The 48068-nt window shown below is 58.3% G+C and carries 47 protein-coding genes, 2 tRNA genes and 1 pseudogene (1 of these 50 only partly in view); 27 read left to right on the top strand and 23 right to left on the bottom strand.

Annotation, left to right across the window (positions count from 1 at the left end):
* The 4 genes from KEHDKFFH_RS20125 to KEHDKFFH_RS12000 form a co-directional block, all read left to right on the top strand.
* Window positions 1-513: hypothetical protein (locus KEHDKFFH_RS20125; protein ID WP_158253196.1), on the top strand; the 513-nt coding region annotated here is incomplete at its 5' end.
* A 125-nt stretch (window positions 514-638) separates the two neighbouring features.
* Window positions 639-1901, top strand: a complete 1263-nt coding sequence (locus tag KEHDKFFH_RS12010; protein WP_104322131.1) for a hypothetical protein — start codon at window positions 639-641, stop codon at window positions 1899-1901.
* Entirely contained in the window at window positions 1898-2890 is a 993-nt protein-coding gene (locus KEHDKFFH_RS12005) for a phage integrase (RefSeq protein WP_198412761.1), read from the top strand. The genes KEHDKFFH_RS12010 and KEHDKFFH_RS12005 overlap by 4 nt, the downstream gene beginning before the upstream one ends.
* A 297-nt stretch (window positions 2891-3187) precedes the next feature.
* Window positions 3188-3628 carry a hypothetical protein gene (locus tag KEHDKFFH_RS12000; protein ID WP_104322130.1) on the top strand — a complete coding sequence of 147 codons (441 nt, stop codon included), beginning with the start codon at window positions 3188-3190 and terminating at the stop codon, window positions 3626-3628.
* A 40-nt stretch (window positions 3629-3668) separates the two neighbouring features.
* Here the strand turns inward: KEHDKFFH_RS12000 and KEHDKFFH_RS11995 are convergent.
* From KEHDKFFH_RS11995 to KEHDKFFH_RS11955, 9 genes are all read right to left on the bottom strand, one after another.
* Window positions 3669-3745, bottom strand: a tRNA-Met gene (locus tag KEHDKFFH_RS11995).
* A gap of 92 nt (window positions 3746-3837) precedes the next feature.
* Window positions 3838-4929: a redox-regulated ATPase YchF gene (gene ychF / locus KEHDKFFH_RS11990; protein ID WP_064228294.1), complete on the bottom strand. Its 1092-nt coding sequence runs from the start codon at window positions 4927-4929 to the stop codon at window positions 3838-3840.
* A gap of 37 nt (window positions 4930-4966) precedes the next feature.
* A complete protein-coding gene (gene pth, locus KEHDKFFH_RS11985; protein WP_104322129.1) occupies window positions 4967-5554 on the bottom strand; it encodes an aminoacyl-tRNA hydrolase in 588 nt (195 codons plus the stop codon).
* A 30-nt stretch (window positions 5555-5584) separates the two neighbouring features.
* Complete coding sequence (locus tag KEHDKFFH_RS11980; RefSeq protein WP_104322142.1) at window positions 5585-6229, bottom strand: 50S ribosomal protein L25/general stress protein Ctc; 645 nt, start codon at window positions 6227-6229, stop codon at window positions 5585-5587.
* Window positions 6230-6395: 166 nt separating this feature from the next.
* Entirely contained in the window at window positions 6396-7346 is a 951-nt protein-coding gene (locus KEHDKFFH_RS11975) for a ribose-phosphate diphosphokinase (RefSeq protein ID WP_008176348.1), read from the bottom strand.
* Between the two features lie 52 nt (window positions 7347-7398).
* Window positions 7399-7473 (bottom strand) — tRNA-Gln (locus KEHDKFFH_RS11970).
* Window positions 7474-7492: 19 nt separating this feature from the next.
* Window positions 7493-8356 (bottom strand): 4-(cytidine 5'-diphospho)-2-C-methyl-D-erythritol kinase, encoded by an 864-nt coding sequence (ispE, locus tag KEHDKFFH_RS11965; protein ID WP_104322128.1) that lies wholly within the window; start codon window positions 8354-8356, stop codon window positions 7493-7495.
* Window positions 8353-8985, bottom strand: coding sequence for a lipoprotein insertase outer membrane protein LolB (lolB, locus tag KEHDKFFH_RS11960; protein WP_104322127.1), 633 nt, complete (start codon window positions 8983-8985; stop codon window positions 8353-8355). The genes ispE and lolB overlap by 4 nt, the downstream gene beginning before the upstream one ends.
* On the bottom strand, window positions 8982-10730 hold the full coding sequence (locus KEHDKFFH_RS11955) for a tetratricopeptide repeat protein (RefSeq protein WP_104322126.1): 1749 nt from the start codon (window positions 10728-10730) through the stop codon (window positions 8982-8984). Before KEHDKFFH_RS11955 ends, lolB begins: the two co-directional genes overlap by 4 nt.
* A gap of 247 nt (window positions 10731-10977) precedes the next feature.
* On the opposite strand from KEHDKFFH_RS11955, the gene hemA reads away from it, so the two are divergent.
* Genes hemA through KEHDKFFH_RS11935 form a run of 4 tightly spaced genes read left to right on the top strand, consistent with a single transcriptional unit; the run spans window position 10978 to window position 14974 of the window.
* Window positions 10978-12267 carry a glutamyl-tRNA reductase gene (hemA, locus tag KEHDKFFH_RS11950; protein ID WP_104322125.1) on the top strand — a complete coding sequence of 430 codons (1290 nt, stop codon included), beginning with the start codon at window positions 10978-10980 and terminating at the stop codon, window positions 12265-12267.
* Complete coding sequence (prfA, locus tag KEHDKFFH_RS11945) at window positions 12264-13352, top strand: peptide chain release factor 1 (protein WP_104322124.1); 1089 nt, start codon at window positions 12264-12266, stop codon at window positions 13350-13352. Before hemA ends, prfA begins: the two co-directional genes overlap by 4 nt.
* Window positions 13342-14238, top strand: a complete 897-nt coding sequence (prmC, locus tag KEHDKFFH_RS11940; RefSeq protein WP_104322123.1) for a peptide chain release factor N(5)-glutamine methyltransferase — start codon at window positions 13342-13344, stop codon at window positions 14236-14238. The genes prfA and prmC overlap by 11 nt, the downstream gene beginning before the upstream one ends.
* Window positions 14228-14974: a molybdopterin-synthase adenylyltransferase MoeB gene (locus KEHDKFFH_RS11935; protein ID WP_104322122.1), complete on the top strand. Its 747-nt coding sequence runs from the start codon at window positions 14228-14230 to the stop codon at window positions 14972-14974. Before prmC ends, KEHDKFFH_RS11935 begins: the two co-directional genes overlap by 11 nt.
* 184 nt (window positions 14975-15158) lie before the next feature.
* On the opposite strand, the gene phrB is transcribed toward KEHDKFFH_RS11935, so the two are convergent.
* On the bottom strand, window positions 15159-16562 hold the full coding sequence (gene phrB, locus KEHDKFFH_RS11930; protein WP_104322121.1) for a deoxyribodipyrimidine photo-lyase: 1404 nt from the start codon (window positions 16560-16562) through the stop codon (window positions 15159-15161).
* Window positions 16563-16727: 165 nt separating this feature from the next.
* On the opposite strand from phrB, the gene KEHDKFFH_RS11925 reads away from it, so the two are divergent.
* From KEHDKFFH_RS11925 to KEHDKFFH_RS11880, 10 genes are all read left to right on the top strand, one after another.
* Window positions 16728-17537: a hypothetical protein gene (locus KEHDKFFH_RS11925; RefSeq protein ID WP_104322120.1), complete on the top strand. Its 810-nt coding sequence runs from the start codon at window positions 16728-16730 to the stop codon at window positions 17535-17537.
* Between the two features lie 51 nt (window positions 17538-17588).
* Window positions 17589-18449, top strand: coding sequence for a mechanosensitive ion channel family protein (locus tag KEHDKFFH_RS11920; protein ID WP_104322141.1), 861 nt, complete (start codon window positions 17589-17591; stop codon window positions 18447-18449).
* On the top strand, window positions 18430-18927 hold the full coding sequence (locus KEHDKFFH_RS11915; protein WP_064228305.1) for an ATP-dependent zinc protease family protein: 498 nt from the start codon (window positions 18430-18432) through the stop codon (window positions 18925-18927). The genes KEHDKFFH_RS11920 and KEHDKFFH_RS11915 overlap by 20 nt, the downstream gene beginning before the upstream one ends.
* The gene (gene rimK / locus KEHDKFFH_RS11910) at window positions 18924-19829 is read left to right on the top strand and encodes a 30S ribosomal protein S6--L-glutamate ligase (RefSeq protein WP_104322119.1); all 906 of its coding nucleotides are present in this window, start codon (window positions 18924-18926) and stop codon (window positions 19827-19829) included. The genes KEHDKFFH_RS11915 and rimK overlap by 4 nt, the downstream gene beginning before the upstream one ends.
* Window positions 19830-19832: 3 nt before the next feature.
* Window positions 19833-20897 (top strand): succinylglutamate desuccinylase/aspartoacylase family protein, encoded by a 1065-nt coding sequence (locus KEHDKFFH_RS11905; RefSeq protein ID WP_064228307.1) that lies wholly within the window; start codon window positions 19833-19835, stop codon window positions 20895-20897.
* Between the two features lie 14 nt (window positions 20898-20911).
* The gene (locus tag KEHDKFFH_RS11900; protein WP_104322118.1) at window positions 20912-21337 is read left to right on the top strand and encodes a secondary thiamine-phosphate synthase enzyme YjbQ; all 426 of its coding nucleotides are present in this window, start codon (window positions 20912-20914) and stop codon (window positions 21335-21337) included.
* Window positions 21338-21571: 234 nt separating this feature from the next.
* Complete coding sequence (locus tag KEHDKFFH_RS11895; protein ID WP_104322117.1) at window positions 21572-22549, top strand: TAXI family TRAP transporter solute-binding subunit; 978 nt, start codon at window positions 21572-21574, stop codon at window positions 22547-22549.
* A gap of 90 nt (window positions 22550-22639) precedes the next feature.
* Window positions 22640-24829 (top strand): TRAP transporter permease, encoded by a 2190-nt coding sequence (locus KEHDKFFH_RS11890; protein ID WP_104322116.1) that lies wholly within the window; start codon window positions 22640-22642, stop codon window positions 24827-24829.
* 125 nt (window positions 24830-24954) lie between these two features.
* The gene (locus tag KEHDKFFH_RS11885; RefSeq protein WP_104322115.1) at window positions 24955-26766 is read left to right on the top strand and encodes a sensor histidine kinase; all 1812 of its coding nucleotides are present in this window, start codon (window positions 24955-24957) and stop codon (window positions 26764-26766) included.
* Window positions 26763-28115 (top strand): sigma-54-dependent transcriptional regulator, encoded by a 1353-nt coding sequence (locus KEHDKFFH_RS11880; protein WP_104322114.1) that lies wholly within the window; start codon window positions 26763-26765, stop codon window positions 28113-28115. The genes KEHDKFFH_RS11885 and KEHDKFFH_RS11880 overlap by 4 nt, the downstream gene beginning before the upstream one ends.
* Window positions 28116-28153: 38 nt before the next feature.
* Here KEHDKFFH_RS11880 and KEHDKFFH_RS11875 read toward each other — a convergent pair whose 3' ends face one another.
* The 3 genes from KEHDKFFH_RS11875 to KEHDKFFH_RS11865 form a co-directional block, all read right to left on the bottom strand.
* A complete protein-coding gene (locus tag KEHDKFFH_RS11875; protein ID WP_064227079.1) occupies window positions 28154-29539 on the bottom strand; it encodes a PhoH family protein in 1386 nt (461 codons plus the stop codon).
* A 24-nt stretch (window positions 29540-29563) separates the two neighbouring features.
* The gene (locus KEHDKFFH_RS11870) at window positions 29564-30055 is read right to left on the bottom strand and encodes a CBS domain-containing protein (RefSeq protein ID WP_104322113.1); all 492 of its coding nucleotides are present in this window, start codon (window positions 30053-30055) and stop codon (window positions 29564-29566) included.
* 80 nt (window positions 30056-30135) lie between these two features.
* The gene (locus KEHDKFFH_RS11865; RefSeq protein ID WP_104322112.1) at window positions 30136-30870 is read right to left on the bottom strand and encodes an START domain-containing protein; all 735 of its coding nucleotides are present in this window, start codon (window positions 30868-30870) and stop codon (window positions 30136-30138) included.
* Between the two features lie 137 nt (window positions 30871-31007).
* On the opposite strand from KEHDKFFH_RS11865, the gene KEHDKFFH_RS11860 reads away from it, so the two are divergent.
* Window positions 31008-32015, top strand: a complete 1008-nt coding sequence (locus KEHDKFFH_RS11860) for a DUF2804 domain-containing protein (protein WP_104322111.1) — start codon at window positions 31008-31010, stop codon at window positions 32013-32015.
* Between the two features lie 41 nt (window positions 32016-32056).
* Here the strand turns inward: KEHDKFFH_RS11860 and minE are convergent, their stop codons facing one another.
* The 5 genes from minE to KEHDKFFH_RS11835 form a co-directional block, all read right to left on the bottom strand.
* Entirely contained in the window at window positions 32057-32308 is a 252-nt protein-coding gene (gene minE, locus KEHDKFFH_RS11855; protein ID WP_064227083.1) for a cell division topological specificity factor MinE, read from the bottom strand.
* A 3-nt stretch (window positions 32309-32311) separates the two neighbouring features.
* The gene (gene minD, locus KEHDKFFH_RS11850) at window positions 32312-33124 is read right to left on the bottom strand and encodes a septum site-determining protein MinD (RefSeq protein WP_104322110.1); all 813 of its coding nucleotides are present in this window, start codon (window positions 33122-33124) and stop codon (window positions 32312-32314) included.
* Between the two features lie 77 nt (window positions 33125-33201).
* The gene (minC, locus tag KEHDKFFH_RS11845) at window positions 33202-33963 is read right to left on the bottom strand and encodes a septum site-determining protein MinC (RefSeq protein WP_104322109.1); all 762 of its coding nucleotides are present in this window, start codon (window positions 33961-33963) and stop codon (window positions 33202-33204) included.
* Window positions 33960-34349 (bottom strand): HopJ type III effector protein, encoded by a 390-nt coding sequence (locus tag KEHDKFFH_RS11840; protein ID WP_008176295.1) that lies wholly within the window; start codon window positions 34347-34349, stop codon window positions 33960-33962. The genes minC and KEHDKFFH_RS11840 overlap by 4 nt, the downstream gene beginning before the upstream one ends.
* Window positions 34349-34627: a DUF1244 domain-containing protein gene (locus KEHDKFFH_RS11835; protein WP_104322108.1), complete on the bottom strand. Its 279-nt coding sequence runs from the start codon at window positions 34625-34627 to the stop codon at window positions 34349-34351. Before KEHDKFFH_RS11835 ends, KEHDKFFH_RS11840 begins: the two co-directional genes overlap by 1 nt.
* A 115-nt stretch (window positions 34628-34742) precedes the next feature.
* Between KEHDKFFH_RS11835 and dinB the strand changes: the two genes are divergently transcribed.
* Window positions 34743-35807, top strand: coding sequence for a DNA polymerase IV (dinB, locus tag KEHDKFFH_RS11830; protein WP_104322107.1), 1065 nt, complete (start codon window positions 34743-34745; stop codon window positions 35805-35807).
* A 3-nt stretch (window positions 35808-35810) separates the two neighbouring features.
* On the opposite strand, the gene KEHDKFFH_RS11825 is transcribed toward dinB, so the two are convergent.
* Together KEHDKFFH_RS11825 and KEHDKFFH_RS11820 are read right to left on the bottom strand one after the other, a co-directional pair.
* Entirely contained in the window at window positions 35811-36389 is a 579-nt protein-coding gene (locus KEHDKFFH_RS11825; RefSeq protein ID WP_104322106.1) for a phosphatase PAP2 family protein, read from the bottom strand.
* Window positions 36355-37563, bottom strand: coding sequence for a glycosyltransferase family 4 protein (locus KEHDKFFH_RS11820; protein WP_104322140.1), 1209 nt, complete (start codon window positions 37561-37563; stop codon window positions 36355-36357). The genes KEHDKFFH_RS11825 and KEHDKFFH_RS11820 overlap by 35 nt, the downstream gene beginning before the upstream one ends.
* 126 nt (window positions 37564-37689) lie before the next feature.
* Between KEHDKFFH_RS11820 and KEHDKFFH_RS11815 the strand changes: the two are divergent.
* From KEHDKFFH_RS11815 to KEHDKFFH_RS11800, 4 genes and pseudogenes are all read left to right on the top strand, one after another.
* Window positions 37690-38726, top strand: a pseudogene (locus KEHDKFFH_RS11815) (NADP(H)-dependent aldo-keto reductase).
* A gap of 224 nt (window positions 38727-38950) precedes the next feature.
* Window positions 38951-39274, top strand: a complete 324-nt coding sequence (locus KEHDKFFH_RS11810; RefSeq protein WP_104322105.1) for a hypothetical protein — start codon at window positions 38951-38953, stop codon at window positions 39272-39274.
* Between the two features lie 156 nt (window positions 39275-39430).
* Window positions 39431-41641 (top strand): acetyl-CoA hydrolase/transferase C-terminal domain-containing protein, encoded by a 2211-nt coding sequence (locus KEHDKFFH_RS11805; protein WP_104322104.1) that lies wholly within the window; start codon window positions 39431-39433, stop codon window positions 41639-41641.
* The gene (locus KEHDKFFH_RS11800) at window positions 41641-42111 is read left to right on the top strand and encodes an FKBP-type peptidyl-prolyl cis-trans isomerase (RefSeq protein ID WP_008176279.1); all 471 of its coding nucleotides are present in this window, start codon (window positions 41641-41643) and stop codon (window positions 42109-42111) included. Before KEHDKFFH_RS11805 ends, KEHDKFFH_RS11800 begins: the two co-directional genes overlap by 1 nt.
* Here KEHDKFFH_RS11800 and KEHDKFFH_RS11795 read toward each other — a convergent pair.
* Together KEHDKFFH_RS11795 and KEHDKFFH_RS11790 are read right to left on the bottom strand one after the other, a co-directional pair.
* Complete coding sequence (locus KEHDKFFH_RS11795) at window positions 42029-42889, bottom strand: lysophospholipid acyltransferase family protein (protein ID WP_104322103.1); 861 nt, start codon at window positions 42887-42889, stop codon at window positions 42029-42031. The genes KEHDKFFH_RS11800 and KEHDKFFH_RS11795 overlap by 83 nt on opposite strands.
* Window positions 42890-42906: 17 nt before the next feature.
* Window positions 42907-43668, bottom strand: a complete 762-nt coding sequence (locus tag KEHDKFFH_RS11790) for a GNAT family N-acetyltransferase (RefSeq protein ID WP_104322102.1) — start codon at window positions 43666-43668, stop codon at window positions 42907-42909.
* A 247-nt stretch (window positions 43669-43915) separates the two neighbouring features.
* On the opposite strand from KEHDKFFH_RS11790, the gene KEHDKFFH_RS11785 reads away from it, so the two are divergent.
* The 3 genes from KEHDKFFH_RS11785 (at window position 43916) to glpK (ending at window position 48033) form a co-directional block, all read left to right on the top strand.
* A complete protein-coding gene (locus KEHDKFFH_RS11785) occupies window positions 43916-44653 on the top strand; it encodes a response regulator (protein WP_088829104.1) in 738 nt (245 codons plus the stop codon).
* A 22-nt stretch (window positions 44654-44675) separates the two neighbouring features.
* Window positions 44676-46295: an ATP-binding protein gene (locus KEHDKFFH_RS11780; protein ID WP_338418383.1), complete on the top strand. Its 1620-nt coding sequence runs from the start codon at window positions 44676-44678 to the stop codon at window positions 46293-46295.
* Between the two features lie 256 nt (window positions 46296-46551).
* Window positions 46552-48033 (top strand): glycerol kinase GlpK, encoded by a 1482-nt coding sequence (glpK, locus tag KEHDKFFH_RS11775; protein ID WP_104322101.1) that lies wholly within the window; start codon window positions 46552-46554, stop codon window positions 48031-48033.
* Between the two features lie 2 nt (window positions 48034-48035).
* Here the strand turns inward: glpK and KEHDKFFH_RS11770 are convergent, their stop codons facing one another.
* Window positions 48036-48068: the end of an ABC transporter ATP-binding protein gene (locus KEHDKFFH_RS11770; RefSeq protein ID WP_104322100.1), read on the bottom strand. 1041 nt of this gene lie beyond the right edge of the window; the window shows 33 of its 1074 coding nt (coding positions 1042-1074); the start codon falls outside the window, past its right edge; the stop codon is at window positions 48036-48038.

The raw sequence follows: 48068 nt of genomic DNA, 5'->3' as shown, positions 1-48068 counted from the left end.
TATCTTTCGCTGTCAGTCATTTCTCTACTGGTGTTTGCCTACCTTGCGGTCGGCATCTTCGAAAGGGAAAGAACTTTCGATGCGGTTGATCCGACGGATATTCAAAGTATCGATGCGGCTGGCCCTGATGCTCTGTCTGATGGTCGTGATGTCCGCGATCCTCAAGCTGGTACTGAGAACAGCAGTCGCCTAGCCAATAACAACCAACCCAAACACCCCTTCCAGGATGCCGCACTGAGAATCGCCGGCAGCATCAATCGCGCCTACCTCTTCCACGGCCTTGACCAGAAAGGCGACTTCTCCGTGACCCAGCAGGACCTGTTCAGCTTCGGCTACCGCATCCTCTACCTGCGCCCCTGCCATGCCGAGCTGTGGTGGGACGGCCAAAAGGTCCAGGACATCTACTGCCAGCGAAACCGCATCCAGGCACCGGAACCCCGGCCCAATATCGAGCCAGACACCTACCCCCTGGAGGCCATCAACCCGCTCCAGAAAGTCAAAGAAGAGGCGTAGCCCGCGGACGGCCGCGACGATGGCGAGGAGCGGCAGGGAGCGGGCGAAGCCCGGAGACGTCCCTGTAACACGTCTCATAGATACCGAAACTTCGGTTCAATAACAGACAGAAAGGAACACTACATATGATTAACGACTTTGAGCGCTTCAACGTCCAGACCGGTGAGGTCGGAAAAGGGGATCTTTTCATCGGTCCCGATGGTCACCAGGTGGATCTTTCCCAGGTAAACGTCCTTTGGACCGGAGTCGATACGGTCCGGCAACTGTTCGAGGGAAGGCTGAGGCCTGAAGTCCTCGCGGAGATCGCAACCGCCTATGAAGAAAGCTTCGAAGCTTCCGTCGAAGTCCGTGGCGTTCAATTCCGTGTCCAGTCTGGCCGCCGTGGTGGCTTTAAATACCTGCTTCAGAACCGTGAGTATGGTCTGACGATCCTCGTCCAGAACTTCTACGCCGAAGCCGATAACCAGGGAACGCACGTCAAGATCGAGACCTCACCGCGCTGGCTCTATGAGAGATCCAGCGACCAGATCCACGACGAACTCGCAGAATGGGGCATTCACTTCCTGAAAGGCATCAAACCGGTTGGTATCGCTCTACACCTGGCAGTTGATTTCCAGGGCTGGGAGCCTCCCGCGGATTTCGCCCAACACTTCGTTACCAGGGCAAAGACGGTCACCGTTCACAACGGCCTCAGCGACTTTCACTTCCAGGGACTACACGGAACCACCATCAATGGTCGTGGCGAAACCTACACCTTCGGCAAGGCCAACAGCCTTCAGGTCTGCCTCTATGACAAGTCCAAGGAAATCGATGTCAGCGACAAACGCGCCTTCATGGAAGGCATCTGGGAATGTGCGGTGAATGAAGAATCCTTCCCAGACACCTGCTATGACCCTGACAAACCCGTCTGGCGTCTGGAAATCCGCTTCCATCACCGGATCGTCAATGAGATCTCCCAGGGCACACCTGGCATGAAACCCATCTATACCTACATGGACGCAGTCCCGCACCTGACCGGCCTCTGGCAATACGCCCTCCAGGGCAACCGCTACGAAGTAAAACGGGACTGGGTACACCCCATCTGGACCAAGCTCCGACAAGACATCGGCTTTGGCTATTCAGCCCCGGATCTGCTGTACAAACGCGCAAAAAAGGAACCCGGTTGCGGCAACGAAAAGAACGTCTCCCTGGCCTTTGGCAATCTCCTGAGCATTTATGCCCGCAACCGGTTTAACACTCGTCAGGCTTGGGATTGCCTCAAGAAAAGCGGCCTCTGGGAGGATCTGTGCAACTACTACCGACGACGGGAGATCTACGAAAACGAGCTATACCGGCTCGTTGACGATGGCTTGATAAAGCGACGACTACTGACCAAGGTGGCCGCGTGATCGAGAAAACCGACAACGGCTGGCGAGTCGATTTCTACCCATTTGGTAAGAAGACTGGTCCCCGTGTTCGAAAGCAGGGCTTCAAAACCCGCCTCGATGCACTTCAGTTCATGCGGGATTATGGCCGCAAGGATCGTGCACCATCGGAACGGTTAAAAGACCTGGTTAAGAAGTGGTACGACTATCACGGCCACACCCTGAAGGATGCCAAGTATCGCTTATCCAGGACAAACGCTATCTGTGATCGGCTGGGGAATCCCAGGGTAAAGGATTTCACCGCCACTGACTGGATGGAGTACCGGGCAGAACGAATCAAGGAAGTCACACCAAGTACCTGCAACCATGAACAGCGTTACCTGTCTGCTGTCTTTTCTGAAATGGTCCGGATCGGCCACCTGAAGACAAACCCGATTGGGCCTGTTCGCCAGGTCAGGGTCGCAGAGCGGGAAATGTCTTTCCTCACCATCGAGCAGTGCAACCAGCTCCTGGAGGAATGCCGGCAGAGTTCAAACGAGTTTGTCTGGTCGGTTGCCATGATCTGCCTGGCAACAGGTGCCCGATGGATAGAAGCGGAAACCCTCACCCATTCCGGTTTTGTATCGGGTAAGGTCATCTTCCGCGATACAAAAAACGGAAAGAGCAGGGCAGTGCCGATTGACCCGAAGATCCAGGAACAGATCCTGGAACATGCGTTACCTGGTCCGGGGCGTTTATTCGGCCCTTGCCGATCAGCATTCCGGGCTGCCTATAAACGGTGTGGGTTCTCCACGCCTCAACAGCTGACGCACATCCTTCGGCACACTTTCGCCAGTCACTACATGATGAACGGGGGAGACATCCTTACGCTTCAACGCATCCTCGGTCACGGAAACATCACCATGACCATGAAGTATGCGCATCTCTCACCAGATCACCTTGAGTCGGCAATTCGACTATCACCGGTGAATGATCTCTCATATGGGGAATTCGGCTCTGCTTCCAATGGGTAGTGGTTGGTGTTTCTCTGGCGATATTAAGAACCGAAATTGATGTCAGGTCTTATGAAATTCGATATTGGAATAGCTTTGGTGGAACCAGGTATTTGAAACCGTATAAACATCGACTAGATTTCTTGTTAAGAACGATTCTTTTTGCGAGTTGAATGGAATTTAGGACATCGGAAGTGACGCGGCTGTTTTTCAAGATAGTGTTTCTTGCCACGCTCCTTGAAGCGGGGATTTCACCATTTAGCTAGAGGCGAACTCGACGCTCTCTTACCTCTGGCCCGAAGCGAATACAGAGATGCCGTGGCGGTCTTCGCTGGTGAGTTGTTGAAGGCTGACTACGTTTTTGTGTCCCTGCGGCCTCTTCCTCCGATTGAGCGTGCAGAAGGCCTTCGCTACGCGATTCCGAGAGGCTTTATCGGCGCTGAGTTCATACCGAAGGGCAATTCAGTGGTTACCGAAGTCGGATCCTGGTCCCAGTTGGCCTCGATGTTGAAATATGACCGGATAGACGTAGCCGTTATTCCCAAGCTAATGGTGTATGACGTTTTCGGTGCCGAGGGTGTCAACGTTTATCAGCAGCTGGCAGGCTCTCTCCCGGTGTCCCTCTACTTGTCGGAATTCAGTCAGAGCAATGGTCTGGCATCTGAGGTGTTTGATGCGGTTGAGGCCTGCAGGATCGATAACCCTGTCAGCCTGATTACGTCCGGAGAGACAAGCGGGGGACAAAAAGGGGACAACTAACAAAAAAGGGCTACGACGTGAATCGTAACCCTTTGAATCTTGGTAGCAAGGGGCGGAGTCGAACCGCCGACCCCAGCATTATGAGTGCTGTGCTCTAACCAACTGAGCTACCTTGCCATTTCGTTTTGGGCATCGCCCCAAACGAGGCGCGTATTTTCAGTATTTGGGCCCTTTCTGTCAAGGCTTGGGGGCCAGTTTTTCCTGAAAAATTACACGTTGAAGCGGAAGTGGATAACGTCGCCGTCTTTGACGATGTATTCCTTGCCTTCCAGGCGCCATTTACCGGCATCCTTGGCCCCGGCTTCGCCGTTGTACTGCACGAAATCGTCGTAGCTCACCACTTCTGCCCGGATAAATCCACGCTCGAAGTCGGTATGGATCACGCCGGCCGCCTGAGGCGCTGTGGCGCCGATCTTCACGGTCCAGGCGCGGACTTCCTTCACCCCGGCGGTAAAGTAGGTCTGCAGGCCCAGCAGGCCGTAGCCGCCGCGGATTACCCGGTCCAGGCCTGGCTCTTCCATGCCCATTTCCTCCAGGAACATGGATTTTTCATCGTCTTCCAGTTCGGAGATTTCGGCTTCTATCTTGTTGCAGATGGGCACGACCACGGCATTTTCCGACTCGGCGATCTTGCGCACCGTGTCCAGATGCGGGTTGTTCTCGAACCCGTCTTCGCTGACGTTGGCAATGTACATGGTCGGCTTCACGGTCAGCAGGCAGAGCTCGCGGATCAGGGCCATCTGGTCTTTGTCCAGATTCATGCTGCGCACCGGTTTGCCCTCGTTCAGCACGGGCAGCAGTTTCTCGAACATCTCCAGCTGGGCCTTGGCTTCCTTGTCACCGCTCTTGGCCACGCGTTGAACGCGCTTGATGGCTTTCTCAACGGTGTCCAGGTCGGCCAGAGCCAGCTCAGTATTGATTACTTCGATGTCTGAGGCGGGATCTATCTTGTTGGCCACGTGAATGACGTTGCCGTCTTCAAAGCAGCGCACCACATGGGCAATGGCGTCGGTCTGGCGGATATTGGCCAGGAACTGGTTGCCCAGGCCCTCGCCCTTGGACGCGCCTGCCACCAGGCCGGCGATGTCGACGAATTCCATGGTGGTCGGGACGACCCGTTCCGGCTTTACGATCTCCGCCAGTTTGTTGAGGCGCGGGTCAGGCATGGCGACAACACCGGCGTTAGGCTCAATGGTGCAGAACGGGAAGTTTTCCGCGCCAATGCCGGATTTGGTCAATGCGTTGAACAGGGTGGATTTGCCGACGTTGGGAAGGCCGACGATGCCGCAGTTAAATCCCATGGAATGCCTCTGCTGGTACTGGAAAAATTTGAGCGGATTATACCGGTTTGAAACTGTGCAGGCGATTCATGGCGGCGGGGAGTTTGCCGCAGGCTGCATCCGGTAATACCCGCATGATTTCGTCGATCACTGCGTTCAGTTCCTCGGTTTCCTGTTTGCCCAGGCGGCCGAGCACGTAGCCGGTTACCCTGCGGCTGTCGCCGGGGTGGCCAATGCCGATGCGCAGTCTCTGAAAGTCGTTGGTGCCCAGGTGAGCAATGGTGTCACGCAGGCCGTTGTGTCCGCCGTGGCCGCCACCTTTCTTGAGCTTGGCGGTACCCGGGGGCAGATCGAGTTCGTCGTGGGCAACCAGAATCTGTTGGGGCTGAATCTTGAAGAAATCTGCCAGCGCCTTGATGGCCAGGCCGCTGCGATTCATAAAGGTAGTGGGATTCAGGAGGTGCAGGTCCAGGCCCTGCCATTGAATGCGGGCGTAGAGCCCGTGGTATTTCTTTTCGGGGCGGAGCGTCTGGCCCGCGGCGCGGGCCAGAGCTTCCACGAAGAGGGCGCCGGCGTTGTGGCGGGTATTCTCGTAGTCAGAGCCGGGATTCCCCAGACCAACCACCATGACAATATCCTGCGCCATTCGCCGTTGCCCTCCTCAGTGCAGGAGTGATTACTCCTTGTCTTCGCCTTCTTCGCCTTCTTCACCTTCTTCGGCGTCGTCGGCCTTGGCACCGCGCGGCTTATGGATAGCCACTACAGGCAGGTCGTGATCTTCACCCTGGAGCAGGGCGGCAATCTTGACGTCTTTCGGCAGTTTCAGGTCGCTCAGGTGAACTACCTGGTCCATCTCGACAGTGGTCATGTCCACTTCGATGAACTCGGGCAGGTTCTGCGGCAGACAGATCACTTCAACTTCGTTGATCTGGTGGTTCGCTACGCCGCCGTGGAGCTTGATAGCCGGTGCGCTGTCTTCGTTGATGAAGTGCAGCGGTACGTTGACGTGGATCTCGTGATCCTTGTCGACGCGCAGGAAGTCAGCGTGGGTCAGGATCGGCTTGTACGGGTGACGCTGCAGATCCTTCAGGATGACGCTTTCTTTCTTGCCGTTCAGCTCAACGGTCAGAACGTGCGAGAAGAACGCTTCGTTTTCCAGAGCTTTTTTCAGCTCGTTGTGCCAGATGGCAACCGGAGTAGCGTCTTTTCCGCCACCATAGATGATGGCCGGAATTTTACGCTCCTCACGACGCAGGCGGCGGCTCGCACCTCTCCCCTGATCGTCGCGAGGAAATGCTTCGATAACAAATTCCTGAGACATGGTAATAACCTCAATCGTCACCTGAACTGCCCGCGACCAGGCGTTGGATCAGGTGATGTTTCTGAAAAGCCGGATTTTTCCGGCTGACTAAAAGAGTCGGGAGCCTGTGTAGGCTCCCGACCCGGTAACTACTTGTAATGCCTTGATATTACGACCGGAAGGTCACTCAGGCATTCTCGAACATGGCGCTGATGGACTCTTCGTTGCTTACGCGGCGAATAGACTCCGCAAGCAGTCCGGCCATTCCGAGGACGCGGATTCTATCACAATTATGCGCTTTGTCACCCAGCGGGATGGTATCGCAGACCACGAGCTCGTCCAGCTGCGAGGCATTGATGTTATCAATGGCCGGGCCGGAGAGAACCGGGTGGGTGATGTAGGCAACCACGCGGGCAGCGCCGTGCTCTTTCAGGGCGTTGGCCGCTTTGCACAGGGTGCCCGCGGTATCGATGATGTCGTCCACCAGGATGCAGGTCTTGTCTTTGACATCACCGATGATGTGCATGACCTGAGACACGTTCGCCTTCGGGCGGCGCTTGTCGATGATGGCGAGATCGGCGTCGTCCAGGCGCTTGGCCACGGCACGGGCACGAACCACGCCGCCAACGTCCGGAGATACCACTACAAAGTTCTCGAAGCGCTGCTTGAAGATGTCTTCGAGCATGACCGGGGTGGCGTAGATGTTGTCTACCGGAATATCGAAGAAGCCCTGGATCTGATCAGCGTGCAGGTCGACGGTCAGAACCCGGTCCACGCCGATGCTGGAAATCATGTCGGCTACCACCTTGGCACTGATGGCAACACGGGTAGAGCGTACCCGGCGATCCTGACGCGCGTATCCGTAGTAGGGGATAACGGCGGTGACCCGTGTAGCGGAAGCACGGCGAAGTGCGTCGGCCATCACGATCAGTTCCATCAGGTTGTCGTTGGTGGGGTAGCAGGTCGGCTGGATGATGAAGACATCATGGCCGCGGACATTCTCATTGATCTCGACGGTGGTTTCTCCGTCGCTGAAGCGGCCTACAGTGGCCTGACCCATGGGAATGTGGAGTTTGCGGGCAATCGCCTGAGCCAGTTCAGGGTTGGCGTTGCCAGCGAAGATCATCAGTTTGGACACGACGGCATCCTTCTCAGTATCGGCGTTTGATTCAGAAGAAGCGGGAGAAAGGTGGCTGGGGTGGCAGGATTCGAACCTGCGCATGACGGGATCAAAACCCGTTGCCTTACCACTTGGCGACACCCCAGTATCGTGCTTTTTTGGCATCATTTCAGCTCTGTTAGCTTTTTGTGTAGAGGTGAACTGTTCACCCCTTTAGCTACGAACCCCGTGACGCCGGAGGGTTTGCTTTCCCAGATGATCCGGGCTGCGGATTCTGTCGGGAAACGTCCAAATATGCAAGCCCCGGTTCCGGTTAATCTTGCAGGTCCGAATTGTGAAAGCCATTCCAGGCTCTGGTTAACCTCAGGATACAGTTTTCTAACTACATCCTCACAGTCGTTTCGGTACCTCGAGGCGTCTCCCTCAAAAGCGGGCGCTATTTTGATTCTCGGGGTGTTCCTTGTCAACCCTTGCTCGGAAAAAATCTTGCCAGTGTTTATGTTGCAGCCAGGCTTGAGAACAAGGAACCAATCTTCCGGCGGATTGGCGTTGGTCAGTGTTTCACCAACCCCCTCGCCGAAGGCAGCACGGCCACGGACGAACACCGGTACATCGGCGCCCAGGCTCAGGCCGACTTCTGCAAGCTCGTCGGTACTCATCTCGAGCTGCCAGAGGTAGTTCAGTCCCAGCAGGGTGGTTGCGGCGTTGGAGCTGCCGCCGCCAAGGCCGCCGCCCATGGGCAACCGTTTGGTGATGCCGATGGTCACTCCGGGCAGATCGCCCTGAGCCCGTTCCAGAAGAGCTCTGGCGGCGCGAACGATGAGGTTATCGTCATCTTCAACACCCGGAACGGGCTCCGCGAGCCTTACGCCGGGCTCGCCGGGTGTGAGGGTGAAGCTCAGGTCGTCGCCGTAGTCGAGAAACTGAAACAGGGTCTGAAGTTCGTGATAGCCGTCGTCCCGGCGCCCGACGATGTGCAGGAACAGATTCAGTTTCGCCGGTGACGGCAATATCAGGTCGGGTGTCATTCAGGCTGCTCCTGCCAGTCGCTGACCACCAGCCGGACACGCTTTTCCTCTTTGAGTGCAGTGATGCGGGCGGGGAGTGCAGGGTAGCTGGAGAGGAAGGTCTGCCAGCGGTCGTAGCGGATTTCCCAGCCGTTCTGGCGGATTATGGCAAGGGTGCCCTGATTATCGAACAGCAGGCGGTAATCGCTGGCCGGGGATGGCAGGCCCCGAATCCACCAGGTCAGATTTTGCAGGGGCAACTGCCAGCCCGTGGCGGCCTCGACCAGCGCTTCCGGCTCCCCCGAGCGATAGGTTTCTCCGTTCGGCAGGGTCAGCTCAATAAAGCCGGGCACGCCTTTAAGGGTTGTGCTGCCCATGCCGAGAAAGGACGAGGAAAGGGCCAGGTCGTAGGCTTCGCCGTCCTGAACCCAGTGGTTGATGATGGCGGTTCCGCTGTCTGACGGCTGGCGGACGGCCAGCTTGCCGGTCAGCTTCCAGTGATCGAGTTCGCCGAGACTGGCCGCACGGGTGGTCCAGTTCGCCGGGGGTTGGTCTGTCATGCCCTCCGGCAATGGGTCGATCTGGATCGTGGTACAGGCACTGAGGGTGGCAAACATCATCAGTGCTGCCAGGGTTCGGGCAAGCTTCATTCCGGCTCACCACCGTTGGTCAGCCGGTTTATGGTTTCCCTCAGCACTTCGTGGTCGCTGTCCTGCTCCAGGCCTTCCTGCCAGATGATCCGGGCCTGCTCTTCGGCGCCGTTCATCCAGAGCGCTTCACCATAGTGGGCGGCAACTTCAGGGTCCGGGAAGGCGGCCCAGGCCCGGGAAAGGTAGTCGAGCGCGGGCTCGATCTGGCCTTCGAGGAACAGGACCCAGCCCATGCTGTCGAGAATGGCCGGGTTATCCGGGTCCAGTCGCAGGGCTTTCTCGATATAGCCGCGGGCCTCTCTCAGTCTGTCCGTCCGGGTGGTCAGGACGTAGCCCAGGGCGTTCAGGGCCACGGCGTTTTCCGGTTCCTGGTCGATAATCTGCTTCAGATCCGCTTCCGCATTGGCAGGCTGCCCGATACCGTCGTACAGCATGGCCCGGGCGTAGCGGATCTCGATGTTGTCTGGATGCTCTTCCAGAGCTTCGGTGGCGGTGCTCAGAGCCTCCTGTCGCTGTTCCTGGTCCAGCAACAGGTTTACCTCCAGCAGCCAGAAGTTCTCTGCCTGCCGGGGGTTGGCCTCGCGCAGCCTGCGGATGCGGTCAATGGCGTCCTCGAGCTGGCCGTTCTCAGCCAGAAGGGAGCTGGCGCGGGCCAGGGCCGGAAAGTAGTAATTGCCCTGTTCCACGCTCTGATAATAGCCAATGGCCTGCTCGGTGTTACCCGCCTGATCCTCAATGCGGCCCAGATAGTAGTTGGCTTCGCTGGTATGGTGGCCCTGATCGGCCAGTTGGGTCAGCTCTTCCCGGGCCAGATCGCTCTGGCCATTCTCAAGGGCGACCAGCGCGTGGGATAGCCTCAGGCCCGGAGTGTCGGGGTAGCGCTTAACAAGGCGGTTGAATTCGTCCTGGGCAGCCTGTAATTCGCCTTCATTTATGAGCATGCGGCCATAAAGTGTGCCCATCTGCCGGTTGCCGGGAAAGCGCCGGGTGTTTGTCAGCAGGTAATCGAGGGCGCTGCTTTTCTGGCCGGTCTGGTAGAGCAGGTCGCCCTTGAGGATGATCGCCGGCTGGAAGTTCGGGTTCTCCTGCAGCAGGGGTTCAAGCCTCTCCAGGGCTTGCTGCGGCTGACCGGTAACCTTTAATAGCAGCGCGATGCTGTACTCCAGTTCCGGGGTGTCCGGATGGCGGTCCGACATTTCATTGTAGAGGGCCAGCAGCTCCTGTTGCTGTTCTGGTGGCAGATTTGCGGCCATGGCGGCCAGGCTGTCGAAGTCAGCATCGCCACCCTGATCCATGATCCGCTCCATGTGGTGGATGGCAGTCTGGAGGTCGTTGCCCTTTACCGCCTGGATAGCAGAGATCCGGTGGGCCTGAAGGCTATCCGGGTCGATCTCCAGCCACAGCTCGGCCAGCTGCTTCTGGGCGTTATCTCCGTTCAGGGACTGGGCAATTCTCATGGCCCGCTCAATAACCACCTGGTCGCGGGATTGTTTGGCAGCCTTCAGGTAGTTCACCAGGGTAATATCGTAGCGGCCGCGCTGGGCCGCGATTTCGGCAGACAGGAGCAGATAGAGGGTTTCGGGCTCGAAATCGGCGTATTCAACCGGTGGCTGTGGCTCAGTCTTTTTCTCAAAGGCGGCTTTTTCGCCAGTAGCAGGCGCTTCCTCAGTGCCGGTAAGGCTGGCACACCCTGCCAGTGTGAGGCCAAGCAGGCAGGTAACCAGAAACGGTACGGACTTGTGCATGCAACTTCCCATGGTCTGTCGAAAACGCATCAAAAATAACCACGCTCCAGCCCCTTTCTTGAGGTAGATCGGGTCCCGGCCTCAGCCGAATCCCTATAATGGCATAAGCGCCTGATCTTGCCCAACCTGTCCGCACTTGCCGAAGCTATGGCGGTTTTGGGTGGCAGCTCAGGCCGCTGACCGTTAAAATGTCCCGTAATTGCGCGTATCTGCACCGCTCATCGGCAAAAGGTTGTACAACCACGAAATGGCACTGGTAACGCTGGGAATCAATCATCGCACGGCCCCCGTTGAATTGCGGGAGCGAGTTGCGTTTACGCCCGAGCGTATGGCGGAGGCGTTTGCCGAGCTGAGGGCTACCTCAGGCGCCACCGAGGCCGCGATTCTGTCTACCTGCAACCGAACCGAATTGTACCTGGCCGGCGATGACGACTGCGCACCCATGGTGCTTCGCTGGATGGCCGGGTTTCATGGCCTGGATGCCGCGGAGCTTGAGGAAGCGCTGTACGTGCACCGCGACGGTGATGCTGTGCGGCATATGATGCGGGTGGCTGCCGGCCTGGATTCCATGGTGCTGGGCGAGCCGCAGATTCTCGGGCAGTTGAAGGATGCCTACACCCTGGCCCGGGAGCATGGCGCCAGCGGTTCGTTTCTGTCCCGGCTGTTTGAGCACACTTTCTCGGTCGCCAAGCGCGTGCGCACCCAGACCGCCATCGGTGAAAACCCCGTCTCCGTTGCCTATGCGGCGGTGAGCATGGCGCACCATATCTTTGCCGACATGTCCCGCAACAAGGCCTTGCTGATCGGTGCCGGTAAAACCATCGAGCTGGTGGCCCGGCACCTTGCGGATGCCGGCGTGAAGGATTTCCTGGTGGCCAATCGTACCCTTGAGCGGGCACAGGCACTGGCAGAATCCCGTGGTGGCAGGGGCATTGTGCTGTCCGAGATCCCCGAGCACCTGGCCGATGTTGATATCATTATTTCGTCCACGGCGAGCCCATTGCCGATCCTGGGCAAAGGTGCCGTCGAACGGGCACTGAAGAAACGCAAGCACCGTCCCTATTTCATGGTGGATATTGCCGTGCCCCGGGATATCGAGCCGGAAGTGGCCTCGCTGGACGACGTCTATCTCTACACGGTTGACGACCTGCGCCAGGTAATCGAAGAGAATATACGCTCTCGTGAGGGCGCGGCCCGGGAAGCGGAGAATCTGGTTGCGTCCGGGGTTCAGGATTTCCTGAACCAGCTGCGGGCGCTGGACGCGGTGTCCACTCTCAAACAGTTCCGTCAGCGCGCCGAAGTGCTGCGCGATGCGGAGACCGACAAAGCCCTGCGCGCCCTGCGTAACGGCACAGATCCTGAAACCGTGCTGCGCAGTATGGCTCGCGGCCTCACCAACAAACTCCTGCACGAACCCTCTGTGCAGGTTCGAAAGGCCACCACAGAAGGTCGCACCGAGGTGACAGAGTGGCTGCGTGAGTTGCACCAGCTGGATGCACTGGACGCGGACACAACGACTACCCCGGAAAAACTATGAAGCCATCGATTCAATCCCGCCTCGAGCAACTTACCGACCGCTTCGAGGAAGTCAGCGCATTGCTCAGTGATTCTTCCATTATCTCCCAGCAGGACAAGTTCCGGGACCTTTCCCGGGAGTTCGCCGAGATCGAGCCCATTGTTCAGTGCTTCCAGGCCTGGCAGCACTCGCTGGATGACATCGAGGCGGCCCGGGAACTGGCGAAGGATGGCGACGCCGATATGCGGGAAATGGCCGAGGAAGAGTTGCAACTGGCCCAGCACAAAAGCGAGGAGCTGGATGAGGAACTGCAGCGCCTGATGCTGCCGAAAGACCCGAACGACGGCAAGAACGTGTTCCTGGAGATTCGTGCCGGCACCGGCGGTGATGAAGCCGCCATCTTTGCCGGCGATCTGTTCAGGATGTATCTGCGCTATGCCGAGCGCCGGCGCTGGCAGGTCGAGGTTCTGAGCGAAAACGAGGGTGAGCACGGCGGCTACAAAGAGCTGATTGCCCGTGTCGCTGGCGATGGGGTTTATGGTGCCCTGAAGTTTGAATCCGGTGCCCACCGGGTGCAGCGCGTGCCGGAAACCGAATCCCAGGGGCGGATCCATACCTCGGCCTGTACTGTTGCCGTGATGCCAGAGGCCGATGAGGCCGAAGCCATTGAGCTCAACAAGGCGGATCTGCGGGTGGACACCTTCCGCGCTTCCGGTGCCGGCGGTCAGCACGTCAACAAGACCGACTCTGCAATCCGGATCACGCACCTGCCAACGGGCATTGTGGTGGAGTGCCAGGAAGAGCGTTCCCAGCACAAGAACCGGGCGAAAGCTTTGAGTCTGCTGGCCTCGCGGCTGCAAAACGCCGAGACCGAGCGGCAACAGAAGTCCATGGCCGAGACACGCAAGAGTCTGGTTGGCAGCGGCGACCGTTCCGAGCGCATCCGCACCTACAATTTCCCCCAGGGGCGGGTTACGGATCACCGTATTAACCTCACTCTCTACAAGCTCGACGAAGTTATTGCCGGCGACCTGGACGCCGTGGTCGTGCCTTTGCAGCAGGAGCACCAGGCCGAGCTGCTCGCCTCCCTTGCCGATGACCAGTAAAACCTCACTGACCTGTGAAGCCCTTTTGAAGAAGGCATCCACCCGGATTGATAGCGATTCGCCGAGACTGGATGCCGAGCTGCTGCTGAGCCATATTACGGGGCTGAGCCGGATCAGTTTCCGGGCCTGGCCGGAACGAGAGATTACCGGTGCTCACGCCGAGGCATTTGAGAGGCTGGTGCAGGATCGGGTGGCCGGCAGGCCTGTGGCACATTTGTTGGGGCAGCAGGAATTCTGGTCACTGCCGCTGAAGGTCACTGCCTCAACCCTGATCCCGAGACCGGATACCGAATGCCTGGTGGAAGTCGCTCTGGATTTGCCGTTGGCCCAGCAGGCGCAAGTGCTGGACCTGGGCACGGGGACCGGCGCCATCGCCCTGGCGCTTGCCAGTGAGCACCCGGAGTGGCAGATCACCGGCTGTGATGCCGTGGCCGAGGCAGTCGCGCTTGCCCGTGACAATGCTGATGCGCTGGGTCTGACAGTTTCTGTGGTTCAGAGCTCCTGGTTTTCAGAGCTCAAGCTCGGCAGGTTTGATCTGATTGTCTCCAACCCGCCCTATATTCCGGATAATGATCATCACCTGATGGAAGGTGATGTTCGGTTCGAACCCGCCTCGGCCCTGGTATCCGGTCGTGATGGTCTGGACGACCTCCGGTTGATTGTCGATCAGGCGCCGGACTGGCTGGCTGAAAGCGGATGGCTTCTGGTTGAGCATGGTTTTGATCAGGCGGAGGCCGTGGCAGGGTTGTTCCGCGCGCGTGGGTTTAAAGACGTTGAGACTCGCAAGGATTATGGCAACCGGGACCGGATGACGCTTGGGCGATGGTTTTCTGGCGCTGCGGTCATTGCTCCGGCGCCTAACAGGGGAGATGCAGATGCTCAGTGACGACGAATTATTGCGCTACAGTCGGCAGATCCTGATGCCGCGGTTCGATATTTCCGGCCAGGAAAAGTTGCAGTCTGCCCGGGTTCTGGTGCTTGGGGCGGGTGGCCTGGGGTGCCCTGTCGCTCTCTATCTCGGCGCCGCAGGGGTCGGGACCCTGACACTGGTGGATGACGACAATATTGAGCTGGCTAACCTCCAGCGCCAGATTGGTTTTGAAACTGCGCAGCTGGGTGAATCGAAGGCGGAAAGCCTGGCCGACCGGATTCGGCGGATCAACCCGCTGGTGTCCGTCACCGCCCTGAATCAGCGCCTTGAGGGTGAGGCTCTGGCGCGGACGGTTGCAGAGGCGACCCTGGTGGTTGATTGCACCGATAACTTCAATACGCGGTTTGCCCTGAACCGTGCCTGTGTGGCGGCGAAAGTGCCCCTGGTGTCCGGTGCTGCGATTCGTGGCGAGGGTCAGGTTTCGGTTTACGACAGCCGGCGGGAAGAGAGCCCCTGTTACCACTGTCTGTATCCGGAGCAGGGCAATGAGGATTTGACCTGTTCAGAGGCGGGGGTTATTGCGCCGTTGGTGGGGATGATCGGGGCGACTCAGGCGATGGAGGCCATCAAGGTGATTTCCGGGGTGGGGACGCCTTTGATCGGGCGGTTGTTGATTCTGGATGCCTGGGAGATGCAGTGGCGGGAGATGAAGCTGGCGAGGGATCCTGATTGCCCGGTTTGTTCTGGCTGACTTTGGTGCAGGTGGGCTTGCGAGCTTTCGGGCTGCAGCGCCGGGGATAACCTTCCCAAAACACGCTCCTGGCGGCACGTCCATGTGACGCTTGGGCTCCGCCATCCATGGCTCCGCACAGTTTTGGGAAGGCCATCCCCGGCACTGCGTCAGAGTCATGGAGTAGCCCGCCTCGTTGTGTGCCTCAGTTTTTCAATTCCTGAAACTTTGCGATCGCCTCTTTCCTGCTTTCTTTGAGATCAACGATCTGCCTCGGATACCCCTTCGGAATAACACCACCCTTTGCACTCGGATCATGAATCCGTTTGCTGTCCAGTTTGGCCAGCTCAGGTAGCCATTCCCGGATAAAGTCGCCTTTTGGGTCGAAACGTTCGCTCTGGGTCACCGGGTTAAACACCCGGAAGTAGGGAGCGGCGTCGGTGCCGGTGGAGGCGCTCCATTGCCAGCCGCCGTTGTTGGAGGCCAGGAAGCCGTCGATCAGTTTTGACATGAAGTAGGCTTCGCCCAGGCGCCAGTCGATGAAGAGGTTTTTGGTGAGGTACATGGCGGTGATCATGCGCAGGCGGTTGTGCATCCAGCCGGTCTGGTTGAGTTGGCGCATGGCGGCGTCGACGATGGGGACGCCGGTGTTGCCGCTTTTCCAGGCTTCGAACTTGTCGCCCGGGGTGTTCCACTCCAGAGCCTCGGTTTCCGGTTTGAAGGCGCGGTGCATGCTGACCCGGGGGTAGTGGTACAGGATGTTGATGTAGAAATCCCGCCAGGCGATTTCGGTGATCCAGGTGCCCAGGCCTTCCTGGTTTCCTCCTGCGCCCTGTGCCTGTCTTGCTGCGATCAGGCATTGTCGGCCGGAGAGTACCCCGTTTGCCAGGTAGGGGGAGATCAGGCTGGTTCCGTCGATGGCGGGGAAGTCCCTGTTTTCCTTGTAGGCACCGCCGCGTTTTTCCAGGAAGCGTTCAAGCTGGTCGTGGGCGGCCTGTTCTCCGGTGGGTACCAGAGGCTCCGGGGCGTCCCGAAAGGCTTCCGGGATTGTGTCGATCTGTTCCGGGGCAACCGCGTTGGCCCTCGCTTCGGGAATCGAAAACAGTCCGGGATGGGTTTCTTCTATCCAGCTGCGCCAGCGTCTCGAAAACGGCGTGAACACGGAGTAGGGCTCGTTCTGCTGTGTCAGGATCTCGCCTACCGGGGCGACGGTCTGGTCGCGGTATTTGCGAACGGTGATTCCGAGCTCGTCGAAGCGGTGCTTGACGGCTTTGTCGCGTTTGCGTTCGTTGACGCCGTACTCCTCGTTGAAGTGCAGTGCTGTAACTTTGTGTTCTTCACAATGGCTCTGCAGTTTACCGATGCTGTCGTCGAATCGGTTGGCATATATAAAGGACAGGGGAATGCCGAGCCGGGCCAGTTCTTCAGCAAGAGCATTGGCATGGGCAATAACGAATTGCACCCGGGCCGGAGACCAGTCGTGTTCCTGCCATTGGTCCGGGGTGAGAATAAAACAGGCTCGCACGTCGTCGCTGCTCTCGCAGGCGGCGGTGAGGGCGGGGTTGTCAGCAACCCGGAGATCGTTGCGGAACCAGACCAGTTGCGTCATCCGTAATCCATAGTTGTCTGAGGGATTGATATAAGTGTAATTACAGCCCGGTGTTTCAATAAAATCACCAACTTGGATATTCGCCCGGGGTGGCTGATTGGATTATAGTTAAAACACTTTTTCAGCAATTCAGCCGGCCGATCTTGAGGGAGTTCTGTGGCAGGAGTGGAGAACAATACCGAAGGTCGTCGTGATGGCGTATGGGCCCAGCCGTATTCTCTGGCTTCGGGGCAAACCCAGTTTCATCAGCTTGGCCATATTCGTTTATGGGTCACCCTGCTGGATCAGGAGTGGCAGATTCGTTCCGAAACGCTTGAGCTGGACACTGATCCGGCCAGCTGGACAGAAACCATTGGTCACACTCTGCCGTCTGCTTCCGTGCCGCTGCAACGATTCATCCGGGCAAGCCAGTCGTCCACGGTCACGTTCCTGCCGGCTCTCGCCAACCTGCCTACCGTGATTCGGCCTTTTCAGCCGCTGACCATTCCCGCCGGTGGGCGTTGCACCATTTATGTGGGAACTCTGGTCTGGATGAAAGTCTGCGTGGGGGACAAGCAAGCCGTTCTGACGGAAATCCCCCTGGCCTCGCCTTCGATGACCTGGGTGGGCAGGAACACCATGGAGGGCGAGCTATGTTATGCCTCTCCCAGTTTTGCCAGATTGGTGCTTGAGGCAGTGCCAAAACGTCCGTGGCGAGCGGTGACGCCGGTGACCATTATTAACCGACGGGAGCAGTCTCTGCTGCTGGAGCGTTTCAGCCTGCCGACGCCGTTGCTGTCCCTGCATCAGAACGAGCGTGGCCAGTTGTGGACGCCGGGAGTGACGGTCGAGGTAGAGACCGACATGAATTCGGCCAGTTTGCATGTAGAGCAGTCTTTGCTGACGGCGGCGGGTACCTGCCGGCGCGTGGCGGATGCCCGGGAGAAGATGGCCCGTGGTAGGTTGGTGCGCGCTTTTGACCGGATGTTTGGCTGAAATGGACCAGAGGGAGTCGACGCTTTGCTGGAAACAATAGAAACAGGCGTGATGAAGGTGTTCACGGATATCGCCTGGGGGCAGTGGATCAGTTCCGCTTTTCTTGTAGTGCTTGGGCTGTTTCTTGGTTCCCTGGCGGCCCGCAGTGTCAGCCGTTTCATGGCGCAGCGGACCTCCCGCCACCATACTGTCATGGTTCGGCGGCTGGTGTTTTATGTCATTGTCGTTCTGTTCTTTGTGGCGGCCCTGCGGGAGGCCGGTTTCTCCCTCGATGTGGTACTCGGAGCCGCCGGTATCCTGACCGTGGCCATCGGTTTTGCCTCTCAGACCTCGGCATCGAACATGATCAGTGGCCTGTTCCTTCTGGTGGAAAAGCCTTTTGAAATCGGGGATTTCATCGAGGTGGACGCAACCCTTGGCGAAGTGGTCGGCATTGATATGCTCAGCGTTAAATTGCGTACTCCAGACAACCTGTACGTGCGGATTCCCAACGAGACCCTGATAAAGACGCGGGTGGTTAACCGTTCCCGGTTTCCGATACGGCGGCTCGACCTGACCGTTGGGATTGCCTACGCTGAAGATGTGGAGCGGGTAGAGAGTCTGCTGCTGGACCTTGCGGAGAAGAACCCGGTCTGTCTCGAAGAGCCCAAGCCGTTCACGCTGGTAACAGCGTTTGGCCCGTCCTCTGTGGATCTGCAGTTCTCGTACTGGGTGCCCAAGGAGAAGGTGCTTGAGGGGCGGAGCGGCATGATGGTCGCGATCAAGAAAACCCTGGATCGGGAAGGCATTGAAATTCCGTTCCCCCACACCAGCGTTTATGCGGGTAGCCACTCAGAGCCGTTCCGTGTTCAGCTGTTGGGGCCGGAACAAATTACTGAAAAGGATCTCCCGGATGTCGACAAAGACAGCTGAAGTTATCAAAACCATCGCCCCGACACCGGCCGAGAACAAAATGAGTCTTGGCTGGCGTGAGTGGGTGGCGCTTCCAGACCTTGATATCAGCCGTATCAAGGCAAAAATCGACACCGGAGCCCGAACCTCCTGTCTCCATACGTTCCGTACCGAGCCCTACACAGAAAACGGGGAACGACGGGTACGCTTCTGGGTCCACCCGGTGCAGAACGATCTGCACCAGGTCGTGGAGTGCGACGCGAAGGTGCTGGACGAGCGGAACGTCTCCGACTCCGGCGGCCACAAGGAAATGCGCCTGGTCATCGAAACCACGCTGCTGATTGGCGGCCAGAAATGGCCCATTGAAATGACATTGACCAACCGGGATTCCATGCGGTTCCGGATGTTACTGGGCCGTACCGCCATGTCCGGGCGCTCACTGATCTATCCCGAAGCTTCCTATCTTGCCGGCGAACCGGCCTTAAGGACTGAAAAATGAAAATTGCGGTACTGTCGCGAAACCGTCACCTCTACTCGACCCGTCGCCTGGTGGAGGAAGGCATCAATCGTGGCCATGAAGTGAAGGTGATTGACTGCCTGCACTGCTCCATGAACATTACCTCGGCCAACCCACAGATCCATTATCACGAGGAAGTCCTGGAAGATTTCGACGTGGTGATACCGCGAATCGGTGCGTCAGTGACCTTTTACGGAACCGCGGTATTGCGTCAGTTCGAGATGATGGGCGTATTCCCCGTTAACGAATCTGTTGCCATCACCCGTTCCCGTGACAAGCTGCGGTCCCTGCAGCTGCTGGCCCGAAAGGGCGTCGGCATGCCGATTACCGGTTTCGCTAACAAGCCGGATAACGTGCCCGAGCTGCTGCAGATGGTGGGCGGCGCCCCGGTAGTGATTAAACTGTTGCAGGGCACCCAGGGCATTGGTGTGGTGCTGGCGGAAACCCGAAAGGCCGCGGAGAGCGTGATTGAAGCCTTCATGGGGCTGAAAGCCGATATTCTGGTGCAGGAGTTCATCAAGGAAGCTGGTGGCGCCGATATCCGTTGCTTTGTGATTGGCGACAAGGTGATTGCCGCCATGAAGCGGCAGGGTGCTGAAGGCGAGTTCCGGTCCAATCTCCATCGGGGTGGCAGCGCCTCTCTGGTGCGGATAACGCCGGAGGAACGCCGCACTGCCATTACCGCTGCCAAATCCATGGGCTTGAACGTGGCTGGCGTCGATCTGCTGCGTTCCAGTCGCGGCCCGCTGGTTATGGAGGTGAATTCCTCACCCGGCCTTGAGGGCATCGAGAATGCCACTGGCAAGAACGTGGCCGGGATGATCATCAACTGGACCGAGAAAAATCAGAAGCCCTGGAAAACCCGGACCAAGGGGAGAGGCTAAAGTATGGCCCGTGCCCCCTATGAAATTGCCGGCACCCAGGTAAAGGCCGGTACCCGGCAAACCGTGGAAGTTCCGGTCGCCAAGCTTTACACCCACACGCCGCTGCATATTCCCGTTGAGGTTGTGCACGGCCGGCGGGACGGTCCGGTATTGATGGTGTGCGGTGCCATCCATGGTGATGAGATCAACGGTGTCGAGATTGTCCGCCGGGTGCTCACCAATTCGGCCCTGAGGCACCTTCGGGGTACTCTGGTTGCGGTACCCATCGTCAATATTTTCGGATTTGTACAGCGCACTCGGTACCTGCCGGACAGGCGGGACCTGAACCGCTGTTTCCCTGGTAGCGAAAGCGGATCTCTGGGCGGGCGTATTGCCTATCTGCTGCGCACCCAGATCATGGAGCGGGTCACCCATATCATCGATTTGCACACCGGGGCGATCCATCGGTTCAACCTGCCGCAAATCCGGGCCGAACTGAAAAACCCGGAAACCGTGCGCATGGCCGAAGCCTTTGGTGCACCGATCATTATCAACGCCGGGTTGCGGGAAGGAAGCCTCCGGGCCTACGCCGATTCACAGGACATTCCGGTGATCACCTTCGAGGGTGGCGAGGCCCTGCGCTTCGACGATGTGGTGATCGGCAGCGGCGTGAAAGGGGTGATTCGGGTCATGCGTGAACTGGAGATGATCCCGGCGAAGAAAGGCCCCAAGGCGCCGAGAAAGCGGTCTGAAACCGCCGCCAACTCCCAATGGGTACGAGCGGACATCGACGGAATCATGCGGCCCGTTGCCCGCCTGGGTCAGAAGGTGCGCAAGGGGCAGCGCCTGGCCATGGTGGCGGATCCCTTCGGTGAGTCGGAAACTGCGGTGGTGTCTCCCTGCTCGGGTATCGTTATCTGCGTGAACAACCTGCCGCTGGTAAATGAAGGCGAGGCAATTTATCACGTTGCACGGTTTGACGAGCTGAGCGAAGCGGAAAAGGCCATGGATTATTTCCGAAGCAGCTACGAAGGGGATGTCGGCGACGATGTGGTTCCGGTACACCCCTGGGATGACCGCCAGAAATAAGCGAGAGGACTGCCATGATCTGGGATCAGTCGTTTATCGAGTTGGCACCGCTTCCAAGGGGCTTTCATTTGGTCACCAATGAGATCCTGGCCCAGGCGCCGGATCTCACCAACTGCGAGGTTGGGCTGCTGCACCTGTTCATCCAACATACCTCCGCTTCACTGGCGGTGAACGAGAATGCAGACCCGGATGTGCGGGGCGATCTGGAACGCCACTTCAACGTGATGGTGCCGGAGAATGCGCCGCACTATGAGCATGTGATGGAAGGGCCGGACGATATGCCTGCCCACATCAAAAGCATACTGGTCGGCCCCTCCCTGGCCCTGCCGGTAAGTCATGGTCATCTGGCCCTGGGCACCTGGCAGGGGCTTTACCTCTGCGAGCACCGGGACCGGGCCGGTAGCCGGCGCATAGTGGCAACCTTGCAGGGGCGTTGGTAGCTCTGCACCGATAACGCCCCTCCAGACTCGCGTGTCGAATTCCACCCATTGGTTTGTCCCTGATGGGTGGATGTCCACCCATTTTCCTGCCCGAATCCTCTCCCGATTTCAGTAATGCACTGTTTTAACTGGTTAATTTTGAACTGGTCTGCTCCTTGCTGACAGTGTTATCCACCGAAGCTATTCGAGCTTCGTTGAGCACCCAACAAACAAAATGAAACGGGAGCATTCTCTATGAAAACCCAAGCCGTAATGGCGGTGGCATTCGCCTCCACCTTCGCCATCGCAACCCCCGCAGGAGCCCAGGACCGTTCAGACTGGCCGAGCAACTTCACCGTTGGTACTGCCAGCCAGGGTGGGACCTACTTTGCCTATGGTTCCGGCTGGGCCAACTTTGTGGCTGAAAACCTGGGCGTCTCCGGCGGTGCCGAAATTACCGGCGGTCCGGTGCAGAACATGGCGCTGGTGCATACCGGCGACCTGAAGTTCGGCCTGACCACCATGGGCCCGGCCCGGGAATCCATGGAGGGCAATAGCCCGCTTGCTCCAGGGATGAAGATGGACAACGTCTGCGCCATGTTCCCGATGTACGAAACGCCGTTCTCGGTAACCGCGCTCTCCAGCTCCGGCATTACCTCCATTGCCGACATCCCCGATGGAGCCACCATTGGCTTTGGCCCGGCGGGCTCTACGTCTGACACCTACTTCCCACGAATGATGGAAACCCTGGGTGTAGACTTTGAACGTCGTAACGGCAGCTGGTCTGATCTGGGTGGTCAGCTTCAGGATGGCCTGATTGATGTCGTCGCTTTCGCCGCAGGTATCCCCATTCCGGCGGTCAGTCAGCTGGAAGTCCAGACCGATGTGAACATCATCGGTATGACTGATGCCGAGGCAGAAACCATCATCAATAACTTCCCGGTTTCCGAGTTCATTATCCCGGCGGCCACCTACCAGTCTCTGGAAGAGCCGTCCCGCGTGGTGTCCATGTGGAACTTCGCCATGGTCAACTGTGATGTTCCGGAAAGCTTCGTGTATGAGATCACCAAGCTGACCATGGAGAACAACGACAAGATGGTCTCCATCCATAAGGCGGCCCGCAATTCGGTTCCCGAGAACTACACGAAGAACAACGTTCTGCCCTGGCACCCCGGCGCTGCACGTTGGTTTAACGAGAACGGTTACCCGATCGAAGACAGCCGGATCAAGTAACAGTGCTCAAGCGGGGGGCTGCCTGGCGGCCCCCCGCAAATGACGGCCAGCAGGGTTCTGGCCCCGATTTGCCTGCAAGCAGGGTGTGTCATGACTAACGAACAAAACTCCAAAGACCTTCCGGACATCGAAGTGGGCGAGGACCATGTACTCGCACACAACGTGGACGATGAACCGGTTGAGGCCAACCGCCGGATGTTTGAAGGCGGCCTGCTGAAATTCGTCGCCATGCTGGCGATCGCCTATTCAGCCTTTCACCTCTATTCCCTGAATATAGCGCCCCTTGAAACCTGGTCGTTCCGGATCGTTCATATTGCTGGCGCCTTGGTGCTGGGTTTCGTTCTGTTTGCCGGCGCCCGGTTTGTGTCATCGGAAGAGGGCGGCGCCCGCCACCGGTGGACAACCTGGATCAGTGCGGGCGCCATGCTGCCGGCCCTCTATGTAGTGTACCAGACGTTTTCGTTCTGGCAGATGGTCCAGAACGGCGCCATGCGGATTCCGGTCGAACTGGAGGTGTGGCACTTTGGCTGGCCGCTGCTGGCGGCGACCGGTATTGGTATTATCATGAGCTGGTTCCATCAACGGGAGCGATCGGTATTCAGTGTTCCCGATCTGGTGTTGATCGTCTGCTCCCTGGCTGTGGCCGGCTATTTTCTGGTGGTCTATAACACGTCAATGCGGATGTCGACCGGCACTTCTTTCGCGCCGGTGGGTATCTCGTTCGCGGCCATTGCCGGTACCGCCCTGATCATGGAACTGACCCGGCGCGTTGCCGGTATGGCTCTGGTGATCATCGGCCTGGTGTTTCTGGCCTATGTCTTCGCCGGCCCCTATCTGCCGGGCTTTCTTGGTTACCCGGGCCTTTCGGTGCAGCGGTTTTTCAGTCAGGTCTACACCGACGCAGGCATCCTTGGGCCGACCACCGCGGTGTCCTCTACCTACATTATTCTCTTCATTATTTTTGCCGCCTTCCTGCAGTCCTCCAAGGTGGGCGACTATTTTGTGAACTTTGCCTTCGCCGCAGCCGGTCGTTCCCGGGGTGGCCCGGCCAAGGTCTCGATCTTCGCATCCGGTTTGATGGGCATGATCAACGGCACCAGTGCCGGCAACGTGGTATCCACCGGTTCGTTGACGATTCCCCTGATGAAAAAAGTGGGCTACAGCAAGCAGTCTGCCGGCGCTGTCGAGGCCGCTGCGTCCACCGGTGGGCAGATCATGCCGCCGATCATGGGCGCTGGCGCGTTTATCATGGCGGAGATCACCGGCATTCCCTACACCGAGATTGCCATTGCCGCGATCATTCCGGCGATCCTGTATTTCGCCTCGGTCTACTTCATGGTGGATTTTGAGGCCGCCAAGACGGGCATGCGCGGCATGCGTGAAGATGAGCTGCCGAAGCTCAAAACCATGATGAAGCAGTGCTACCTGTTCGTGCCGATCATTATCCTGATCGTGGCCCTGTTCATGGGTTACTCGGTGATCCGGGCAGGTACCCTGGCTACCGTCTCCGCCGCCGTGGTGAGCTGGATTTCCCCGAACAAGATGGGATTGCGCCACATACTGCAAGCACTCGAGATTGCCTCCTACATGGCGATTCAGATCATCGTGGTGTGCGCGGCGGCCGGGGTAATTGTTGGCGTTATCTCCCTGACTGGTGTGGGCGCACGTTTCTCCGTGTTGCTGCTGGATGTCGCCGCCACAAGCCAGTTACTGGCGCTGATCTTCGCTATGTTCATCTCCATTCTGCTGGGTATGGGAATGCCTACCACGGCAGCCTATGCGGTTGCCGCCTCGGTGGTAGCGCCGGGCCTGATCCAGCTGGGGATTGAGCCGTTGACGGCGCACTTCTTCGTGTTCTATTTCGCCGTGGTGTCCGCGATCACGCCACCCGTTGCGCTGGCGTCCTATGCCGCGGCAGGGATTTCCGGCGCCAACGCCATGGAAACCTCAGTGGCCTCGTTCCGGATTGGCATTGCGGCGTTCATTGTGCCCTTCATGTTCTTCTACAACGGTGCTCTGTTGATGGAAGCTGGCTGGTTCGAGATCGCCAGGGCGCTGGTAACCGCAACCTTCGGCGTATACATGCTGTCTGGCGGTGTGCTGGGCTGGTTTGCGCGGGTTTCTGCCTCCTGGATAACCCGAGTCCTTCTGATTGCGGCCGCGTTGCTGATGATCGAGGGAGGCCTCTGGACCGACCTTACCGGTATTGCCCTGGCAATTCTGGCGTTCGTTATCCAGAAACAACGCAAAACCCGCCTCGCTACCGCAGGTGCCCTGTAGCGGGGGGCTGGCCGGGCATGATCTGCGGCTGAACAACCGTGCCATATGACCCGTGGTACGGTTGTTCTGCCCGCGGCCTGCCTATACTCTAGCGGCTTTCCGCGGTTTTTCAGGAACCGGATGCTATGTCCTATCGGATCGGTGCTGTTGTCGTTTTCGTTGCCACGCTGGTGGTGTCCTGGCTGCTTGGCGGCTGGGTCGGATACCGGCAGGTGGAGCAGGAGAGCCTGGAAGAGTCGTTCCGGTACCGGCAGCTGGTTGCCAATGAATTGAACCGGTATCTTCCGGTGCCGGAGTTGATGGCAGAGCATCCATTGCTTGAGCGGGCACTGACGGAACCGGGCAATCCGGACGTTATCCTGCAGGCCAATGAGCAGATGCAACGCATGGCCACCATTGTGGGCAGCTCCGACGTTTATCTGATGGATGTAAACGGCCTCACCATCGCTGCCAATAACTATCAACAAGCCGACAGTTTTGTCGGCAGCAACTACGCTTTCCGGCCCTATTTTTCAGAAGCGGTGTCTAATCGGGATTCGGCCATCTATTTTGCCCTTGGGCTGATGTCGGGGGTCCGTGGCCTGTACTTTTCCCACCCTGTCATCGACGACGCTGGCCGTCTTCTGGGTGTGGTGGCCGTGAAGGTTCTGGTTCACGAACTGGAATCCCATTGGGATCGGCCTGCTTCTCTCAGGGAAGCAGAGATGGTCGTGCTGGATGATGCTGGCATCAGTTTTCTGGCAAGCAAACCCAATTGGTTGTATCGGAACTTTTCAGATCAGGGCCTGGCCCCGGACGCGGCTTCCCGTCAGCGTTACCCGGACCGGGACCTGAGCGCCATCGAATTCGATAGCCTGGGTAAGCCCTGGGGCTTGTCGGAGAATTCCACGGCCATCAGTATTCTTGAAAACGGCGAGGCCAGAGAGTATCTCAGCGTTCGAACGCCGCTGCCGAGACTGGACTGGAATCTTCAGGTGATGGTGAGCACACGCTCTGTGATCTGGACACGGCTCGGGTTTCTGCTTGGTGGCGCCGCGCTGTTTTTTGGCGGCCTTCTGACCTGGCTTTACCTGCGTGAACGATACCGCCGGGAAGCCGAGCTGGCCCTGAGGGGGGAGCAGCTGGAACGACGGGTGGCCGAGCGAACCGCGGATCTTGAGAGTTCCAATAGCAAGTTGCTGGAAGAGATCAGGGAACGCGAACGTACCCAGACGGAGCTTCGGGAAACCCAGCAGGAGCTGATCCAGGCGGCCAAACTGGCGGTATTGGGGCAGATGTCCGCTGGCCTTAACCATGAAATGAATCAGCCGCTTACGGCAATCCAGACTTACGCCAGGAATAGCCGGCGATTCCTGGAGAAGGGCGCCGAAGACACGGTGGATGCTAACCTGTCTGAGATCATCGCGTTGTGCGACAAAATGGCCGAGCTGACACGCCAGTTCAAGGTATTTGCCCGCAAATCCGAGGGGCCGCCGGCCCTGGTGGACTTCAGGCAGTCGGTGGACGCCTCTCTCAAGATCATCGTGGCGCAAAAAACCAGTGCCGATATTGATATCCAGTGGGCTCGGCCGGAGGCCCCGGTGATGTGTCATGGCGACCTGATACGGATCGAACAGGTCATGGTGAACCTGATTGCCAATGCGGTGCAGGCTGTCGAGGGTGGACCGAATCCCCAGGTACGAATTGATATCGAGGAGAAGGACGATTGCTGGAAGTGTGTTGTACGGGATAACGGACCAGGGTTACAAGGCAACACCGAACAGATTTTCGAGCCATTTTTTACCACCAAGTCTGTCAAACAGGGATTGGGCCTGGGGTTGTCCATTTCGCGCCAGATCGTTGATGCACTCGGTGGCAGCCTGATTGGTCGCAACCGCAAGGACGGTCCGGGCGCCGAATTTGTCTTAACCCTCACGAAGCGGGAGGCCACGGAATGACAGAACCCTCGGTAATCTTTGTGGATGATGATCCACACATCCGCCAGGCCATTGCCCAGACGCTGACCCTGGAGGACCTGCCGGTCAGCTGTTTTGAGGACGCGCCGTCGGCGCTCAAGAACCTGGATGCCGACTATGACGGTGTGGTTCTGTGCGATTACAACATGCCGGGGATGGATGGCCTGGAAATGCTGGATCGGGTCCGTGCCATAGATGACACCATTCCGGTCATCATTCTCACCGGGCAGGGGGACATAAGCACCGCCGTAACGGCCATGCAGCAGGGGGCCTACGATTTCATTGAGAAGCCCTTTGATCATGATGAGCTGATTGAGCTGCTTCGTCACGCCCTGGAGAAGCGACACCTTGCCCTGGAAAACCGCCGCCTCAAGGCCCAGTTACGGCATCTGGCGAAGCCGGGCCCCCGGATACTTGGCGATTCGCCGTCCATGCAGAAAGTCATGGCTACCATTGATCCGATTCTTGATATCTCTGCCAATATTCTACTGCATGGAGAGACCGGTTCGGGCAAGGACGCGCTGGCCCGGTATATCCACGAGAACAGCGGCCGCAGCGCCCATAATTTTGTCGCGATTAACTGCGGTGCGGTTCCCGAAAACCTGATTGAAAGCGAACTGTTCGGTCACGAAGCCGGTGCCTTCACCGGGGCGGAAAAACGCCGGATCGGCAAGATTGAGCACGCCCACAAAGGCACCCTGTTCCTGGACGAAGTGGAAAGCATGCCCATGCCGTTGCAGGTAAAGCTGTTGCGGGTGCTGGAAGAGCAACGGGTGGAGCGCCTCGGTAGCAATCAGGTCCAGGAAGTGGACGTGAGGATCATTGCTGCCACCAAGGCCGACCTGAAAAAGCTCAGTGATGGGGGTGAATTTCGGTCCGACCTCTATTACCGACTGAACGTTGTGAAAGTGGACATTCCGCCGTTGCGGGAGCGCAAGGAGGACGTGCCAATGCTTTTCCACCACTTCGTTCTTATTGCAGCGGCCCGTTATGACCGAGAGAGTATTCCTCTGGATGCCGGCCAGGCTGCCGGGCTAATGCAACATTCCTGGCCCGGTAATGTCCGCGAACTCCGTAACCTGGCAGAGCGTTATGTGTTGTTGGGGCCTGCAGCGCTGGATGAAAACGAGCCCTCGGATACAGCCAACGTGGCGGGCCGACAGACGCTGGCGGAGATGATGGACGGTTTTGAACGCTCCGCCATTATCAGCGCCCTCAACGCCTGCCACGGCAGCATCAAGGACACCATGGTGCAGCTCGGTATTGCCCGAAAAACCCTGTACGACAAGATGCGCAAGCATGGGTTGGACAAAGCCCAGTTCAAGGATTGAGAGGGGCGCTTGCTAGCCCCTCTTTCATCAACTCCAGCCTAAAGATTGGCTTCGGCAAATTCTGCCAGTAACGAGCGGGGTACTCCTTGCAGGTGGATGTGGGCCCCATGGCGGAAGCCCTTGAATCGCTCGGTCATGTAGGTGAGGCCAGAGCTCAGGGCGCTCAGATAGGGCGTGTCGATCTGGGCAAGGTTGCCCAGGCAGATCACCTTTGAGCCATTGCCGGCCCGGGTAATGATGGTCTTGATCTGATGGGGCGTCAGGTTCTGGGATTCATCGATGATGATCAGGCTGTGCTGGAAGCTGCGGCCCCGGATGTAGTTCATGGATTTGAAGTGCAGGGGTACCTTGCTGAGGATGTAGTCAACGCTGGCGGTCATGTTTTCGTCGTCTTCGTGGAGCGCTTCCAGGTTGTCGACGATGGCGCCGAGCCACGGCTCCATTTTTTCTGCCTCGGTACCGGGCAGGAACCCGATGTCCTCATCCAGTCCCTGGGTGGAGCGGGTGGCGATGATGCGCTTGTACAGCTTGCTGGCCACGGTCATCTCGATGCACGCGGCCAGGGCCAGGATGGTTTTGCCCGAGCCGGCGGAGCCGGTCAGGTTGACTAGATGGATATCGGGGTCCAGCAGCAGGTTCAACGCCATGGCCTGATAGATGTCCCGGGGAACCAGACCCCAGACTTCCTCGTTCATCAGGTCGTGCTGGTGCAGGTCCTTAATGACCAGTTGGGTGTCGGTGATATCCACCACCTTGCCGACGAAGCCCATTTCATCGATAACAAATTCGTTGATGTTCAGCTTTGCCAGTTCGCCTTCCCGTTTCAGGATGTGCTCGGTTGAGCCTTCCCGCTGAACGGTTTCCACTTTTTCGATGGTGTCCCAGAAGGAGTTGGGGAATTCCCGATAGCCTTTGGGCAGCAAATCAATATCGTCGAGCAACTGATCGTTGTGGTAATCCTGAGCTTCGACGCCGAAGCCGCGTGCCTTGAGGCGCATGTTGATGTCTTTCGACACCAGGATGATATCCCGGGATTTGTGGCGGTTCTGGAGCGCAGCCAGGGTATTGATGATCTTGTTGTCGTTCAGGTGCTCTGGCAGCGAATGGTTGCCGCTGTCACCGGTGCTCATCAGGATCGAAAGACTGCCCAGGGGCTCGGCCTTCTTGCCACGAACAATGGGTACACCCTTCTCGATCACCTTCGGGCTGGCATCGCCCAACAACTTGTCGATGTTGCGAATGGCCTGGCGGCAGTCAGCGGCCACGGCCTGCTTGCCGGATTTGAGGCTGTCGAGTTCTTCGAGGACCGTCATCGGGATGATGACATCGTGTTCTTCAAAGTTGAGGAGGGCGTTCGGGTCGTGGATCAGGACGTTGGTGTCGAGGACGTACATCTTTCGGCGAGCTTGCGGTGCTCTGGGCATAAGTGGCGCTACCTCTCTGGTGGCTCAGTCGTTATCGGCGCAGCGTTGCGTGAGTCCCTCATCCGAGATCACTTTCAGCATATCGTAAGTGGTTATGATACCGGTGATTTTTGAATCACTGGTGACAAAGATCCGGTGCAGGTGTTCGCGCATCATGATATTGGCAATGTCGCGCACCGGCGTCTTCTCGTCAACCGATAAAACGATGGGGGTCATGATGTCGCGGACTTCCACCGGCACCTTTCCCATTTCTTCAAAGATCACCATCCGCAGACGCCGGGCTTCCTCGCGTTCTTCCGGTGTCAGGTGCCTGTCGGCATCGGAGCGTGTGGCGTTCCAGCGGAATTCGGTGATGTCTTTCAGGGTGGCAATACCGACAATCTCGCCGTCGTCGTCGGTGACGGGGCTACCGGTTATTTCGTTGTCGGTGAGAAAGCGCGCCAGCCGGTCCATGGTCCAGGACTGGGGGACGGCCTTGATGCTGGGTGTCATGATCTCGTAGGCGAGAACGGTCATTGATCTGGGCTGCCTTTTGAAGTCCTTTTTGAAAGCTTAGCGCGTGATGCCTTGCGCGTCATCCCTTCATAGCTGATGGTTCAGGGAGCAGTCGGTCTGACACCCGTCAGTTGGCCCTTTTCGTCGTAGACCAGTTGATAGCCCTGATACTTTTCCCGGTTGGCAACGCGTTCCAGCTCCTCCATGGAACGCACGGGAATATCCACCAGCAGGGAGTTCACCAGCCAGCCCGGTAACGAGCCATTGGGATCCGTGTGCTGAACCCAGACCATCCGGGTCTTGTCCCCCTCTGGCGTGAATCGGTAAAGGGTGTCGGACCGGTCCACCCGCACCCGGCTGCCGTTCTCCGCCCGCTGGTCTGGCATGGCGTTCAGGTCCATGACAATCTCACCGGAAGCCTTGTCGCCCCGGGTCCGGATACGCAGGACATAGTCACGATCGGTCACCGGCCAGGGCATGTCGTTCACGGAATAGGCAAAGCGATCGTGGAACTCGCCATCGCCGAAGGCATAGGATTCGGTGCAGTTGTGCACCCACTCGACGCAGGAACCGGGGTTGGCCATGACGGCCATCAGGTTTTCGATGGGCGCATCGAGTACCGCCACGGCCTTGAAGGCCTTGAAGCTGGAGTCTGGCTGGTCGATGGTATACACGCGGATATGATCGGCTTCCTTTCGCAGCGTCCATTCCTCGTCGGTTTCATTGGGCAATTCAGCCCGGGCACTGGCGGCGACAGCAAATACCAGCAATGCACAGACAAGCCCGCTGATGACCGAGGCCCAGCCCGTAATGCCATGGGCTATGCTCTTTCTCATAGGGTACACTTCCTTGCAGATGGTGGGCCGAGTCTAGCATGAGGCTTTTACCGGCATGGCCACGGAAACAGTGGTTTGTGAACCAGGTAGCGACCCGCTGATTCGATTCACTGAATTGGCCTGATCTGACGACGACTATGACAATGGAAAAGCTGATCAACGGCAAAGGGCAGGTGGTTCCCGGGCTGCTGGATGAACCGGTAAAAGAGATCAATTACCTGGACTATGACCTGCGCACGGTCATGGACCGCCCCCGTTCACGGCTGGCCAGGCGCTGGCGCTTCAACCAGTTCCAGTTTGTCAGCGCCATGGGCCCGGGATGGGTGTTTGGCCTGGCGGTGGTGGATCTGAAACTGCTGGGAAGCGGGTTTTTCTATCTCTACGATTTCGAGACCGGCCAGATGATGGAGCAATCGTTCCTTCAACCACTGGCCAGGCAAACCCGGATCGAGCCACTTCCAGAGGAAGGCGTGGCGACGTTCAGTAAGGGCGAGGTTGCCGTGCGAATCGCGCCTTCTGCTGATGGTCGAACGATTACGGTGTCCGCCCCCGGTGGTATCCGTATCGAACTTACCCTGAAAGAGGATCGGGATCCGCTCCGGCTGGTTTGCCCGGCCGGCTACAATGGCTGGGTGTTTACCCGCAAGTCGGCGGGCTTGCCGGTGGAAGGGGAAGTGCGTTGGGATCACCGTATCTGGCGCTGTGACGAGCAGACACGGGGAACCATTGACTGGAGCTGCGGCTTCATGCGCCGGGAAACCGCCTGGAACTGGGCCTGTCTGGCGGGCCGGCTTCCAGATGGCAGATCTCTGGGGCTGAACCTGGCTGCTGGGGTCAATGAAACGGGGATGACAGAAAACGCGCTCTGGCTGGATGGTGTCTGCCACAAGCTGGGCGCGGCAAGATTCCGTTTTGATCGCTATCAGCCGGGCAGTGACTGGCATGTGACCACGGAAGATGGGCGGATTGATCTGCATTTTGTCCCGGCCGGTGTCCGCAAGGAAAAACTGAACGCCTGGGTGCTGGCATCCAACTTCCGGCAGTACGTGGGCACGTTTAATGGAACGGTGACGGATGAAACTGGCGGGAAAATCGAGGTAAAAGGTCTGCGGGGCTTGATGGAAGACCACTTCGCAAGGTGGTAAGAAATGGCCTGCCCCGCCCGGGACAGGCCAGATCAAACGGTTTATCGCTCCGGTAGCGTGACGTTCAGCTCCAGTACAGAGCAACTTTCGTTGCGGTCCACTTCAACCTGAACCATGTCGTCGCTGATCTGAACGTACTTGCGGATAACCTCAAGCAGCTCCTGCTGAAGCTGGGGCAGGTAATCCGGCTGCTCGCGCTGGCCCCGTTCGTGTGCCACGATGATCTGCAGGCGCTCTTTGGCAACGCTTGCGGATTTGTTTTTCTTGCCCTTGAAATAATCGAGGAAACTCATCCCTTAGCCCCCCTTGAACATCCGTGAGAAGAAACCCTTCTTCTGGGACGTCATGAAACGGTGTTCCCGTTCCTCACCCAGCAGGCGTGCGACTGCGTCTTCATAGGCTTGGCCGGCATCGCTGTCCTCTTCGAGGATAACGGGCAAGCCCTGGTTTGACGCATTCAGTACAATCTGGCTTTCGGGAATGACACCCAGCAGCGGAATCGCGAGGATCTCCTCCACATCCGCCACGGACAGCATCTCGCCCTTTTCAACCCGAGAGGGGTTGTAGCGGGTCAGAAGCAGGTGTTCCTTGACCTGATCCTGGCCCATTTCGGCCCGGCGGGACTTGCTCTGCAGAATGCCCAGAATGCGGTCGGAATCCCGGACGGAGGATACTTCGGGATTGGTGACCACAATCGCTTCATCGGCATAATACAGCGCCATCAGCGCGCCATGCTCGATGCCGGCGGGGGAGTCGCAGACGATGTAATCGAAGGTTTCGGAAAGCTCGTTGATGACCTTCTCGACACCATCTTTGGTCAGCGCTTCCTTTTCCCGGGTCTGGGAGGCTGGAAGGATATAGAGGGTATCGACCCGCTTGTCGCGGATCAGGGCCTGGTTGAGGGAGGCTTCGCCCTGGATCACGTTTACGAAGTCGTACACCACGCGACGCTCGCAGTTCATGATCAGGTCCAGATTGCGCAGGCCCACGTCAAAATCGATGACTACTGTCTTGTGGCCCCGTTTGGCAAGGCCGGTGCTGATCGAGGCGCTGGTGGTAGTTTTGCCAACGCCGCCCTTTCCTGAGGTAACGACAATAATTCTAGCCAAGGTTCTGTTCCTGTTTCTCGGTGGATTCGTCGTGTCTGCCGAATTATCCGGTCAAGTTATTGTATTCAGCTCCAATATCAGGCCTTGTCCAGTGGCGTTACCACCAGCAGGTCGTCCCTGAGCTGGATTTGCACAGCGCTTTTCCAGCCATTGTCCTGAAGATCTTCGGAGATTTTATAGTGTCCCGCGATGGACACAAGCTCCGCTTCCAGGGATTGGCAGAAAATCCTTGCGGATTCTGCGCCATGGATGCCGGCCAGCGCCCGTCCCCGGAGGGGACCGTAAACATGGATGTTGCCTGCCGCAAGCACCTCGGCACCAGCCTGCACCGGTGCCAGAATAACCAGGTCACCTTCCGGTGCGTGGACCTGCTGGCCGGAGCGCACAGGCTGGGAGACGATCTTGGCCGGGGGCGGGTCGCCGGCAGTGCCTGTCGAGGCAGCAACAGCAGCGGTTTCTGCTTCTTCGGCGGCAGCCTGTTCGGCTTCATGGGTGCGATCCCGCTGGCCGTTGCCCGGCAGCAAGGCCAGTGCAGCGCCCCGGGCGAGACGGCGCTGGTCATCACTGCCACCGCGCACGCCAATCACGTGGATGTTGTTGCGCCGACAGGTACCGATGATCTTGAAAAAATCCAGTTCGCTGTCCAGACCCTGGTATTTCTCCAGACTGATGATCAGCGGAATGTCCTTGAAGAAGCCGGGGGCCTGGCTGATCTTGTCCCGCAAAACTTCTTCGAACTCGCCGTCGTCAAAGTAGTAGAGCTCCAGGGCGGTCATGGACACGCTGGCGCTTTTTAGCTGAAAACCCTGTTTTACCCCGGAGGTGGCGGTATCGCTCATGAAGGCGTCTCTTCCCTGGTCATGTTGTCGGTTGGGTTGGGGCGCTGCCGGAGTGGCACGCCTTCGAATCGGATGCCTGACCATCCGGTGCTGATAAACTGGCGGATGTTGCCATGGCTCTCGCCGGTCGGGTCGTCCAGAACCTGCTGATAGTGTTCGGCAAACAGTTTGAGCGTGTCCACTTCGCTCAGGTTGCAGTACTGGCCAAGGCCAAAGATCCGGCAGGACCCGGCGTTCTCGCCCTCCGCGTTTACCAGCGGGCCGTTGCGGAAGCCGCAGGGCTGGTACTCAAAATGCTCTTCGATCAGCGCCAGGGAGTCTTTGAAGCTGGCGTGGCCAGCGTCCAGGGATGCCAGGTGAATCCTTACGGCATCGTTGACGCTCATTATTTGTGTTCCTGCTTGGGACCTGTTTGATGGAGCGCCTTCCAGTCCTCATAGGGCATGCCGTAGATTTCCTCACGGGCCTGCGGGTCAGAAATCTCGAAACCCCGCTCATCCGCCTCTGCCCGGTACCACTTGGACAGGCAGTTGCGGCAGAAACCCGCCAGGTTCATCAGGTCAATATTCTGCACATCGGTGTTGTCACGCAGGTGTTTGACCAGACGACGGAAGGCAGCGGCTTCAATTTCGGTGCGTTCTGCTTCAGGAATCGGGTTGCTCATGATGGCCTCGTAATGGTTGATGCGCCGGTTGTTAGGGTTCCTGACATTCTCTGCATGTTAGCTTAAGATACAAGGCTGTATAAATGTACAGAAAGTCGACGCGAGCCCCCTGATTATGCCACAGCGCAAGATCATCCATGTGGATTGTGACTGCTTCTACGCGGCTGTGGAGATGCGGGACGATCCCAGCCTCCGGGATGTGCCGCTGGCAGTGGGCGGTGATGGTGGTCGGGGCGTGGTAACCACCTGCAATTACAAGGCCCGCGCGTACGGTGTGCGTTCGGCGATGCCGGGTAGCGAGGCGCGTCGGCTGTGCCCCGGGCTGGTGACGGTACCGACGGACATGGGCCGGTACCGGGCGGTGTCACAGCAGGTGATGGCGATCCTGCGGGAACTGACGGATCTGGTGGAACCTCTTTCCCTGGACGAGGCCTTTCTTGATGTCTCTGATGTGACCGATCACAAAGGCAGTGCCACCCTGATGGCTCGCCATCTTCGGGAGCGGGTGCGCCAGGAAGTGGGCATCACCATTTCCGCCGGGGTCGCGCCCAACAAATTCCTCGCCAAAATTGCCAGCGACTGGGAAAAGCCGGACGGGCTGTTTGTGATTCGCCCGGAGGACGTCGAGGGCTTCGTCCAGGGATTGCCGGTTGAGAAGCTGTTTGGCGTAGGGCAGGTAACGGCCTCGAAACTGCACGCACTTGGGGTCAAAACCTGCGGCGACATGCAGGCGCTAGGGGCCGATGTTCTGATCGAGCGGTTTGGCAAACAGGGCTATCGCCTCCATGAGATGGCCCACGGGCGGGATGACCGGGCGGTGGTGGTGTCGCGGATTGCCAAGTCGGTCAGCGTCGAACGAACCTTTTCTCAGGATTTGCCGGACATGGCCGCCTGCCAGACTGTCATGGCCTCTCTGGTTGCGGATCTCAATCTTCGCCTGTCGCGCAAGGCCCGTCGGAAACCGATCCACAAGCTCTTTATCAAGATTCGCTACAGCGATTTTTCAACCCATACCCTGGAGCGGGTCCGGGAACAGGTTAAAGAGCCTGCCCTGGAAGATTATCTGCCGCTGCTGGCAGAACTGGTGACCAACCGGGAGCGACCGGTGCGGCTGCTGGGACTGGGTGTGCGTTTCCGAAATGATGACGCCCCGGTTACCCAGTTGCGCCTGTTTGAATAGTATTCAAATAGATCCGGCAAATACGGTCACGAAATCTGAGTGCAGCCAGCTCATGGCCACGTAACCCATCAGCCCACCGATCAGGGCGCCCGCAGCGACGTCGCTGGGGTAGTGCAGGCCCAGAACCACCCGTGATGCGGCGACACTGAGGGTGAAGGGAAGCACGATCAGCGCCAGCGCCGGTTCGGCCACGGTGAGCATAACCTGAAAGCAGACGGCGTGAAGTGTGTGGCCGGAGGGAAAACTGTAGCGGTCCAGGGGCGGCGTGCCGCAGTTGATGGCCGGGAAGGATATAAACGGTCGCTCCCGGATAAGCCAGCGTTTGAGCAGCTTGTAGCTGAGGGTACAGGTGAGCCCCGTCAGCGCCATGAGCAGGGCCAGGCCCGGGCCCGATTGCGGATAGAGAAAGGGGATGGACAGGATCAGCGCGTACCAGAACCAGCCGTCTCCAAGTCGGCTTACCAGTCGGAAATAGCCAAGGGCTGGCCGGAAACGAACGGCGCGGTTAATAGACTGGCAGAACGCGACTTCCCGCTGGTCTGCCAGTTCAAAGAAGCGAGACGCTTTGCTTGTTGATGGCATGGTATCCGGCCTTTGCGGTTTGGTTGAAAACCAGTTGTTCAAACTGTTCGATCTGCGCATTCCAGCTCTGTTCCAGGGCGTCCAGCCTTGCCTGGGCCCTGATCCGGTTCAGCAGGGTTGGCTGATCGGCCAGCCGGAGGGCACTGTCGACGTAAGCCTCGTCCTGATCCAGGGGCACTTTCATGCCGTTTTCCTCGTGGCGGATGTGTTCGGCTGCTGCCGCGTCGTCAAAGCTGACCACACCGAGGCCGCTGGCCATCGCCTCCAACACCACGTTGCCGAAGGTATCGGTCTTGCTCGGGAACAGGAACAGATCACCTGAGGCAAAATGTCGGGCCAGGTCGTCACCACGCCGGGTGCCGCAGAACACGTAGTCCGGGTGACGTTCAGCCAGTTGACGCCGAAGCGGTCCGTCGCCAACCAGGATGAACCTGGCCTGGGGGTGGAGCCCCCGGATCCGCTCGAAGCAGGCAACCGCCATTCGCAGGTTTTTCTCCGGTGCGAGCCGGCCGACGTACAGAATGGCCCGGTCGTTGGGCTGTAGTCCCCAGGATTCGCGCAGCGCGGTGTCCCGCTTGTGGGGCGTGAATCGATGACAGTCCACGCCCCGACTCCAGAGTCCGGTTGCCGGAATGCCCATGGCCCGGGTCGTTTGCTGCATTTTTCGGGTTGGTACCAGGGTGATGGCGGTACGGTTGTGGAACCAGCGGCCGTAGAGACACAGCAACCGTTCCAGCATGCCCACGCCGTAATACCGACTGTAGCTGTGAAAGTTGGTGTGGAAGCCGGAGCTCACCGGAATGCCCATCTGGCGTGCCGCTGATGTAGCGGCGACACCCAGTGGACCCTGGGTGGCAACGTAGAGGGCATCGGGCCGGTCTGTGGCCAGGAGTTTTTTCAGGTGACTGGTCCGGGCGAGGCCAAAGCGCAGGTCCGCGTAGCCGGGCAGAGGCAGTCCGGTCACCACATGCTCACGGGTGAAAAGGGCCTCGCCGGCGCTGGCGAAGTTGCCTTTGCGCTCATGTTGCTGTCGCGGTCGTATAACCGTCACCCGGTGCCCACGCTGCATCAGTCCCTGGCATAGATGCCTGAGCGTGTTTGCCACGCCATTGATTTCCGGCGGAAAAGTCTCCGAAACAATGGTAATGTGTTGTTGGCGCCGGTTGGCCTGCATGGTCTCGGTCACGGTGTTTCCTGTGGTTCCTTTGACATGCCCCTACTATGAAAAGCTGGCATGACAGTTATGCGACACTCCCGTGACATTCCCTTTACCCGTTAACCGAACCGAATCGGAGACGATATGCAAACGAGAAAGCTTGGCAAGACAGATCTCGACGTTACCCTGATTTGCCTGGGCACCATGACCTGGGGTGAACAGAACACCGAAAAGGAAGCGTTAGAGCAGCTGGATTACGCGGTAAACGAGGGCATCAACTTTATTGATGCAGCCGAAATGTACCCGGTGCCGCCACGGGCGGAAACCCAGGGGCTGACCGAGACCTACCTGGGTAACTGGCTGGCCAGAAGAGGCAAGCGTGACGACCTGGTGATTGCTTCCAAAGTGGCAGGGCCGGGCAACGGTCTGAAGTACCTGCGCAACGGTCCGAGACTGACCCGCGATCACATTTTGGAGGCCTGCGACGCCAGCCTGGGTCGCCTGCAGACAGACTACATTGATCTGTACCAGGTGCACTGGCCGGATCGCAGTACGAACTTTTTCGGCAAACTCGGCTATGAGCATGACCCGGAAGAGTCTTTCACGCCGATCGAGGAAACACTTGAGGCGCTGGATGAACTGGTGCGATCCGGCAAGGTGCGGCACATCGGGCTTTCCAATGAAACGCCGTGGGGCACCATGGAGTACCTTCGTCTGGCCGGGGAGAAGGGCTGGCCCAGGGTGGCCAGTATCCGCATCCCTATAACCTTCTGAATCGCTCGTTCGAGGTAGGGATGGCGGAAATTGCCCACCGGGAGCAAACCGGTTTGCTGGCTTATTCGCCGCTGGCGTTCGGCATGCTGTCAGGCAAGTATTTGGGGGGTAAGTGGCCCGAGAAAGCCAGAATGACCCTGTACGAGCGATTCAGCCGCTATACAAGTGGCCGTGGCATGGATGCCACCCGGGCCTACGTTGAGCTGGCTGAGCAGAACGGGTTGTCTCCGGTCCAGATGGCGCTGGCTTATGTAAACAGCCGCAGCTTCGTAACCAGCAATATCATCGGTGCAACGTCCATGGAGCAGTTACGGGAGAACATCGGATCAGCGCAGGTGACCCTGAGCCCTGAGGTGCTGGAGGCCATCGAGTCCATTCATCAGGAATTTACCTATCCCTGTCCCTGAATCCGCCGGTTTCTGGTTTAAATCTCCGGTCAGCAGATGCTGGCCGGGGGTGCAGTTACAATCTGAAATATTGGGGATCATAAATTGACAAAAACATGCTGATCCCGTGACAAAAAGTCGGCGCCTTTGTGTGCAGATTCACATCTTTCCGGCCCTTAATCATTAGACTTAAGCCTAAGGTATCCGTAGACTCCCGTGTCGGAAAAAAGGTCTCAGGCAGTGTCATGATTATTCGCATCTTTGTCGCATTACTCGCTCTCAATCTCGTTGCATTCGTCGTTCGCGCCGAAGCGTCCGAGCGCGTCTTCGAACAGGTCGAGAGCACGACGACCAGCGAGCAGATCTTTGAGATGCAGGAGCGGGTTTCCGGCGACTATGATGAAGACAGCTCCGAGGCGTTCACCGAAATCGGCTCCCGCCTGCTCAGCCTTTCACTGACCCGGTCGAAGAGCTCCGGCAAACACTATGCGTCGGATCCGGCTCAGGCCGACCATGGCATTGCACTTCTTAACGAGGGCGCCTGCCTGAATCTGAAGTGGAACTTCTGAAACCCTCGCACCTATCTTCAATCCCCTGAACCCCTGAACCCCTGAACCCCTGAACCCCTGAAGTCCTTCAAACCGCAGAATCATGATCTGGCGCATTGTCTGTGCCCGATCCTCGTGTGATGATCCCCGTTAGATTAGCCGATAAGGAGCTTGGTAATGGCGGGTGATAGAGGGCAGTTATCGAACGATGTGAACGCCTGTGTTGATGAGGTGATTCGCCGGGTTGGCAAGGAAATTACACTGGGTTTGCCGCTTGGGCTTGGCAAACCGGTCCGTTTTGTCAATGCGCTGTACCAGCGGGCCAAGGACGATCCGGAAATCCGTCTGCACATTGTTACGGCACTGTCGCTGCTGGCGCCAAAGGGGGGCTCCTCGCTCGAGAAACGCTTCATGGGGCCATTTGTCGAGCGCCTTTATGGTCGAATTCCCGAACTGGCCTACGCCCGGGATGTCTCAGCCAATCGCCTCCCGAAGAATGTCCAGGTCTCGGAGTTTTTCTTCAAGGCCGGCAGTTACCTGAACAATCGTTCCCAGCAGCGGCATTACGTTTGCACCAACTACACCCATGCCGTTCGCGATCTTATGGCCGTAGGGGTCAATGTGGTCGCCCAGATGGTGGCGCCGGGTGAAGCCCATGGACAGCCCGGGCAAGTCAGTCTGAGTTGCAATCCCGACCTGACCCTGGACCTGATTCCTTTATTGCGGGAGCGGGAAGCAGCCGGCACACCGGTTGCGCTGGTGGCCGAGATGAATCAGAACCTTCCCTGGTTCGGACACCATGCGGCCATTGAGGCAGACCGGTTCGATGTGTTGCTGGATCAGCCCTCCAGCGATTACCCGCTGTTTTCAGCCCCCCAGATGTCAGTCAGCCCGGAAGACCATATGATCGGGTTTTATGCCAGTGCCTTGTTGAAGGACGGCGGTACCCTTCAGGTTGGCATCGGCTCACTGGGTGCGGCTCTGGTCCATAGCGCCATACTCCGGCACAGCCATAACGAGGCCTGGCGGAAGGTGTTTGATCATCTGAACGTTGATCAGAACTTTCCTGTGGTCACGGAAGATGGCGGCACAGGGCCCTTCGAACAGGGGCTGTATGGCTGCAGTGAAATGATGGTTGATGGCTTTCTGTACCTGATGCAGGAAGGCATCCTGAGCCGAGAGGTGTATGATCACGCCGGTCTTCAGGCGCTGATCAACCGTGGTGATATCAGCGGTGAGGTTTCTCTCTCTACCCTGGATGTCCTGCGTCGTGAGAAGCTGATCGATAGCCCGCTCCGGGCACGGGATGTCCACTGGCTGGTTCGGCATGGCATTTTCAGAGAGGCTGTCGAATTCAAGGGCGGCCGGCTGCGCGTTGGTGATCAGTCGGTGGAGGGCGACCTGGACAATCCGGAGGCCCGGCGGGCCATCGAAACCCTGATTCTCGGGGAAAAGCTGAGTGGTGGTATCACCATGCACGGTGGTTTTTACGTTGGCCCCGAGCAGTTCTACCAGTATCTCAGAGGGCTGACCGACGAGCAGCGTGCCAAAATCTGCATGACCAGCGTGAATTTCATCAACCATCTGTACGATCACCGGTTTGGTGACCAGAAGCTGAAAGTCGCTCAGCGCGTTCATGGCCGCTTTATCAATTCGGCAATGATGTACACCCTCAACGGTGCCGGGGTATCGGATGGCCTTGACGACGGTCGGGTAGTCAGCGGTGTTGGCGGCCAGTATAACTTTGTTGCCATGGCTCACGAGCTACCAGGTGCCCGGTCCATACTGTCCCTGCGTAGCACTCGCTCTTCCCACGGCAAGGTGCTCTCCAATATTGTCTTCAACTACGGTCACTGCACCATTCCCCGCCATCTGCGGGATATTGTGATTACCGAGTACGGGATTGCCGACCTGAGGGGGCAGTCCGACGAGCAGGTTTTCCTCCGGCTGATCCGCATCGCCGACTCCAGGTTCCAGCAGGAGCTTCTGAAAAAAGCCCAGAAAGCGGGCAAGGTGGATCCTGCGTTCAAGCTGCCCGACGACTGGTGTAACAATACCCCGCAAGCCATCCGGCGAGCCGTCGCGGCAGCGGGAGATGCCAGCCTGTTCCCGCCGTTCCCGTTTGGCAGGGATTTTACCGATGAGGAGCTGACATTGGGGAAAGCCCTTAAAGGGCTTAAGGCCGCAACGGCCACTCGCCGTGGTAAACTGTCGACTCTGTTACAGGCCCTCCGGGCCCGGGATGACGAAGGCCGTTATGGGGCCCTGCTTGAGCGCATGGGTCTGAGCAACCCTTCCGGATTGCGGGACAAGCTGGATCAGCGACTGGTTGTTCATGGCCTGCAACAGCTCGAAACACCACCGGATACAGGAAACTCGAAAACCTGATGACAGCTTCACAAGCAAGACCCGACGTTTTTACCGTTCACTACGTGCTGAAAAACAAGATCGGCGAGCTCGTTGATACTTCCGAAGGCAGTGAGCCCCTGCACTTTGTCTACGGCAGTCCCGAGATTATTGAAGGGATTCAGCAGGCGGTAAAAGACCGCAATGTTGGGGATTGCCTGGAGGTAACGGTGCCGCCGGCCATGGCGTATGGTGAACATAAGCCGGAGCTGGTGCGCAAGGTGCCGCGCTCACTGTTTGAAGGCATCGAGAACCTGCAGATTGGCATGAAATTCCAGACCAACACCGGTGATGAAGCGCAGATTGTGCAAGTTGTCGGGATCGACGGCAATCTGGTGAAGGTGGATGCAAACCACCCGCTGGCGGGCTTTACCCTGTACTTTGATCTGGAGATCGTTGGCCGCCGTGAAGCGACGGAAGATGAGGTAGCCCAGGGTCGTCCCCTGTTCTGAGGAGGTCTGTTACCGGCTCATCGTATTCGCCGCTGTATATCCGCGTCAGGCCTTCAAGAACGGTTTCTCGCAGGTGGCCGGCCAACTCCCCTGTGGCAGCCTGATCCGACGGGCACACCGGTGCGTGGAAGACAACGTCGACCCGCGCAGAGGGCTGTCTGAGCATTCGCAGAAGATGGCTGTGGAACTCGTCTTCTCCAATGAAGGGGGCCAGATGATCAGGGCGCCCGTTTCTGCGATAGGCGATGGTGACGGGCTGGACTGGTGTTTTGCTTTCCGGTGCGGCCTTGAGCAGCAGGCCGTGGAAAGGTAACACGGTCAGACCTGCGCTGGTGGTTCCTTCCGGGTAAACCAGGACATTCTCTCCAGCCTGCAAATTCTCGATAATCTGGTCCCGAACGCGGCGGGCCTGGCCGCCTCCCCGTCGGATGAAAAGCGTGCCGGCCTGTCGTGCCAGCCAGCCTATGACCGGCCACTGGCCAACCTCGGCTTTCGACAGGAACCGGATCGGTGCCAGGCTTCCCAGAATCGGAATATCTGACCAACTGATGTGGTTGCTGACGAACAGAACGGTATCGTCGGAAGGTGAGCCGTGCTGGTGAATATTCAGTCCCAGGCATCGGCAGGCCCAACGGAAACAGAATCTGGCCCAGGGTGTCCGATCGATGGCTTTGCGGGTAACCACTTCAGTGATTCGCAAACCAGCGGCCAACATCGTAGTGGCTGCCAGAAAAGCCAAAAAGGCAGTGATTCGAACGCAGAGTCTCAGCCAGCTCATCTCCCAGACTCCCGGTTTCAGGACGCCGTGCGCATGAAGTGCCGGCTGTAGCGACCGGCCAGCTTGCTGACCTCCAGCACGACCAGCAGATCGGCACAACGAAAATCCGGATCCCAGCAGGGTTCACCGCAGACCCGGGCGCCCAGGCGCATGTAGGCACGGATCAGGGCGGGGACGTCCACCGGGCGATCGTTGTCCCGGGTGTGGGTCAGGTGCGGCATTGCCCGGAGCGGTTTGACCAGAAAAGCCGGGTCGGCCAGGTACTCGTTCTGGAGGTGGCGGGCGATGCGCCAGGCCTTCAGCCCTCCGTCAGACATGCCGATGCTCGCGCAGCCGATCATGTAGTCAACACCGCGTTCAACCAGGTATTCGGCCACTGCCGACCAGAGCAGGCTGATGGTCGCGCCGTTGCGGTAATCCGGGTGAACGCAGGTGCGACCCAGTTCGGCGATGGTGCCGGGGAGTTGTTCCAGGGCACTCAAGTCAAACTCGCCTGCCGAGTAAAAGCCGCCAACCGCTTCGGTGTCTGCCTGATGCAGGATGCGCGTGGTCGCTACCAGCTCGCCGGAATCCAGGTCGGTTACGATCAGGTGGTCACACACGGTGTCGAACTCGTCGGCGTCGATGCCTGGCGTCTGCGCGCCCAGGTCGCTGCCATACTCTTCCGAAAACACCCGGTAACGCAGTCGCTGGGCCGCCTCTACCTGTTTCGGGCACCGTGTCATGTCGGTTTTCAGGCGACGGGCGCTGCGGCGGGCTTTCGCGGTTTGTGTGGTCATGGCGTCGTCTCTTTTGTTTCCATTTCCCGACAAGCCTATGAAGCCGGTATGACACATCGGTGACCACGAGGTGACGTGTCTGTGACATCGGGGAATGAATTGACGGTTGCGGGACCCGTGTCACAGGGTGTAACGAAGCAGCGGTTCCATGTATATTTCTGAATAGCATGTATAATTGCTGTTACAGCAGGTTGCCTGTATTGTCAGGTACACAGAATGACCTGAAACCGGAATAACAAAACCAGAGATGGATGGCGTGGAACAGACAAACGAAAGTTGGCGAATTCTGATTGTCGAGGATGATGAGCGGTTGGCAGAGTTAACCCGTGAATACCTTGAAAGCAACGGGTTGACTGTCTCCCTGGAAACCCACGGTGGCCCCGCGGTAGAGCGGATCCGCAACGAGCAGCCAGATCTGGTAGTACTGGATCTGATGTTGCCGGGTGAAGACGGGTTGTCCATATGCCGTCGTGTGCGTCCTTTCTATTCCGGCCCGATCATCATGCTGACCGCCCGCACCGATGATCTGGACCAGGTTCTCGGTCTGGAAATGGGGGCGGACGACTACATCGGCAAGCCGGTCAAACCCCGGGTATTGCTGGCACGCATACGCGCCATGCTGCGCCGGGTTACCGAGACGGGCCAGGGAGCGGGTGACGAAGCAAGCGGCGAAGAACCGGTGCGTCTCCAGTTCAACGATCTGGTTGTCGACCGCTCCATGCGCGAAGCCTGGCTGAACGATGAAAGCATCGATCTGACCAGTGCCGAATTTGATCTGCTCTGGTTGCTGGCCAGCAACGCCGGCCGTGTTCTCAGCCGGGAAGAAATCTTCACCGCGTTGCGCGGCATTGAGTACGATGGCCAGGACCGCTCCATTGATGTGCGCGTGTCCCGGATTCGCCCCAAAATCGGTGATGACCCCATCCATCCGCGGCGCATCAAGACGGTTCGCAGCAAAGGCTACCTGTTCGTAAAGGAAGCCTGACGATTCAGTCTCTGGAGCCGGTGTGCCATTCGCCCGCACACCGGTGTTCCATGCCAGGGTTGGTATCATGCCCCTGAAGTTCTTCCTCAAGCTCTATGCCCGCCTTGCCGGCCTGACTGCGCTGGTCGTTCTGTTATGTGTTCTGCTGTTCACCGGTATCAATACCGTACGCTCACAGTTCTGGCACGAACGTTTTCCTGAGCCCCTGATGCGCTGGCTGGCGGCCGCTCCGGCACCGGTACAACAGTATCATTGGCTGACCTCAACAGTGGATCTCCGCATGGGCGCCCCTTCCCGATTCAATCTGTCTCCGGTGGCCCTGGAGCGACTTGGCTATGGCCAGGTGGTTGGTATTGAGAGTGACGTGGGCTATCGGGTTCTGGTAACCGGGCTTGCCGGAGAGGTTCTGCAGTTGCGTCTGAACGAGCCTTACCGGGACGTGTCAGAAACCATTGGGCTGATCTTCCGCTGGCATCTTGATTCAGCCTCGGCGGATGACCGTCACAATGTTGCTTCGCAGATGGCCCGGTCTCTCAATGTGGAAGTTCACCCTCTGGACGATGCCGCTTTGCTGCCGGACCCTGACGTTCTGGACCAGGTTGCCGATCGGGGCCTTGCCTTTTACACCGACGAATCCGACGGTTGCGGCCGGGTGATTGTTCAGTTATCCGACGGCGAGCTGTACCGGATCGATATGCCTGCTGCGTTTAATGCGTGGGCCTGGCCGGTTGTCCTGCTGCTGGCGCTGGTACTGGGTGGGGTGCTGGCCGTTGCCCTATTCCTCGCGCTCAGGGAGGTGGACAGTAATCTCAGAACCGTTGAGTCGGTGGCGGTCCGAATCGCCCGTGGTGAAATGGGCGCCCGGGTTCAGACGGGCGAAGGAACGCTGGTTACCCGCTTGGCTTCGTCTTTCAATGGGATGGCCGAACACATACAGCGCCTGGTGCAGGTGCAGCGGGAAATGATCCATGCCGTTTCTCACGAATTACGTACCCCGGTGGCCCGGATCCGCTTTGGTGTCCAGATGATCGAGGACTGCCAGGATCAGGCCGCGCTCCAGAAGCAGCTTGATGGCATTGATGGCGATATCCAGGAGCTGGACGAGCTGATCGACGAGATTCTGACCTATGCCCGGCTGGAGCAAGGTGGCCCTGTATTCTCCCTTCAGGAAAACTCGGTCACCGACATTGTCCGTCAGGTGGTTTCTGAACAACAGATGGTTCGGCCCGAGCTGAACATTGAAGGTAACATCGATGAGGTCTCCGAACGTTGGGCATTGTCGGATATCGAGCCTCGCTACCTGCATCGGGCGATCCAGAATCTGGTGGGCAATGCCGGTCGCTATGCCGCGGGCAAGGTACTGGTAAGTTGCCACTTTGATGAGGACAACTGCCGCATCGACGTCGAAGACGATGGGCCAGGCATTCCTGAGGAAGACTGGGAGAAGGTGTTTACCGCGTTTGCCCGTCTGGATGACAGTCGTACCCGAACTTCCGGCGGCTACGGCCTCGGTTTGTCTATTGTTCGCAGGATTCTGTACTGGCATGGGGGCCACGCTTTTGTCAGCAGGAGCGACACGCTTGGTGGGGCAAAATTCAGCCTGGTCTGGCCCCGGAAAAAGCCTGTGGACTCAATTGTGTGAAGCAGGGCTCATCGCCTCACCTGATGTAACAAAGTGACTACACAAGCACTACTGAAGTGTTTGGCTGCCCGGTCAATAATTAAAAGCGTAAGGGATGACTTTTGAGGTTGTAGTTCTTACGAACTTTCCTTGTTTCATTCGTCATTTGAGGGCCGGTTTTCCGGCCCTTTTTTATGTCCTTTCCCAAATTCCGTATCGGTCACCCTTTCCCGGCTGCTCTGCTGTTAGAATCTCAAGAAACAACAGGAGGCCATCCATGACCCGCTATCTGCTCGCCATTGACCAGGGGACAACCAGTTCCCGTGCCATTGTTTTCGACCATACGGGAAACAGCGTTGCCACTGACCAGCAGGAATTTCACCAGTATTTCCCGAAAGATGGCTGGGTAGAGCATGATGCCCGGGAAATCTGGGACAGCACTCTGGCGGTGTGTCGTGGCGCCCTCGACAAAGCGAGCATCGAGGCCTCAGAGCTGGCGGGCATCGGCATCACCAACCAGCGTGAAACGACGGTGATCTGGGATAGGGCAACCGGTGAGCCGATCTACCACGCCATTGTCTGGCAGGACCGTCGAACGGCGTCCTGGTGTACCAAGCTGAAATCTGACGGCCATGAGGACATGGTTGTAGACCGCACAGGGCTGTTGATTGACCCCTACTTCTCGGCCACCAAGATAGCCTGGATCCTGGATAACGTAGAGGGCGCCCGTAGCCGGGCTGAATCCGGTGAACTGGCTTTCGGCACTGTAGACAGCTGGCTGCTCTGGAACCTGACCGACGGCAAATCCCACTGTACCGATGCCACCAATGCGTCTAGAACTGCGCTGTTCAATATTCACAAGCAGGAGTGGGACGACGACCTTGTGACCCTGTTCCGTGTGCCCCGGGCCCTGCTGCCGGAGGTCCTGGACAGCGCCGCAGATTATGGCACCGCAGAAGCCCGTTGGTTGGGCAATCCCGTCACTATTGCCGGGATTGCAGGGGATCAGCACGCCGCTCTGGTGGGGCAGGCGTGCTTTCGCCCGGGCATGGCCAAGAGCACCTACGGCACCGGCTGCTTCCTTATGCTCAACACCGGTGATCAGGCGGTCCGGTCCGAGAACCGTTTGCTGACCACCATGGCCTATCGCCTGGACGGCAAGCCCTGTTACGCGGTGGAGGGCAGTATTTTTGTCGCTGGTGCTGCCATGCAATGGCTGCGGGACGGGCTCAAGCTGATCGCCCACGCCAACGAATCTTCGGCCCATGCCGAGGCGGTCGGAGTCGACAATCCGGTGTATCTGGTTCCGGCGTTTACCGGTCTGGGGGCACCTCATTGGGACCCCCATGCCCGCGGCGCCATCATGGGCCTGACCCGGGATACCGGAATTGGCGAGATTGTCACCGCCGGTCTGCAGTCGGTGTGTTATCAGACCAAGGATCTGGTGCGAGCGATTCAGAACGACGGTGCCCGGCTTGAATCGCTGCGGGTGGACGGCGGCATGGTAGTGAACGATTGGGTCATGCAGTTCCTGGCCGACATACTGAATGTCACTGTTGACCGTCCCCGGGTCACCGAGACAACTGCGCTGGGAGCGGCCTACCTGGCGGGGCTGCAGACCGGTGTTTTTGAAAGCCTTGAGCAGATATCAGGGCTCTGGGAATGCGAGCGGCAGTTCCACCCGCAAATGCGTCCGGCTCTGCGAGAATCACTCTACGCTGGCTGGCTGGATGCCGTTGAACGCGTGTGCAACAACTAGAGTCAGGCGGTGCGCTCGAAGGCAATCAGGTGATC

Source organism: Marinobacter maroccanus (genome assembly GCF_002933275.1).
Taxonomy (GTDB): Bacteria; Pseudomonadota; Gammaproteobacteria; order Pseudomonadales; family Oleiphilaceae; genus Marinobacter; species Marinobacter maroccanus.
The sequence above is the reverse complement of the archived record's forward strand: the minus strand, read 5'-3'. Positions and strand labels throughout refer to the sequence as shown.

Bases quoted from the DNA above. Each gene is read 5' to 3' on its own strand.
- KEHDKFFH_RS12010 (WP_104322131.1), top strand. From the start codon at position 639: ATGATTAACGACTTTGAGCGCTTCAACGTCCAGACCGGTGAGGTCGGA.
- ychF (WP_064228294.1), bottom strand. From the start codon at position 4,929: ATGGGATTTAACTGCGGCATCGTCGGCCTTCCCAACGTCGGCAAATCC.
- pth (WP_104322129.1), bottom strand. From the start codon at position 5,554: ATGGCGCAGGATATTGTCATGGTGGTTGGTCTGGGGAATCCCGGCTCT.
- KEHDKFFH_RS11980 (WP_104322142.1), bottom strand. From the start codon at position 6,229: ATGTCTCAGGAATTTGTTATCGAAGCATTTCCTCGCGACGATCAGGGG.
- ispE (WP_104322128.1), bottom strand. From the start codon at position 8,356: ATGACACCCGACCTGATATTGCCGTCACCGGCGAAACTGAATCTGTTC.
- lolB (WP_104322127.1), bottom strand. From the start codon at position 8,985: ATGAAGCTTGCCCGAACCCTGGCAGCACTGATGATGTTTGCCACCCTC.
- KEHDKFFH_RS11955 (WP_104322126.1), bottom strand. From the start codon at position 10,730: ATGCACAAGTCCGTACCGTTTCTGGTTACCTGCCTGCTTGGCCTCACA.
- hemA (WP_104322125.1), top strand. From the start codon at position 10,978: ATGGCACTGGTAACGCTGGGAATCAATCATCGCACGGCCCCCGTTGAA.
- prfA (WP_104322124.1), top strand. From the start codon at position 12,264: ATGAAGCCATCGATTCAATCCCGCCTCGAGCAACTTACCGACCGCTTC.
- prmC (WP_104322123.1), top strand. From the start codon at position 13,342: ATGACCAGTAAAACCTCACTGACCTGTGAAGCCCTTTTGAAGAAGGCA.
- KEHDKFFH_RS11935 (WP_104322122.1), top strand. From the start codon at position 14,228: ATGCTCAGTGACGACGAATTATTGCGCTACAGTCGGCAGATCCTGATG.
- phrB (WP_104322121.1), bottom strand. From the start codon at position 16,562: ATGACGCAACTGGTCTGGTTCCGCAACGATCTCCGGGTTGCTGACAAC.
- KEHDKFFH_RS11920 (WP_104322141.1), top strand. From the start codon at position 17,589: ATGAAGGTGTTCACGGATATCGCCTGGGGGCAGTGGATCAGTTCCGCT.
- KEHDKFFH_RS11915 (WP_064228305.1), top strand. From the start codon at position 18,430: ATGTCGACAAAGACAGCTGAAGTTATCAAAACCATCGCCCCGACACCG.
- rimK (WP_104322119.1), top strand. From the start codon at position 18,924: ATGAAAATTGCGGTACTGTCGCGAAACCGTCACCTCTACTCGACCCGT.
- KEHDKFFH_RS11905 (WP_064228307.1), top strand. From the start codon at position 19,833: ATGGCCCGTGCCCCCTATGAAATTGCCGGCACCCAGGTAAAGGCCGGT.
- KEHDKFFH_RS11900 (WP_104322118.1), top strand. From the start codon at position 20,912: ATGATCTGGGATCAGTCGTTTATCGAGTTGGCACCGCTTCCAAGGGGC.
- KEHDKFFH_RS11895 (WP_104322117.1), top strand. From the start codon at position 21,572: ATGAAAACCCAAGCCGTAATGGCGGTGGCATTCGCCTCCACCTTCGCC.
- KEHDKFFH_RS11890 (WP_104322116.1), top strand. From the start codon at position 22,640: ATGACTAACGAACAAAACTCCAAAGACCTTCCGGACATCGAAGTGGGC.
- KEHDKFFH_RS11885 (WP_104322115.1), top strand. From the start codon at position 24,955: ATGTCCTATCGGATCGGTGCTGTTGTCGTTTTCGTTGCCACGCTGGTG.
- KEHDKFFH_RS11880 (WP_104322114.1), top strand. From the start codon at position 26,763: ATGACAGAACCCTCGGTAATCTTTGTGGATGATGATCCACACATCCGC.
- KEHDKFFH_RS11875 (WP_064227079.1), bottom strand. From the start codon at position 29,539: ATGCCCAGAGCACCGCAAGCTCGCCGAAAGATGTACGTCCTCGACACC.
- KEHDKFFH_RS11870 (WP_104322113.1), bottom strand. From the start codon at position 30,055: ATGACCGTTCTCGCCTACGAGATCATGACACCCAGCATCAAGGCCGTC.
- KEHDKFFH_RS11865 (WP_104322112.1), bottom strand. From the start codon at position 30,870: ATGAGAAAGAGCATAGCCCATGGCATTACGGGCTGGGCCTCGGTCATC.
- KEHDKFFH_RS11860 (WP_104322111.1), top strand. From the start codon at position 31,008: ATGACAATGGAAAAGCTGATCAACGGCAAAGGGCAGGTGGTTCCCGGG.
- minE (WP_064227083.1), bottom strand. From the start codon at position 32,308: ATGAGTTTCCTCGATTATTTCAAGGGCAAGAAAAACAAATCCGCAAGC.
- minC (WP_104322109.1), bottom strand. From the start codon at position 33,963: ATGAGCGATACCGCCACCTCCGGGGTAAAACAGGGTTTTCAGCTAAAA.
- KEHDKFFH_RS11840 (WP_008176295.1), bottom strand. From the start codon at position 34,349: ATGAGCGTCAACGATGCCGTAAGGATTCACCTGGCATCCCTGGACGCT.
- KEHDKFFH_RS11835 (WP_104322108.1), bottom strand. From the start codon at position 34,627: ATGAGCAACCCGATTCCTGAAGCAGAACGCACCGAAATTGAAGCCGCT.
- dinB (WP_104322107.1), top strand. From the start codon at position 34,743: ATGCCACAGCGCAAGATCATCCATGTGGATTGTGACTGCTTCTACGCG.
- KEHDKFFH_RS11825 (WP_104322106.1), bottom strand. From the start codon at position 36,389: ATGCCATCAACAAGCAAAGCGTCTCGCTTCTTTGAACTGGCAGACCAG.
- KEHDKFFH_RS11820 (WP_104322140.1), bottom strand. From the start codon at position 37,563: ATGCAGGCCAACCGGCGCCAACAACACATTACCATTGTTTCGGAGACT.
- KEHDKFFH_RS11810 (WP_104322105.1), top strand. From the start codon at position 38,951: ATGATTATTCGCATCTTTGTCGCATTACTCGCTCTCAATCTCGTTGCA.
- KEHDKFFH_RS11805 (WP_104322104.1), top strand. From the start codon at position 39,431: ATGGCGGGTGATAGAGGGCAGTTATCGAACGATGTGAACGCCTGTGTT.
- KEHDKFFH_RS11800 (WP_008176279.1), top strand. From the start codon at position 41,641: ATGACAGCTTCACAAGCAAGACCCGACGTTTTTACCGTTCACTACGTG.
- KEHDKFFH_RS11795 (WP_104322103.1), bottom strand. From the start codon at position 42,889: ATGAGCTGGCTGAGACTCTGCGTTCGAATCACTGCCTTTTTGGCTTTT.
- KEHDKFFH_RS11790 (WP_104322102.1), bottom strand. From the start codon at position 43,668: ATGACCACACAAACCGCGAAAGCCCGCCGCAGCGCCCGTCGCCTGAAA.
- KEHDKFFH_RS11785 (WP_088829104.1), top strand. From the start codon at position 43,916: ATGGATGGCGTGGAACAGACAAACGAAAGTTGGCGAATTCTGATTGTC.
- glpK (WP_104322101.1), top strand. From the start codon at position 46,552: ATGACCCGCTATCTGCTCGCCATTGACCAGGGGACAACCAGTTCCCGT.